The following is a 56,079-nucleotide window of genomic DNA, read 5'->3' as shown; positions in this document are numbered from 1 at the left end:
ACGAACAGGCCGTCCACGGCACCCAGCCGGTCGGCCAGGCCCCGCATGCCCGTGCCGCCGTCGAGGCTCGCGCCGCCCTGTCCGTCGTCCGTGACCTGTATCAGCAGCCGCTCCTCGGTGCGCCACACATCCACCGCGGCGGACCTGGCCGCGCTGTGCTTGCTGACGTTCTGAAGCAGCTCCGACACCGTGAAGTAGGCGATGCCCTCGATGGCCTCGGCCGGTCTGTCCACCAGATCGACCGTCACCTTCACCGGCACCGTGCACCGCGAGGCGACCGACGACAGCGCCGCGTCCAGACCCCGGTCGGTGAGCACGGCCGGATGGATGCCCCGCGCGAGATCCCGCAGCTCCTGAAGGGCCAACTTCACCTCGCCGTGCGCCTCGTCGACCATCATCGCGGCCGTGTCCGGGTCCTCCAGGAGCTTCTCCTTGGCCAGACCCAGCCCCATCGCCAGATTAACCAGGCGGGCCTGCGCCCCGTCGTGCAGATCCCGCTCGATGCGCCGCAGATCGGCCGCGGCCGTGTCGACCACGATGCCCCGGTCGGACTCCAGCTCGGCGATCCGCCGCTCCAACTCGTCCGACGGCGAAAGGAGTCCACGCACCAGCGCCCGGTCCACGTTGGTCAGACCCCGGGCGATGAACGGCAGCACCGGCCACAGCACGAACAGACCCGTCAGCGTGATGACGAAGGTCACGATGCCCCACGGCAGACGTATGACCTCGTACAGGAACGTCCGCCAGCCCACCGGGTCCTTGAGGCCCATCCACATCCGGGCGAAGAACCCGCCCTCCTGCCGGCCCCGCCACGGCAGCGGACTCGGCTCGTCCACCCGCACCCCGAGCAGGGCCCGCGCCCGCGCCCGCTCCATCCGGCCCAGCTGGCGCGCCCCCATCAGACCCACCGCGAGCAGCGGGAACCCGATCACGGTCACGGTCAGCATCGCGCTGGTGGCCAGCATCGTCGTCGCGTAGACGAAGCCGACCAGCGCCAGGGGCAGGTTGGTGAGGAGATGCGCGATCTCCTTCCAGGTGGCGGTCTCGTACCCCAGACGGGGCGGTGGGAGGCGGTCGTCGGCGTCGGCCAGGCCGCCGTCACCTGGCCGGACACCCTGGGCGGCCGGGCCGGCCGAGGTGCCCGGAGGCGGGATTCGTTCGGTCATACAAGCCAGCGTGCCCGGCCGCGGGCCCGCACGCCATGAGGTGGACCGCCCGGTTCGACTGAGGAAAACCCCACCCCCGCGTCACGAGCCCTGACAGGCTGCTTACGGTGCCTTTAGCAGGGCCTAGACTCCCGTGCGTACAGATCGTCGAACGGGCCGTTCACGGTGAGCCAGGGAGCGAGGGACGGACGTGAGGGAACCGACCGTCGAACCGACTGCGGTCGTCGCGGCGGACTACTTCCAGTCCTACTCGGTCGTCGGACTGCTCGCCGTCGTCGGCGTGCTGTTCGTCGCCGTGGCCTTCGGGGCCGGACGTCTGCTGCGCCCCGTCGTACCCACCCCCGAGAAGCTCCTGACGTACGAGTGCGGAGTCGACCCCGTCGGCGACGGCTGGGCCCACACCCAGGTCCGCTACTACGTGTACGCCTTCCTCTACGTCATCTTCGCCGTCGACTCGATCTTCCTCTTCCCCTGGGCGACGGTCTTCGCCGATCCCGACTACGGCTGGACGACGCTGGTCGAGATGTTCGTCTTCCTCGGCTTCCTCACCGTCGGCCTGCTCTACGCCTACAAGAAGGGGGTCCTGGAATGGACGTGACGCCAGAAGTGACCTCGCCTTCGCCCTCCGCCTCGCCGCAGCCGGCTCCGGAGGTGGGGCCGGTTCCGGAGGCGGGGCCGGTGTACCTGCCCGAGCCGAAACGCCTCGGCGTCCTCTCCCGGCTCGCCCCCGAGCCGATGAAGGTCGTCCTCAACTGGGGCCGCCGCTACTCGCTCTGGGTCTTCAACTTCGGCCTCGCCTGCTGCGCCATCGAGTTCATCGCCGCGTCCATGGCCCGCCACGACTTCATCCGCCTCGGCGTCATCCCCTTCGCGCCGGGCCCCCGCCAGGCCGACCTGATGGTCGTCTCCGGCACCGTCACCGACAAGATGGCCCCAGCCGTCAAACGCCTGTACGAGCAGATGCCCGAGCCGAAGTACGTCATCTCCTTCGGCGCCTGCTCCAACTGCGGCGGCCCCTACTGGGACTCGTACTCCGTGACCAAGGGCGTCGACCAGATCATCCCCGTCGACGTCTACGTCCCCGGCTGCCCGCCCCGCCCCGAGGCGCTGCTCCAGGGCATCCTCAAGCTCCAGGAGAAGATCGCCCGCGAGTCGCTCAGCGAGCGCTACGGCACCGTCCGGCCCTCCGCCGCGGCCCTCCAGAGCGGACTGGTCCGGCCGCCGGCCCCCGCGGGGGACGCCCGGTGACCGCCGTCGGCTGGCTGCCGTCCCCCGCCGAGGAGCTCTTCGGCGACGGGGCCACGGCGGAGGAGTCGTACGCGGTCCTCACCGTGGACGTACCGCCCGCCGCCTGGACCAACGCCCTGCGCACCGCCCGCGACGCGCTGGGCTGCGGCTACTTCGACTGGCTCAGCGCCGTCGACGAACCCGGCACCGGCTTCCGCGTCGCCGCCCACGTCGTCGCCCTCGCACCCGTACGCCGGCTGCTGCTGCGCACCACCGTCCCGCACGACGCGCCCGTACTCCCGTCCGCCGTCGACGTCTACGCGGGCGCCGCCTGGCACGAGCGCGAGACCCACGAGATGTTCGGCGTCCGCTTCGAGGGCCACCCGGCGCTCGACCACCTCCTGCTCCCCGACACCTTCGAGGGACACCCCCTGCGCAAGGACTTCGTCCTCGCCGCCCGCGTCGCCAAGGCCTGGCCCGGCGCCAAGGAACCCGGCGAGTCGGAGCACGGCGGCCCCAAACGCCGCCAGATGCTGCCGCCCGGCGTCCCCGACCCCAACGAGTGGGGCCCTCTCAAGGGCCAGCTCCCACCCGCCCCGGCCCGCCCGGCCCGCGGAGCCGGCCGCGCGGCGGGCGAACGTCCCGCGCGGCGGACCCGCACGGCCGCGGAGGGGTCCGCCGGGCAGAGCGCGGCGCCCGCCACCGAGGGGGCGGAGGCGACTCCGGCCGTGGAGCCGGCCCCGGCGGCCGGTCCGCGCAGGGCCCGCAGCGCCACCGAGGGCTCCGCGTCCCAGCGACCGACAGGCCCGCGCCGGGCCCGCAGCGCGTCCGAGGGGTCGACGTCACAGCGGGCGGGGGCGGACACGGGGGAGACCCCGGGGTCGGTAGAGACTCCGGGGTCGGTAGAGACGCCGGAGACGCCGGAGTCTGCGGAACAGGCGGCTGAGACGCCGGACGGCACTCCCGTGGCCATCCCCACCACCGGCAGCCCGGACGCCCCTTGGCATCACGCCCGCCCCGCCTTCGAGGAGCCGGGCCCGGACGAGACCTCCGACAAGGACGCCCCGGCTCAGGCGCCCACCGACACCTCCCACACCCCCGAAGACCCGGAAGGAGGCCGGCAGTGAACGACGCTCTCGACGTCGCCCTGCGACTCCTGATCGTCTTCGTCGTGTTCCTCACCTTCCCCCTGCTCGTCGGTCAGACCGAGCACAAGGTGATGGCCCACATGCAGGGCCGCCTCGGCCCGATGTACGCCGGCGGCTTCCACGGCTGGGCCCAACTCGTCGCCGACGGCGTGAAGTTCGCGCAGAAGGAGGATGTGGTCCCGGCCGACGCGGACCGCCGTGTCTTCCAGCTCGCCCCCGCCGTCGCCCTCCTGCCCTACCTCATGGTGCTGCTCGCCATCCCGATCGGCCCCGGCGAGGGCGCGGTCGGCGAGGTGATCGACGCGGGTGTGTTCTTCGTGCTCGCCGTCATGGGCGTCGGCGTACTCGGCTCGCTCATGGCCGGCTGGGCCTCCGCCAACAAGTTCTCCCTCCTGGGCGGCCTGCGTACCGCCGCCCAACTCCTCGCCTACGAACTCCCGATGCTGCTCACCGCCGCCTCCGTCGCCATGGCGGCCGGCACGGTCTCGCTGGTCGGCATCCTCGACGCGTTCGAGTGGTGGTGGCTGCCGTGGCAGATCGTCGGCGCGATCGTGTTCTTCGTGGCGGGACTCGCGGAGCTGCAACGCCCGCCCTTCGACATGCCCGTCGCCGACTCCGAGATCATCTTCGGCGCGTACACCGAGTACACGGGCCTGCGTTTCGCCCTGTTCCTCCTCGCCGAGTACGCCGGAATCGTTGTCCTGTGCGGGCTGACCACCGTCCTCTTCCTGGGTGGCTGGCACGGACCCTGGGGAGCCGACGGGCTCGGCTGGGTCTGGACCCTGCTGAAGACCGCCGTGCTGGCCTTCGTGGTGATCTGGCTGCGCGTCACATACCCCCGGCTGCGTGAGGACCAGCTCCAGAAGCTCGCCTGGACCGTCCTCGTCCCCCTCTCCCTCGCCCAGATCGCCCTCACCGGCGTCGTCAAGGTGGTGATCCAGTAGTCATGGCCCCCTTCCCGGGCTCCGGCCTCGCCAAGGGCCTGGCCGTCACCCTCCGCACGATGACGCGCAAGTCCGTCACCGAGCAGTACCCCGACGTCCAGCCCGACCTGCCGCCCCGCACCCGCGGCGTGATCGGCCTGTTCGAGGAGAACTGCACGGTCTGCATGCTGTGCGCCCGCGAGTGCCCCGACTGGTGCATCTACATCGACTCCCACAAGGAGACGGTCCCGGCGGCGGCCCCGGGCGGCCGTGAGCGCAGCCGCAACGTCCTCGACCGCTTCGCCATCGACTTCTCCCTGTGCATGTACTGCGGTATCTGCATCGAGGTCTGTCCTTTCGACGCCCTGTTCTGGTCCCCGGAGTTCGAGTACGCCGAGACCGACATCCACGAACTCACCCACGAGCGCGACAAGCTCCGCGAGTGGATGTGGACCGTCCCGGCCCCACCGGCGCTCGACCCCGGCGCGGAGGAACCGAAGGAGATCGCCGCCGCCCGCAAGACGGCCGAGAAACTCGCCGCCACCGCCGAGGCCGCCCCCCGGGAGGGAGACGAGTGAGCCCCGCCTCCTCCTCCGCCGTACTGACCACGGCCGCCGACTCCCCGGGCTTCCTCTCCCCGACGGGCGTCGAGATCGCCTTCCTCCTGGTCGGCCTGGTCACCTTCGGCGCCGCGCTGGTCACCGTCACCACCAGGCAGCTGGTGCACGCGGCCCTGTGGCTGGTGGTCGCCCTCGGCGGCCTCGCCGTCGAATACCTCCTCCTCACGGCCGAGTTCATCGCCTGGGTACAGGTCCTGATCTACGTCGGTTCCGTCGTGGTCCTCCTCCTGTTCGGTCTGATGCTGACCAGGGCTCCCATCGGCCGCAGCCCGGACGCCGACTCCGGCAACCGCTGGGCCGCCCTGGCCGTCGCCCTCGCCGCCGCGGCCGCCCTGGTCTGGGTCGTCGTCGACGCCTTCCGCACCACGTACATCGACCTGGACGGCGCCCCCTCCGGCTCCACGAAGGTCACCGGCGAGAGCCTCTTCCAGAACTGGGTCCTGCCCTTCGAGGCCCTCTCCGTCCTCCTCCTCGCCGCCCTGGTCGGCGCGATCGTGCTGTCCCGCAAGGCCAAGGCCAAGGCGACGACGGCCGCGGAGGAGGCGGGTGCCGGCGTGGACGTGGATGCCGGCGTGGACGCGGGTGCCGCAGACGCCGCAGACGCCGCCGACCAGGAAGGCGCCCGCTGATGCACCTCGCCTATCCCGCCGTCCTCGCGGCCCTCCTGTTCTGCACCGGCCTCTACGGCGTCCTCGCCCGCCGCAACGCGATCCTCGTCCTGATGTCGGTCGAGCTGATGCTCAACGCCGTCAACCTCAACCTCGTCGCCTTCGACGTCTGGCTCAGCCGGACCGCCGAGGAGACCCTGCACTCCGGTCAGGCCCTGACCCTGTTCACCATCGCCATCGCCGCCGCCGAGATCGGCATCGGCCTGGCGATCGTCCTCGCCGTCCACCGCAACCGCGGCACCGCGGACATCGACAAGCTCCGTGACACCGCCGAGGGCCACGAGAGCGACGGCACGGACAGCGGTCTCCCCGCGACCGACCCGGCCGCCGAGAAGGCTGAGGCCACCGCGTGACCACGATCACCCTCGCCGTCCTCGTCCCCCTCCTTCCCTTCCTGGGCGCCGCAGCCGGCCTCGCCGTCGGCCGCACGAGCCCCGGCTTCGTCCGCCCGCTCGCGGTCCTGCCGCCGCTCGTCTCGCTGGTCCTCACCGTGCTGGTCGCCGTCCACCAGAGCGGCGACGACCCCATCGACGCGGCCACCGAACTCACACCCACCGGCTCGGTCCCCGTCGAACTCGCCCTGCACATCGACGGCTTCGCCGCACTCGTCGCCGTCCTCGTCGCCTTCATCGCGTGCTGTGTGCAGATCTACTCGATGGGCTACCTGCGCGACGACCCGCGCTACCCCTCCTACACGGCCCTCGTCTCGCTGTTCACCGCGGCGATGCTGCTGGTCGTCTACTCCGGCGACCTGATGGTGCTGCTCGTCGGCTGGGAGGTCATGGGCATCTGCTCCTACTTCCTGGTCGGCCACTACTGGGAGACCCCGGAGGCCCGCGCCGCCTCCCTCAAGGCCTTCCTCGTCACCAAGCTCGGCGATGTCCCCTTCCTCATCGGTCTGTTCGCGCTCGCCACCGACGCCGGCTCCTTCCGGATCACCAAGATCCTCGAAACCGTCGCGGACGGCGGCCTCGACCACCCGACCCTGATCGCCCTCCTTCTCCTCGCGGGCGTCGCGGGCAAGTCGGCCCAGTTCCCGCTGCACACCTGGCTCCCCGACGCGATGGCCGGCCCCACCCCCGTCTCCGCGTTGATCCACGCCGCGACGATGGTCGCCGCCGGTGTCTACTTCGTCGCCCGGCTCCTCCCCGTCTTCCTCGCCTCCTCGGCCGCGATGGTCGTCCTCGCGATCATGGCCGGCATCACCATGGCCGGCTCGGGCCTCGCCGCCCTCGCCCAGGACGACATCAAACGCGTCCTCGCGTACTCGACGATCGGCCAGCTGGGCTACATGACCGGTGCCCTCGCCGTCGGCGACCGCGGCGCCGCCGTCTTCCACCTCCTGTCCCACGGCGCCTTCAAGGCGCTGCTGTTCCTCGCCGCCGGCGTGATCATCCACGCCGCCGGCACCAACTCGCTCGCCGCCATGTCCCGCATGCGCGACCTGCGCGAACGCGTCCCCGACGCCTACTGGACGATGACCGTGGCGCTGCTCGCGCTCGCCGCGATCCCGCCGTTCAGCGGCTTCTTCTCCAAGGAGTCCGTCCTCGGCGCCGCCGAGGAGGTCACCGCGGGCCACGGTGCGCACGTCCCCGGCGCCGCCGGCTGGATCGTCCTGGTCGCCGGACTCGCCGCCGCCCTGCTCACCGCCGCGTACGCGATGCGCCTGTGGCTGCTCGCCTTCCGCGGCCGCGGCGAGGAGGCCCCGGACCACGGCCGCCAGCCGCTCGCCATGACCCTGGTGCTCTGGGTCCTGACGGCCCCCTCGCTCGCCTTCGGCGGGTTCGCCTACAAGGGGCTCCAGGGCTGGTTCGACGGCGGCGACCTCGCTCCGACCCTCACCACCTCGGTGCTCGGCACCGGGGTCGCGCTGGTCGGCGGCATCGTCACCTACACCGCCTGGCGCCACACGGCCGCGCTCGTGACCCGTACCCCGATGGGCGCGGTCGCCGCCCACCCCGAGGGCGACCCGGGACTCGTCGAGGCCGAGGCGATCGCCAGCCACGAACCCGCCTACGGAGACATCGCGTCGGCGCCCGACCAGGCGGACCCGGGACGGCTCCTGCTCGGCCCACTGCACCGCCACGCGGCCGCCGGCTTCCACGTCGACGCCCTGTACTCGGTGCTGTTCGTCCGCCCGGTGCGGGCCGCGGCCGGTCTTGTCCGGTTCCTGGACCGTGAGGTCGTCGACACCTACGTACGCGGAGCCGGAGCGCTACCGCGCTGGCTGGGCGAGGCCGTACGGCGGGCCCAGACCGGCAATGTGCAGACCTATGTGAGCGCGCTGCTCGCCGGCACCGTGGTCCTCGCGGTCGCCGCCGTCCTCTTCGCCACGGGAGCGTGAGCAGGCGTGATCGATATCAGCGAGTCCGTGATGCAGTTCCTTCTCGCGTTCGTCGTCGTCGGCCCGCTTCTCGGGGCCGTCGCCGCCCTGCTGCCGGCACCGCCCGGACTGAAGGGGAAGTCGCCCGACCAGGCCGTACTGCGCCACGGCGTGACCGTGACCGGCGCGGTCCTCCTGGCGACGATCGTCCTCGTGCTCGGCTTCGACCACGACCAGCCGTCGAGGATGCAGGCCAGTACGGACATCAGCTGGATCCCCGCGCTCGACGTGCGGATCCACCTCGGCATCGACGGCATTTCCCTCCCCCTTCTGGTCATGACCGCGCTGCTGACGTTCCTCTGCGCGCTCTACTCGTACTTCAGGATGCCGTCGGGCCCGACCCCGAAGGCCTTCGTCGCACTCGTGCTCGTCCTGGAGTCCGGCACCCTCGCCAGCTTCGCCGTCCTCGACCTGCTGCTGTTCTTCCTCGCCTTCGAGATGGTGCTGATCCCGATGTACTTCCTCATCGCCCGGTGGGGCGGCGAGGGCCGGGCCGAGGCGGCCTGGAAGTTCATCCTGTACACGCTGCTCGGATCCGTGGTCATGCTGCTCGGCCTGCTGCTGATCGGAATCAACGCGGGCACATTCGACATGGTGGCACTCGCCACTGACAACGGCCGGTCGCTGACCACGTCCGTGCAGGTCATCGCCGTTCTGGCGATCGGGATCGGGCTCGCGGTCAAGACCCCGATGTGGCCGTTGCACAGCTGGCTGCCCGACGCGCACACCGCCGCGCCGACCGTCGGCTCGGTCCTGCTGGCCGGCGTGCTGCTGAAGATGGGCACGTACGGGTTCGTCCGCATCCTGCTGCCGGTGGCGCCCGAGGGGATGCGGACCTTCGCGCCCTACCTCGCCGCGTTCGCCGTCGTCGGGATCATCTACGGCTCGCTGGCCTGTCTCGCCCTCGCCAAGCGGGGCGCGAAGGGCGATCTGAAGCGGCTCATCGCCTTCTCCTCCGTCGGCCACATGGGCTTCGTGCTGCTCGGCATCGCCACGATGACCCCGACCGGCGTGAACGGCGCCCTGTTCGCCAACATCGCCCACGGACTCATCACCGGCCTGCTGTTCTTCCTGGTCGGTGCCTTGAAGGACCGTACGGGCACCACCGACCTGGACGCGCTCGCCGAGCAGACCGGAGCCGCGCTGTACGGCAGGGCCCCGCGCTTCGGCGGCCTGCTCGCGTTCGGCGCGGTCGCCTCGCTCGGCCTGCCCGGTCTCGCCGGGTTCTGGGGCGAGATGCTGGCCCTGTTCGGCGCGTTCGACCCGGCCGAAGGGCTCAACCGGCCCGCCTTCCTGACGTTCATGTCGGTCGCCGCGTTCGGCACGCTGCTGACCGCCGCGTACCTGCTCGTTGTGGTCCGCCGCGTCTGCATGGGCGGCGTCCCCCACGACGCCCCCGCCCTCACGGACGTGCAGTCCTACGAGTTCGCGGCCTGGACCCCGCTCGTCGCCCTCACCGTCGTCGCCGGACTGTGGCCCAAGACCCTCCTCGGCCTCACCGACCCGGCCGTGCAGCAGCTCCTCGCAGGAGGCACCCGATGAGCGCCCTCGCCCTGCCGCAGGCCGCGTCCGTGGTCCAGTCCGTCGACTGGCTCGCCATCGCACCGCCCACCATCGCGGCCGTGGTGGGACTCGCCGTCCTCGTCACCGACCTGTTCGTCGACGACAGGAAGAAGACGCTGCTGGGCTGGCTGTCCGTGGCCGGCCTCGCCGCCGCCACGCTGATGCTGCTGCCGCTCCTGGACGGCGACCGCTCCACCTTCTGCCTCACCGGCGACCCGCGCGTGTGCAGCTACACCGCGGACCGGTTCACCCTCGTCATCCAGCTGCTCGTCCTCGGCGGCGCCCTCCTGACCGCCCTGCTGTCGGTCACCGCCCTCAAGGACGCGCGCGGGGGACTGCCCGAGGGCGAGTACTGGTTCCTGCTGCTGTCCTCCGCCGCCGGTGCCGCCCTGCTGCCCGCCTCCCGCGACCTGGCCACCCTCATCGTCGCCCTGGAGGTCGCCTCCCTGCCGGCCTTCGCCCTCGTGGGCCTGCGCCACGGCGACCGGAAGTCCTCCGAGGCGGCCCTGAAGTTCTTCCTGTCCTCGGTCACCGCGACCGCGGTCAGCCTCATGGGCATCAGCTTCGTGTACGCCTCCACCGGCACCCTCTACCTCACGCAGATCGCCGAGCGGATCCAGAACGTGGACGGACAGCTCCACACCCTCACGCAGACCGGCGTGGCGCTGACCCTCATCGGCTTCGCCTTCAAGACCGCCGCCGTGCCGTTCCACTTCTGGGTGCCCGACACCTATGTGGGCGCCCCCCTGCCGATCGCCGCCTATCTGTCGGTCGTCGGCAAGGCGGTCGGCTTCTCCGGCCTGGTCCTCGTCACCGTGATCGCCCTGCCGTCGTACGCCGACGTCTGGGGCCCGGCACTGGCCGTCCTCGCCGCCCTCACCATGACCGTCGGCAACGCCGGTGCCCTGCGACAGCGGGCCACGCGCGCGTACAGCGCCGTCCGCCTGCTCGCCTGGTCCTCCGTCGGCCAGGCCGGCTACCTCCTGGTCCCGATCGCCGCCGCCGCGTACTCCGACGACGCCGAGCACTCCGTCGGCTCCACCGTCGCCTACGCCCTCATGTACGGCGCCGTGAACCTGGGCGCCTTCGCGGTGGCCGCACTGGTGGGCCGTACGCGGCTCCTCAACCGCGTGTCGGACTACCGCGGCCTGTACGCCACGAACCCGCTCACCGCGCTGCTCCTGGCCTTCTTCCTGCTCTGCCTGGCCGGACTGCCGCCGGGCATCATCGGCCTCTTCGCCAAGGTGACCGTCTTCTCCGCGGCCGTCGACGCGGGCCTCGGCTGGCTGGCCGTCGTCATGGCCGTCAACGTCGTGATCGCCCTGTACTACTACCTCCAGTGGACGGCCCTGCTGTTCCGCGCCCCCGAGGGCGCCCCCGCCGCACACCGCGCTCCCGCGCCCGTCACGGCGGCGATCGCGCTCACGGCGGCCGTCGGCATCGCCCTGTCGGGCGCACCGCAACTGGTCCTGCGCTTCGCGGACACCAGCCTGTTCTGACGCCCGGACCGACCCGCGCGTACCCGCGCGCGTACCGGCAGACCCAACGTGTCACCTGGACGGCTCACGCGCGCCCTCGCACGCAAAAGGGAACTAGTGGCCTTCGCCTGGCGTTGACGAAAGCGGGAGGGTCCACTGGACGTGACACCACGGCACCGGTGGCATCGCAGATCAGAACAGCAAGGGGTTCCCCTGCCGCACCGCTTGGAGGGCGTACCGTGCACCGCCGGCACAACGGGCTCAGGACCGCCGTACTCCTCGGGGGACTGTCCGCACTCATCATCGTCATCGGCAGCTTCTTCGGTCGTACGGGGCTTGTCGTCGCGGTTCTGATCGCCCTCGGGACAAACGCGTACGCGTACTGGAACAGCGACAAACTGGCGCTACGCGCGATGCGTGCCCGCCCGGTGAGCGAGTTCGAGGCCCCGGCGCTGTACCGCATGGTGCGTGAGCTCTCCACGCAGGCCCGTCAGCCGATGCCCCGGCTGTACATCTCGCCGACCGAGGCACCGAACGCCTTCGCGACCGGCCGCAACCCGCGCAACGCGGCGGTGTGCTGCACGGACGGCATCCTGCGCCTCCTGGACGAACGCGAACTGCGCGGGGTCATCGGCCACGAGCTGAGCCACGTCTACAACCGGGACATCCTGATCTCCTCGGTCGCCGGCGCCCTCGCCTCCGTGATCATGTTCCTGGTCAACTTCGCCTGGCTGATCCCGATCGGCCGCTCGGACGACGACGACGGTCCGGGCCTCCTCGGCATGCTGCTGATCATGATCCTGGGCCCGCTCGCGGCCACCGTCATCCAGCTCGCCATCAGCCGTTCCCGGGAGTACGAGGCGGACGCCTCCGGCGCCCAGCTCACCGGTGACCCGCTCGCCCTGGCGGCGGCCCTGCGCAAGCTGGACGCGGGCACCAAGCAGCTTCCGCTGCCGCCCGAGCCCCGGATCGAGACCGCGAGCCACATGATGATCGCGAACCCGTTCCGGCCGGGTCAGGGCCTCTCCAAGATCTTCTCGACGCATCCGCCGATGGCGGAGCGCATCGCCCGCCTGGAGCGCATGGCAGGCGGCGGGCAGTAGGCCCGGCGGGCCCGGCACCGCCTGCCCGGCCGTCGGATCAGCTCCCGTCGGATCAGCTCCCGTCGGATCAGCGCCGGCCGGATCAGCGCCCGCCGAATCCCCGGTCGGTCGGGACGACCTCGTGCCCGAGCGGCATCAGGGAGATCGGGATCAGCTTGAGGTTCGCCCAGCCGAACGGGATCCCGATGATCGAGATGAACAGCGGGATGCTCGTGACGATGTGACCGAGGGCGAGCCACCAGCCCGCGAAGACGACCCAGACGACGTTGCCGACGAGCGAGGGCGCCCCGGCACCCGGTTTGCGGACGGCGGTCCGACCGAACGGCCAGATCACAAAGCCGGCGATCCGCAGCGCGGCGACGCCGAACGGGATGGTCACGATCAGCACGAAGCAGATGATTGCCGCCACGGTGTAGGCGAGCGCCAGCCAGATCCCGCTGAAGACCAACCAGATGACGTTGAGGATCAGATTGATGATTTTCACTGTCACTGCCCCTTCGCGGTACCGCTCGGGCCTGCCTTACCAGCCAGTATCCCGCGTCTGCCCGGGCGCCGGGAAACGCAACGGGCCATGTGGGCGCGGTGTGAGCCACGTTTTCCACAGCCCTGCGAATCCACAGCCCCCTGGTTATCCACAGGCGCACCACGTTGTCGGCCCCGCCCGGCACCATGAATGCATGACGGAGCCCAAGCCGCCCTATCGCCCCGCGGTCCACCGCCGAATCCCGTACACGCCCACCCCCACCGCCAGTACACCCGCGCCCACCAGCACGGAGACCGCCGGCAGTGCGAACGCCAGGACCAGGCATCCGAGAAGTCCGAGCGCCGGCACCAGACGGGCCCGGAGCGACGAACCGAGCGTCCAGGCCGAGGCGTTGGCCACGGCGTAGTACGCCAGCACACCGAAGGAGGAGAAGCCGATGGCACCCCGTACATCCACCGTGGCGGCCAGGACCGCGACCACCGCGCCGACGGCCAGCTCCGCGCGGTGCGGCACCTGGAGGCGCGGGTGCACCACCGCCAGCGCGCCGGGCAGATACCGGTCGCGGGCCATGGCGAGCGTGGTCCGCGAGACACCGAGGATCAGGGCGAGCAGCGAGCCCAGCGCGGCCACGGCGGCGCCCACCCGCACCACCGGCACAAGCCCCGGCACACCGGCCGCCCGTACGGCGTCCGCGAGCGGCGCGCTCGCCCCACCCAGACCCGCCGAACCCAGCACCGGGAGAACGGCGACCGCCACGCACGCGTACACGACCAGGGTGATGCCGAGCGCCAGCGGAATCGCGCGGGGAATCGTGCGCGCGGGATCGCGCACCTCCTCACCGAGGGTCGCGATACGCGCGTATCCGGCGAACGCGAAGAACAGCAGACCGGCCGCCTGGAGCACCCCGCCGATCCCGCCGGACGCCCCGATGTCCAGCCGCCCGGCGTCCGACTCGCCGGACCCCAGAGACACGACCACCACGAGAGCGAGGACAGCCAGCACCACCGCCACGATCGCCCGGGTCAGCCAGGCCGACTTCTGGACGCCGCCGTAGTTCACCGCGGTCAGCGCCACCACGGCCGCCACCGCCACGGCGTGCGCCTGCCCGGGCCACACATACGCGCCCACGGTGAGCGCCATCGCGGCACAGGAGGCCGTTTTGCCGACCACGAACGACCAGCCGGCGAGGTACCCCCAGAAGGGGCCGAGCCGTTCGCGCCCGTACACATACGTTCCGCCCGACGCCGGGTACAGGGCGGCGAGCCGTGCCGAGGACGTCGCGTTGCAGTACGCGACGACGGCGGCGAGAGCGAGCCCGAGCAGCAGGCCCGAGCCGGCCGCACGGGCCGCGGGACCCAGCGCGGCGAAGATCCCGGCACCGATCATCGAGCCGAGCCCGATGACCACGGCGTCGCCGACACCCAGCGTGCGCCGCAGCTCGGAGCCGGAGGACTGTGTCATGCGCCGCACCCTACTGATCACTGCAACCACCGGGCACCGGGGCGACGTCCTCCTCACCAACGCGTTGCGAACACACAATCGGCGAACATCGCGGCGCGACCTCAACAGCACGACGCACGGCCCGAGCACAGCCCGACCGGACGAAGATCACAGGGTGGGGACAGCTGGGGCGCGGTGCGGAAGGGCAGGTTCACGGCATGGGCATCATCAGCTGGATCATCCTCGGACTGTTGGCCGGCGTCGTCGCCAAGGTCCTGCTGCCGGGCCGCGACCCCGGCGGTTTCATCGGCACGACCGTCATCGGCATCGCGGGTGCGTTCGTCGGCGGCTGGATCTCGGCCCGCTGGCTGGACCACCCGATCACCAAGGACTTCTACGACGGCGCGACCTGGGCGGCGGCGATAGGCGGCTCGCTCGTCCTGCTGATCGTCTACCGCCTGCTGTTCGGCAACTCACGCAGCTGAGCGGGGCGGAGGGGCCGGACGCCGGGCGCCGGACACGGGACGCGGAACGTGGGACGCCGGACGCGCGAAGTGCGGGCACCCGACAGGCACCCGCCCTCCCCGCCCGGGGACCGTGTCCTACTTCATGGCCTCCGCGAACAGCGGCACGACGTTCTCCAGCGCGTACCCCACCGACAGAACGGAGTTGGTGGCGAAGGACTGGCTCAGATCGGGGTCGTCGAAGACCACCGAGTGGCCGGCCCCGACCGCGGGCAGCGACTTGTACAGCGGATCCGAGCTGATCTTCGAGGCCTCGACCCCGATGGGCGCCATCACGATCAGGTCCGCGTCGAGCATTTCGAGGTTCTCCTCGGAGACCTTCACGGAGAACGCGGTCCCGGCCTTGGCCTCGACCTGAGGGTTGTTGCGGAAGCCCAGCGCCTCCATGAAGTCGAGCCGGCCGGTGCCGTGCACGTAGGCGCCCCAGCCGTCGGAGGTGCGGGAGCCGACCGTGATGGTCTTGTCCTTGAACTCGGGGTGCGCCTTCGCGGAGGCGGCGAACTTCGCCTCGGTGCCGGTGATCAGCTCTTTGCCCTCGGTGGTGAGCCCCAGCGCCTGCGAGATCATCGTGGTCTGCTGCTGCCACGAGATCTTGTACTGGTCGCCGTCCTTCGGCACCCCGACGGTCGGCGCGATCTTGCTGAGCGTGTCGTAACGCGTCTGGTCGCCACTGGACTTGACGTCGAGGATCAGGTCGGGCTTCAGGGCCGCGATCTTCTCGTACTCGAGCTCCAGCGTGCCGATCTTCTGGGGGCTCTTGTCGTACAGGTCCTTGGCCCAGGGGCCGACACCGTCGCCGCCGAACGCCAGCCAGTCGCTCTGGCCCACCGGCTGCACCCCGAGCGCGAGCGCGGTCTCCGCGTCGCCCCAGCCCAGGGCCACGACGCGTTGGGGCTGCGACTTGACGGTGACCGTACCGAACTTGGTGGCGATGTCCGCGGGGAACGCCCCGGACGAGGAAGGAGCGGAGGAGCCGGCGGAGTCGGAATCGTCCGAGGAGGAACCGCAGGCGGCGACGGTGCCGAGCAGCGCGGCGAGCAGCGCGCCCGTGACGACGCGCCACGTTCGGCGCGCGCGGAGGGCGGGAGGGTTCGAGGACATGGTGGCTGGCACTTTCTGTGTGGCCCGCCGTCAGGCGGACGGCGTGACGTGGTGGCGGCCGAGGGGCACGACCATCGGCGTCGCGGACGCCGGGTCCGGGATGACCGCCGAACGCAGCCCGAAGACCTCGTGGACGAGGGATTCGGTGACGATGTCGCCGGGGGATCCCTCGGCGACGATGCGGCCCGCCTTCATGGCGATCAGGTGATCGGCGTACCGGCAGGCGAGGTTGAGGTCGTGCAGGACCAGGGCGAGGGTGACGCCCCGGGCGCGGTTGAGGTCGGTCAGGAGGTCCAGGACCTCCAACTGGTGGCTGATGTCGAGGAAGGTGGTCGGTTCGTCGAGGAGCAGGACGTCGGTCTCCTGCGCGAGGGCCATGGCGATCCACACGCGCTGGCGCTGTCCGCCGGAGAGTTCGTCGACGGGCCGGTCGGCCAGGTCGAGTACGTCGGTGGCGAGCATGGCGGCGGCGACGGCCTCGTCGTCGGCCTTGGTCCAGCGGCGGAACCAGCCCTGGTGCGGGTAGCGGCCCCGGCCGACGAGGTCGGCCACGAGGATGGCGTCCGGCGCCACGGGCGACTGCGGCAGCACACCGAGGGTGGCGGCCACCTGTTTCGTCGGGGTCCGCTGGATGTCCCGTCCGTCGAGCAGCACGGCCCCGGAGAGGGGCGCCAGCAGCCGGGCCATGGCGCGCAGCAGCGTGGACTTGCCACAGGCGTTTGGCCCGACCACCACCGTGATCCGGCCGGGCGGCAGTTCCACGTCGAGCCCGGAGATGATCTCGCGCTCCCCGTAGCCAAGGCTGAGCCGCCTGGCCTGGAGCGTGTGGGAGGAGGTCATCGTCACTTCCTTGTCGGTGCCGGGGGAGCGGGACGGCTGCGGGGTGGGCGGGCAGTGCCGGTCGGCGAAGACGCCGGGCGTCGGAGTCCGGGTCCGGAGTGAGGGCGGAGGGAGAGGGGGGCGGTGGAGGGGGAGGGGGGGAGGGGGAGGGGGGATTCGACGGATCGGGTCAGCCGCCCTGCCCCACGCGGTTGGCACGGGCGAGCAGCCACAGCAGGTAGGGGGCGCCGACGACGCTGGTGACGATCCCGACCGGCAACTGGGTCTGAGGCAGGACGTGCTGGCCCACCAGGTCGGCGAGTGCGACCAGCGCGGCGCCGGTGAGGGCGGCGGGCAGCAGTGCCGCGCCGTGGCCGGGCAGCAGCCGGCGGGCGATGGGCGGGCAGACGAACGCCACGAACCCCACCGGCCCCGCGGCGGCCGTCGCCACACCGGCGAGTGCGGTGGCGCAGGCGAGGAGGGCGAGCCGGTCCCGTTCGACGCGGGCGCCCAGCCCGGCGGCCGTACCGTCGCCCAGTTGCAGGGCGGACAGGGCACGGGAGGCGAGGAGGACAAGCGGTACGAGAAGCGCGGTGGCGCCAAGGAGGGGCCAGAACTGCGGCCAGGAACGGCCGTTGAGACTGCCGGCGAGCCAGACGAACGCGGCCTGCGCCTCGGTGACCTCGGAGCGGGTCATCAGGTACGACACGACGCTCGACAGGCCCGTGCCCACCCCGATGCCGATCAGCACCAGACGCTGGCCGTTGACACCCCGGCGCCACGCCAGCAGGTAGATGCAGGCACCCGCGACCAGTGCGCCGGCCAGGGCGACACCGGAGAGAGGAAGCCCGCTCAGGCCGTAGACCATCGAGGCCAGTACGGCCGCGGCGGCGGCGCCCGAGGTGACGCCGATGACGTCGGGGCTGGCGAGCGGATTGCGCAGCAGGGCCTGGAAGACCGCCCCCGACAGTCCGAAGCAGAAGCCGACCAGCAGGGCCAGCAGCACGCGTGGCAACCGTAGTTCGACCACGACGAACCGGCTGCCCGGGTCGCCCCCGCCGAGCAGTGTGGCCCACACGTCACCGAGCGGCAGCGCGATGTCGCCGGTGCTCACGGCCAGCAGAAAGGCGGCCACGACGACGAGACCGAGGCTCAGGCAGACCGCGACGAACCGGCCGCGCCGCTGTCGCCGCAGCCGGCCCAGCCCCGCCGCCGCGTCCGAAGCCGCCGTGGTCCGAAGATCGCCGGCCCGGTCGGGAACGCCGGCCGGAAATGGATCGTTGCTCTTGGTAGGAGGGTGGACACGTTCGGTCATGGTGTCGTCGTCGCTCACAGTGCGGCCCGCGCGGAGCGGCGGACGAGGAGGATGAAGGGAACGCAGCCCAGGGCCGCGGTCACCACACCGACCTGGACCTCGCCGGGACGGGCGACGAGACGCCCGACGACGTCCGCGAGCAGCAGCAGTACGGGTGCCAACAGGGCGCTGTAGGGCAGGATCCACCGGTAGTCGGGCCCGGTGACCAGCCGTGCGGCGTGTGGCACGGCGAGTCCGACGAAGCCGAGCGGACCGGCGACGGCGGTCGCCGCCCCGCACAGCAGCACCACACACAGGGCGCTCAACGTCCGGGTGACGGAGAGGCGTTGGCCCAGGCCACGGGCCACGTCGTCGCCGAGGGCGAGACCGTTGAGCCGGGGCCCGAGACAGTTGGCGAGGACGGCTCCGGCGACGACGAACGGCAGCGCCTGCCGGAGTACGTCCATGTCACGGCCGGTGAGCGCCCCCACCTGCCAGAAGCGGAACTGGTCGAAGGTCTGGCTGTCCATCAGCAGCATCGCGCTGGTGACGGAACCGAGGACGGCCGTGGTGGCAGCGCCCGCGAGCGCCAGTTTCACCGGTGTGGCGCCCTCGCGGCCGAGACTGCCGACGCCGTAGACGAGCACGGCGGCGAGACAGGCGCCGAGGAAGCCGAACCAGATGTACTGGCCGGGCTCGGTCAGGGAGAGGTGGGTGATGGCGAAGACGACGAAGACGGCTGCTCCGGAGTTGACTCCGAGGAGACCGGGGTCGGCGAGCGGATTGCGGGTCAGTCCCTGGATCACGGTGCCGGCGAGGCCCAGGGCGACACCGGCCAGCAGACCGGCGAGGGTGCGCGGCAGCCGTACCTCGTGCACCACGAGCTGACCGCGTACGGACCGGTCGGGCGTGAACACCCCGTCGACGACATCGCTCAGCGGCACATGGCCGGATCCCACGGTCAGGCTCAGAGTCGTGGCGCCGAGCAGCAGCAGGGTGAGGAGGGCGAGCCCCGCTCCGAGCGTTGTCCTGCCGCGCCGCCGCCGTACGCGCGCCCCTGCCTTGCTGCCAGGTTCCGAGGTCTCCGCCGTCTCCGTCGTGACGCTCACCGGCGGCCGGGCCGGTGGACGTCGGCGGTGGTGGTCGGTAGACACATGGGCAGGTCCTCAGGAGGGCGGGGTGCACCGGCGCGAGCCCAAGAGGGCGCCAAATGCCGGAAATGCGCATGACGAAGATCGGAGGAATCATCTCCACTTATAGAAGTAAGGTAAGCCTAACATTACCTGTGGTTTAGTAGGCAACCACGCAGGTCGGCTCCCCGCGAGCCGCTGCGACAGACCGTGGCCGGCAGGGCCGGCACGGACGAGAGCCGACCCGGACGAGAGTCGGCACGGACTACGGGGGTCGGTTTTGCACCGGACGATCGACGCGGAGACGGGGCACGGAGTGACCGGGCCACCGGACGGCTGGACGGAGTTGGGCTCGCACGACGAGCTGCGGGCCCTGCTGGGGCAGCCGTTCCCGATCGTCATCGAGAAGGTGCACCAGGAACTCACGGACAGAGACCGGGAACTGCTCGACCGCTCGCCGTTCTGCCTCCTGGCCACCTCGGACGACCGGGGCAACTGCGATGTCTCACCGCGCGGCGACGGCCCAGGGTTCACCCACGTCCTCGGCCCGTCGACGATCGCCCTGCCGGACCGGCCCGGCAACCGGCGCGCCGACAGCTTCCACAACATCCTCGACAACCCGCACGCCGGCCTGCTCTACCTCATACCGGGCAGCAAGGACGTCCTCCGCGTCAACGGCCGCGCGCGCATCCTCACCGACGCCCCGTTCTTCGACGCGATGACCCGCGGCGGTGTCCGCCCCTCGCTCGCCCTGCTCCTGGAGATCGACGAGATCTTCCTGCACTGCCCGCAGTCGCTGCGCCGCTCGGGAGTCTGGGACCCCACGACCTGGGAACAGGCCTCGGGCGCCCCTCGGGAGTGACGAAAACAACAAGGGCACAACGCGGGCGCGGCGCCGAGACCGTTGCTCTCGGCGATACGCCCACGCTGTGCCCCGAAGATCACGCGGCCGGGTCCCGGCGCGGATCAGCTGATCACCGGTAGTTCACGAACTGCACCGCGAAGTCGAAGTCCTGGCCCTTCAGCAGGGAGATCACGGCCTGAAGGTCGTCACGGCTCTTCGAGCTGACCCGCAGCTCGTCGCCCTGCACCTGTGCCTTCACACCCTTCGGGCCCTCGTCACGGATGATCTTCGCGACCTTCTTCGCGTTCTCCTGGGAGATGCCCTCCTCGATCGACGCGAAGATCTTGTACTCCTTGCCCGACAGCTGGGGCTCACCCGCGTCGAGCGCCTTCAGGGAGATACCGCGCTTGATCAGCTTGGACTGGAAGACGTCGAGAACCGCCTTCACCCGCTCCTCGGAGTTGGCCTCCATGAGGATCTTCTCGCCGGACCAGGCGATCGAGGCGCCGACGCCCTTGAAGTCGTAGCGCTGCGAGATCTCCTTGGCGGCCTGGTTGAGGGCGTTGTCGACCTCCTGCCGCTCGACCTTCGAGACAATGTCGAAACTGGAGTCGGCCATGTCCTGTGGCTCCTTGTATCGGGGTAACGGATATCGGGTGGTCACGGTACGAATCGGAAGCCCGCCGACGGGCACCTGAGCACGCGCCGAGCCCCGCACGGACCGGGTCCGCATCCGCACAAGCCTAGCCACCCACCTGGCTCAGGGCGCCGATCAATCGGGTGGCGAAGCACCCCTCCCCATCGGGTATTGTTTACGTCGTTGCCAGCGAGCACCGCCACAAAGCGGCTCGACCGGCAGCATCCCTGGCGGTGTGCCCGAGCGGCCAAAGGGAGCAGACTGTAAATCTGCCGGCTTCGCCTTCCCAGGTTCGAATCCTGGCGCCGCCACACGGAACAAAGGGTCCGTGACCTGTGGAGATCACAGGTCACGGACCCTTTGTCGTGCCGTCTCCCGGTGGACACCGGCTGGCGTGGTGCGGGCCGGTGTCAGTGGTGCCGGGCACACTGGGCCTATGTCGTCCCGTCGCAGAATGTGCCCCGAGTGCCGCCGCGAGATCGCCGTCGTCGCGGGACGCTTCGCGCGGCACGACCCGCCCGGAGCACGGGAGAGCGGGCGGCTCGTCTCGTGTCCGGGGTCGCGCAGACAGGCGGAACTGGGCTCCGTGCAGCCCGGCTTGGACGGGTTCGCCGTGCCGGACTTCCCCGGCCAGATGCCGCTGTTCTAGGCGGCCGGGCGACGGCCCTTTCCGGCCACCGTCAGTTGCCCGCCACCGACTTGACCGCCACCGGCACCGGCGTCGAACCGGCGATCAGCTCCAGCGTCAGACCGGCCGTCGCCGGGGTCTCCAGAAGCTCCACGAGTACGGTCGCCACGTCGTCGCGGGTGATCGCCCCGCGGCCCGTGTGCGCCTCCAGCCGGACCAGGCCCTTGCCCGGGTCGTTCGTCAGCGAACCGGGGCGCAGGATCGTCCAGTCCAGGGCGTCAAGACCCCGCACATACGCGTCCGCCTCGCCCTTGGTACGCAGATAGACGTCGAAGATCTCGTCGCCCTCGTGCTCGGCGTCGGCGCCGTAGGACGACACGACCAGGAACCGCCGTACGCCCGCCCGGACCGCCGCGTCCGCGAAGAGGACCGCCGCTCCCTTGTCCACCGTGTCCTTGCGGGCCACCCCGCTCCCCGACCCCGCGCCCGCCGCGAACACCGCCGCGCCCGCGCCCTGCAAGTGCGCCGCGACCTCCTCGACCGAGGCCGACTCCAGATCCAGCAGGACCGGTTCGGCACCGGCCGCCCGCAGATCGTCGCCCTGCTCCGCGCGACGGACGAGTCCCGCGACGTCGTAGCCGCGCGCGGCGAGCAGACGCTCCAGCCGCAGCGCGATCTGACCATGACCTCCAGCAATGACAATGCGCATGTCTTCGACCGTACGCCCGGACGGCGGCCTTCGCCGCATGACTTCTACGCGGCCCACGGCGCACACGCGGAAGAGCGTGCGCCCCGGCGCGTTCACGCAGTTCATGCGCTGGTTGTGCGCGGCCGTTCCGCGTAGCCGGCAACCCCGCCCGTCCCTCACGGCGTGCGCCCTGCACCGCGCGCTTCCGCACTCCGCGCCCGACGCGCGCCCCCGCGCCCCGCGTACAGCGCCCGCCGTACGCCTGCCGTCCGCCCTCCGTCCGCCTCCCCGGCCGGGAGACCGCCCCCGGCTAGGAGACCGCCCCCCGCCCCTGCCGCGGCAGCCCCAACTCCGCCGCGGCGGCGGAGTTGCAGTACTCCCGCACCGCGCTGGTCCGTGCCACCACGCGCCCCCGGTGCACCACGATTCGGCTGTACGCGAGCGACAGGGCGCCGGAGAGCTGTTCGCCGCGTACGGCGAGGAGTTCGGCCGGGAAACCCGCCTCCACGCGGACCTCGGGCAGCCCGAGCGCCGCCCGCGCGGCGGAACTCACGCTGTCGTACGCGTCCTCGGGCCGCAGCCCGTAGCGCGAGGCCAGGAGGTACGCCGCCTCCAACGGGTCCCCGCGGCCGACGGGGTTGGAGACATCACGCAGGGCGCCGCTGCCGGCCGTGACCCGGACGCCGGCCGCGCGCAGCAGCCGTACCGGAGCCGTGCCCCGCCCGTCGACGCCGCCGCAGCCGCCCTGCGGGAGGCACACGACCGTCACACCGGCCGCGGCGAGTTGGTCCGCCGCACGGGAGGCGACGTCGGCCGGCAGGCCGTCGAGCCCGCCGCACGGGCCCAGCGTCACACCGGGACGCAGGCCGCCGGCCATCGCCGCGAGCCGGGCCAGCCGCGCGGGATCGGCGGCGTCCGTGTGCAGGTCGACCGGGCAGCCGTGCTCGGACGCGACGTCCAGCACCGCCTCCGCGTACCCCGTCGGATCCGGGTCCAGGTCGGGACAGCCACCCACCACCGAGGCGCCCATCTTCACCGCGTCCCGCAGCATGGCCAGCCCCTCCGCGCCGGCCAGACCGGTCAGCACCCGCGGCACCGCCACCGTCGTCAACTCGGCCAGCCCGCGCAGCGAACGCCTCGCCTGAAGCACCGCCTCCAGCGCGCTCAGCCCCTGTACGTCTCCCACGCGCACGTGCGCGCGCAGGGCGGTGGCGCCGTGCCCGAGTTGCAGCAGGGCCGCCTCCGTCGCCCGCCGCTGCACGTCCCGGGGGTCGTACGACACCGGCCCGCCGTCGTCCGCGGAGAGCGCGGTGTCGGCGTGGGCGTGTGATTCGGCGGGGGCGGGCAGCAGCAGATAGCCGGTGAGGTCCACGCGGGCGCCGGAGTTGCGCCCGCCGCCCAGGCTGCCCGCCGTACCGACCGCCTCGATACGTCCGCCACCCAGCCGCACGTCCACCGTCCGACCGTCCGTAAGACGTGCTCCACACAGGAGCAACGAAGTCGTGTCGCCGCCCGTCTCGCCGGACCCGGCCGGCCCGCCCGACGAGCCGGACGCTCCGGACGAGGCGCTGGACGAGGACCCGGAGGAGGACCCGGAAGAGGACCCGGATGAGGACGACGAGTGGGGCGGCTGCGGCTGGCTGTCGGGCATCGCGCTCCAGGGGCTCGTTGCTCGTTGCTCGGGCGTCGGGGCTCTTGGTCGGCTGCGTGGTGCGGCCTGCTCACGAAGGCGCAAGATCACGCAGAGTGAGTCGAGCCTAGGGCGGCGATCAACGCGTCACGGGGAGGAGCGCAATAGTCGTACCGGTGTGGTTGCGCAGGTGGGGGAGGTCCGCGGGACGCCCGGGAGACTGGTGGAACAGGGGTGAGTCGGCCCTGCGAAACGGATTTGGGTGAACGGCGGCCGAGCGTGTAATGTCTTCATCGCTCGCCCCAATAGCTCAGTCGGCAGAGCGTCTCCATGGTAAGGAGAAGGTCAACGGTTCGATTCCGTTTTGGGGCTCTGGTGTGAGAGGTTCCCGTCGCGAGGCGGGACCGCCCACATCACAGCGGTGTAGCTCAGTCGGTAGAGCAAGCGGCTCATAATCGCTGTGTCACCGGTTCAAGTCCGGTCACCGCTACTGACAGTAGCCGATTGCGGGGTCGGTCCTCCGATCGGCTACTCTTTCTTGCGTTAAACGTCCCATCCGTTCGTCAAGGAGCACTTCACGTGGCTGCCACAGACGTCCGCCCGAAGATCACGCTGGCCTGCGTGGAGTGCAAGGAGCGGAACTACATCACCAAGAAGAACCGGCGTAACAACCCGGACCGTCTTGAGATGAAGAAGCACTGCCCGCGTTGCAACGCGCACACCGCGCACCGCGAAACGCGATAGATCAGGCTCGTACACGAGGCCGCCCCCGCAGTCCTGGGGGGCGGCCTCGTGTCGTTTGAAAGTGATCCTTTCCCGGCACGTCCGCGCGGGGGAAAAGGAACGGACAGCCGAAGATCCGAGAAGTGCATTCGAACGGGCCGTTGCCCGGCGGCCCATGACAGCAGACAGCAGGAGGTCCGGAGCCATGGCGCTCGACCAGTCCTTCGTGGGGCGGAGCTACCCGCCCACCGACCCGTACGAGGTGGGCCGGGAGAAGATCCGTGAATTCGCGGAGGCGGTGGGGGACCCCAACCCGGCCTACACGGACCCCGAGGCCGCGAAGGCGCTGGGTCACCCGGATGTGATCGCGCCGCCGACCTTTGTGTTCGCCATCACCTTCAAGGCCGCGCGCCAGGTCGTCGCCGACCCTCAGCTGGGCCTGGACTACAGCCGCGTGGTGCACGGCGACCAGAAGTTCTCCTACGTCCGTCCCGTGCACGCGGGGGACCGGCTCACCGTGACGTCGACCATCGAGGCGATCAAGTCCATGGCCGGCAACGACATCCTGGACGTCCGCGGCGAGGTCCACGACGAGGCCGGCGAGCCCGTCGTCACCGCCTGGACCAAGCTCGTGGCCCGCGCGGCCGAGGAGGCGTGAGCCGGATGACCGCCAAGATCGCGTACGCCGATGTCGAGGTCGGCACCGAACTGCCCTCCCAGAGCTTCCCCGTGACCCGCGCCACCCTCGTCCAGTACGCGGGCGCCTCCGGGGACTTCAATCCGATCCACTGGAACGAGAAGTTCGCCAAGGAGGTCGGGCTGCCGGACGTCATCGCGCACGGCATGTTCACCATGGCCGAGGCGATCCGTGTGGTGACCGACTGGACCGGCGACCCCGGCGCGGTCGTCGACTACGGCGTCCGCTTCACCAAGCCGGTCGTCGTCCCCAACGACGACAAGGGCGCCGTGATCGAGGTCTCCGCCAAGGTCGCGGCCAAGCTCGACGACAACACCGTGCGCGTCGACCTCACGGCGACCAGCGACGGCCAGAAGGTGCTCGGGATGTCCCGGGCGGTCGTACGGCTGGCCTGACAGCCGACGTAAGGGGCGGTCGCCATGGCGGACGCCCCTTACCCGAAAGACCACCCTTGACGTAGTTAGTGATTGAGTACTAACTTAGCCGCATGGTCAGGATGAGCGCAGAAGAGAGGCGCGAGAGTGTCATCCGCGCGGCGACGACCGAGTTCGCCCGCGGTGGTTACTACGGCACCTCCACGGAGGCGATCGCCAAGCGTGTCGGCGTATCGCAGCCGTATCTCTTCCGGCTCTTCCCGGGCAAGAAGGCGCTCTTCATGGCGGTCGTTCAGCACTGCCTGGACGACTTCGCCAGCACGTTCGAAGAAGTGTCGGCCGGTCTGGAGGGCGACGAAGCCCTGCGGGCCATGGCGAACGCGTACACCACGATCGTCACCGAGCAGCCCGAACGGCTGCTGATGCAGATGCAGATGTACGTCACCGTCGGCGCCGCCGAGGAGGCGGGCGACCACGAACTGGGCGAGGCGGTGCGGGCCGGCTGGATGCGGCTGTGGGACATCGTCCACCTGTCGCTCGGCGCGGACCCCGGCGAGACCTCCGGCTTCATGGCGCACGGCATGCTCATCAACTGTCTGGTGGCGATGGGCTTCCCGCCCGGCCACCGGGTCTGGGACGGGCTGTATCCGTCGTCCCGGATCAGCGGACGGCTGGAGATCTAGACGGCCGGGAGCCGGGAATCACGGCCTCTTTGTGTCCGCGAAAGTTAGTTATCAATAACTAATCCGCAAGATCGAATCATCACCGGCAAATCATCACCAGCAACTGATCACCGGTTCGAAATCCCACTGGGGGAGCGATGTCACAGCACAACGCACCGGCGCAGAGCGCACCGGCCGCCCGCCGAGGCGGCATGGTCTGGGCCCTGGCCATCACCAGCGTCGCCGGCTTCATGGCGGCCCTCGACAATCTCGTCGTCACCACCGCACTGCCCTCCATCCGCGAGGACCTCGGCGGCGCGCTGCACGACCTGGAGTGGACCGTGAGCGCCTACACGCTCACCTTCGCCGTGCTGCTGATGTTCGGCGCGGCACTGGGCGACCGGTTCGGCCGGCGTCGGCTCTTCATCGGCGGGGTCGCCGTCTTCACCGTCGCCTCCGCCGCCGCGGCGCTGGCACCCAACATCGACGCCCTGATCGCCGCCCGCGCGGTGCAGGGTGTCGGCGCGGCCGTCATGATGCCGCTGACGCTGACCCTGCTGACGACCGCCGTACCCGCCGAACGGCGCGGCATGGCGTACGGCATATGGGGCGCGGTGAACGGACTCGCCGTCGCCTCCGGGCCGCTCATCGGCGGCACCCTCACCGAGCACGTCTCCTGGCAGTGGATCTTCTGGCTGAACGTGCCGCTCGGCATCGCCGTGCTGCCGCTCGCCCGGCTGCGCCTGTCCGAGTCGTACGGCACCGGCGCGCCGCTCGACATCCGCGGCACCGTGCTCGCCAGCGGCGGACTCTTCGGCATCGTCTTCGGCCTGGTGCGCGGGCCCTCCGACGGCTGGACCAGCCGGCCCGTGCTGCTCTCCCTGTTCGCCGGGGCCGCGCTGCTCGCCGCCTTCGTCCTGCACGGCAGCCGCGCGGCGAACCCGATGCTCCCGATGCGGCTGTTCCGCTCCCGTGCCTTCGCCGGGATCAACGCGGCGAGCCTGCTGATGTTCCTCGGTATGTTCGGCTCGATCTTCCTGCTCAGCCAGTACATGCAGGGCGTCCTCGGCTACTCGCCCACCGAGGCGGGCCTCAGGATGCTGCCCTGGACCGGTATGCCGATGCTCGTCGCGCCGATCGCCGGCATCCTCTCCGACCGGATCGGCGGCCGTCCGGTCGTCGCCGCGGGTCTGTTCCTCCAGGCGGCCGGTCTCGCCTACCTCGGCTCCGTGGTCGCCGCGGACACCTCCTACGCCAGCCAGCTGCCCGGCCTGATCCTCAGCGGAGTCGGCATGGCGCTGTTCTTCGCCCCGGCGTCCGCGCTGGTCATGTCGAGTGTGGTGGCCAAGGAACAGGGCGTGGCCTCCGGCGCCAACAGCGCCCTGCGCGAGGTCGGTGGCGCGCTCGGCATCGCGATCATGGGCTCGATCTTCGCGGCCCAGGGCGGCTACGAGACGGCCCAGACCTTCGTCGACGGTCTGCGGCCCGCCATCGTGACCGGCGCGGCGGTTGTGGCCCTCGGGGGTGTGGCGGCCCTGGTGATTCCCCGCCGGGGGCGTGGGGCGCAGGCACTGGACGACGCCGATGACGGCTCCGACGGGCAGCTTGAGGGCGCCGCAGACGCCGAGGGCGACACCGGTGCCGACACCGACGCCGGTTCCGCCGAAGCCGTGTCCGCGCGGGAGCCCGCCCACCGTCTCGCCAAGTCCGCCTCCGCCGCCCGCTGACCGCGGCCCCGACCACCAGGAGCCCCACATGCCCACGCTTCCCTGGACCGTGCCGAACACCCCGCCCCCGGCCACCGAAGTGCACGTGTTCGCCTCCCGCTTCGAGACCCGCACCCTCGGGGACGCCCTGCGGTTCCTCGTCCGTACGCCGCGTGTATGGCGCCAGGTGAGCCGCGCGCCCGGCGCCTATGGGGCCACCTTGAAGGCCGAGCCCTTCAAGCGGACGTTCTGGACGCTCTCCGCGTGGGAGTCGCCCGCGGCGCTCAAGGACTTCGCCCGTTCCGGCCCCCATGTGCCCACCTCCCGGGGCCTGGCACCGCGTATGCGGGACGCGAAGTTCGCCACATGGACGGTCTCCAGCGACGAACTGCCGTTGACGTGGGAGGAGGCGAGACGGCATCTGACGTGAGCCCACCGGAGTCCGTACGTGGGGAACGGCCCGGCAGACACGCCGGGCCGTTCCACGTCCCCGGCCCTTCGCGCAGGTGCCTCCGCTCGCCCCGCGCCGGGCTGTCAGTGCCGTCTCGTAGTCTTGGGCGCGTGCAGGAACTCCACGACGCCCCCCTCGCCCCGCTGACCACCTTCCGGCTGGGCGGCCCCGCGACCCGGCTGGTCACCGCGACGACGGACGCCGAGGTGGTCGACGCCGTCCGGGCCGCCGACGCCGCCGGCACACCGCTGCTGCTCGTCGGCGGCGGATCCAACCTGCTCGTCTCGGACAAGGGCTTCGACGGCACCGCCCTGCGCATCGCCACACGCGGGTTCGAGCTCAACGGCACACAGCTGGAGCTGGCCGCCGGCGAGGTCTGGACCGACGCCGTCGCGCGCACGGTGGACGCCGGGCTCGCCGGTGTCGAATGCCTGGCCGGCATCCCCGGCTCGGCGGGCGCCACCCCGATCCAGAACGTGGGGGCGTACGGCCAGGAGGTCTCCTCCACCATCACCGAGGTCGTCGCCTACGACCGCCGCGCGGGCGAGACGGTCACCCTCGACAACGCCGAGTGCGGCTTCTCGTACCGGCACAGCCGCTTCAAGGCCGACCCCGAGCGGTACGTCGTGCTGCGCGTCCGGTTCGCACTGGAGGACGCGGGTGGGCTGTCCGCCCCCCTGAAGTACGCCGAGACGGCACGCGCGCTGGGTGTGGGCACCGGCGACCGCGTCCCGCTCGCCGACGCGCGCGAGACCGTGCTGAAGCTGCGGGCGGGCAAGGGCATGGTCCTGGACCCCGAGGACCACGACACCTGGTCGGCCGGTTCCTTCTTCACCAACCCGATCCTCACCGACGCCGGGTTCGCGCTGTTCCACGCGCGCGTACGCGAGCGGCTCGGGGACGGTGCGGAGCCGCCCGCCTACCCGGCGGGGGAGGGGCACACCAAGACCTCGGCGGCCTGGCTCATCGACAAGGCGGGCTTCACCAAGGGCTACGGCACCGGCCCGGCCCGTATCTCCACCAAGCACACGCTCGCCCTCACCAACCGTGGCGCGGCGACGACCGAGGACCTCCTCGCGCTGGCCCGCGAGGTCGTCGCGGGCGTCCACGAGGCGTTCGGCATCACCCTGGTCAACGAGCCGGTGACGGTCGGCGTCAGCCTCTAGGGCAGGGTTCCCGGAAACCTTTTCCGAACAGGGCTCCGAGGCCCCCGCGCCCCGGGGCCCCGCTCAATACGCCACCCCCACCCCCTGCTTCACCGTCCCCTCGTCCTCCACCGCCGCCAGCATCGCGTGGGCCACGTCCGCGCGGCCGATGAAACGGCCCTTGGGCGGGAAGCCGCCGACGACCTTCCGGTACACACCGGTGAGCGGCTTGTCCTGGAGCCGGGGCGGACGTACGACCGTCCAGTCCGTGGCGCTGCGGGCCAACTCGGCCTCCATCTCCGCCAGATCGACGTAGATGTCCTTCAGGACGGCGGAGACGATGCCGAGCACCGCGCGGTCCAGGGGGCCCTCGCCCTCCGCCTTCGGGCCGACCGGCGCGGCGCTGACCACCACCAGCCGCCGGACCTGCTCGGCCTCCAGCGCGCTCAGCACACCGCGGGTCAGCCGGGCCGCGATGCCGGCGTCCTTGCGGCTGCGGGCGCCGAGCCCGGAGAGCACGGCGTCCCGCCCGGCGACCGCGGCCCGCAGCGACGGCACGTCCCCGAGGTCCGCGCGGTGCACTTCCAGGCCCGGGCCGGTGATGTCCAGCCGCGCGGGATCCCGTACGACCGCCGTGACCTGGTGTCCCGACGTGAGCGCCTGCCGGACCATCTCCCGGCCGACGCCGCCGGTCGCGCCGAAAACGGTGAGCTTCATGACGTACCCCCATGTACTTCCGTCGGTACTTCCGTCCGTACTTCCACCGGTGCTTCCCGCACTGCCCCGCAGCAGTGCCCCGCGGGTAGGTGAGCATTCACTCACCCCCGCTCTCCACTAGAGTGGGTAAGTACTCACCCACCCGTCAAGAGGCGGCGGAGGAAAGGTGCGATCCTTGGGCGTCATGCAGCAGAGACCGGCCCGCGTCCGCATCCTCGACGCCGCCCACGAGCTGATGCTCACCGTGGGGCTCGCCCGCGCCACGACCAAGGAGATCGCCAAGGCGGCCGAGTGCTCCGAGGCGGCGCTGTACAAGTACTTCTCCAGCAAGGAGGAGCTGTTCATCCGGGTGCTCCTGGAGCGGCTGCCCCAGCTGACCCCCCTGCTGAGCAGCCTCGCCGCCGAGCCGGGCCGGGGCTCCCTGGAGGAGAACCTCACCGAGATCGCCCGCCAGGCCGCGCTGTTCTACGAGCAGAGCTTCCCGATCGGCGCGTCGCTGTACGCCGAGACGCAGCTCAAGCGGCGGCACGACGCGGCGATGCGGGAGATGGGCATGGGCCCGCACAAGCCCATCGAGGGCCTGGAGGAGTATCTGCGGGCCGAGCGCGCCGCGGGCCGGGTGCGCGCCGACGCGGACACCTTCGCCGCGGCCTCGCTGCTCCTCGGGGCGTGCGCGCAGCGGGCGTTCGCGTACGAGGCGACGCGCGACGGCGCCGCGCCGCCGCTGGACGACTTCGCGGCGCGGCTGGCCCGGACGCTGGTGGCCGGCATCGCGGACTGAGCCCGGACCCCGGGCGTGGAGCCGGCCGTCGGCACCCCGTCCCGCGCGGGCGTCAGCCGGTCAGCCAGTCGTCGACCCCCGCCAGCAGCTTCTCCTTCACCTCGGCCGGAGCGGCGGAGCCGCGGACCGACTGGCGGGCCAGTTCGGCGAGTTCGGCGTCCGTGAAGGCGTGGTGGCGGCGGGCGAAGTCGTACTGGGCGGCGAGGCGCGCGCCGAAGAGCAGCGGGTCGTCGGCGCCGAGCGCCATGGGCACACCCGCCTCGAAGAGGGTGCGCAGCGGGACGTCCTGCTCCTTCTCGTAGACGCCGAGGGCGATGTTGGACGACGGGCACACCTCGCAGGTGATCTGCCGGTCGGCCAGGCGCTTGAGCAGCCGCGGATCCTCCGCCGCGCGGACGCCGTGTCCCACGCGGTTGGCGTTCAGGTCGTCCAGGCAGTCCCGCACCGAGGCGGGGCCGGTCAGCTCGCCGCCGTGCGGCGCCGACAGCAGGCCGCCCTCGCGCGCGATGTGGAAGGCCCGGTCGAAGTCCCTGGCCATGCCCCGGCGTTCGTCGTTGGACAGCCCGAAGCCGACGACACCCCGGTCCGCGTACCGCACGGCCAGCCGGGCCAGCGTGCGCGCGTCGAGCGGGTGCTTCATACGGTTCGCCGCCACCAGGACCCGCATCCCGAGCCCCGTGTCCCGGCTCGCGGTGTCCACCGCGTCGAGGATGACCTCCAGCGCCGGGATCAGCCCGCCGAGGCGCGGCGCGTACGACGTCGGGTCCACCTGGATCTCCAGCCAGCCCGAGCCGTCCCTGAGGTCCTCCTCCGCGGCCTCGCGCACCAGCCGCTGGATGTCCTCCGGCTCCCTGATGCACGACCGCGCGGCGTCGTAGAGGCGCTGGAAGCGGAACCAGCCCCGCTCGTCCGTGGCCCGCAGTTTCGGCGGTTCGCCGCTGAACAGGGCCTCCGTCAGCGCGTCGGGCAGGCGCACCCCGTACTTGTCCGCCAGCTCCACGAGTGTCGCGGGGCGCATCGACCCGGTGAAGTGCAGATGCAGATGTGCCTTCGGAAGATCGGAGACATCACGTACACGTGGGGGGTTCGGGGGGTGCCCCCCTGAAGTGCTCAGCATCTGAGGATCCTGCCGCACCGCCGGCTCGTCCCGGTACCGCTTTCCCCGTTAGTGGTCTTGCTCGCACGAAGAAACGGGCCGCCTCCCCGGGGGAAACGGCCCGTCCACGCGCGCGTGGAGCGCAAAAAACCGAAACAGCGCTCCCAAGGCGTACGGCTATGTCAGTCGCGGGCTTCCGCCAGCAGCTTCTGGATCCGGCTGACGCCCTCGACGAGGTCCTCGTCGCCCAGCGCGTACGACAGCCGCAGGTAGCCCGGTGTGCCGAAGGCCTCGCCCGGGACGACCGCGACCTCGGCCTCCTCCAGGATGAGCGCGGCCAGCTCGACCGTGTCCTGCGGCCGCTTGCCGCGGATCTCCTTGCCGAGCAGCGCCTTCACCGACGGGTACGCGTAGAACGCGCCCTCGGGCTCGGGGCAGAGCACGCCGTCGATCTCGTTGAGCATCCGGACGATGGTCTTGCGGCGGCGGTCGAAGGCCTCCCGCATCTTCGCGACGGCGTCCAGGTTGCCGGAGACGGCGGCCAGCGCGGCCGCCTGGGCGACGTTCGACACGTTCGAGGTCGCGTGCGACTGGAGGTTGGTCGCGGCCTTGACCACGTCCTTCGGGCCGATGATCCAGCCCACCCGCCAGCCCGTCATGGCGTACGTCTTCGCCACGCCGTTGACGACGATGCACTTGTCGCGCAGCTCGGGTACGAGCGCGGGCAGCGACGGGGCGGAGGCGCCGCCGTACACCAGGTGCTCGTAGATCTCGTCGGTCAGCACCCACAGGCCGTGCTCGACGGCCCAGCGGCCGATGGCCTCGGTCTCGGCCTCGGAGTACACCGCGCCGGTCGGGTTCGACGGGGACACGAAGAGGACGACCTTCGTGTTCTCCGTGCGCGCGGCCTCCAGCTGCTCCAGGGTGACGCGGTAGCCGGTCGTCTCGTCGGCGACGACGTCGACCGGGACACCGCCGGCAAGACGGATCGACTCCGGGTACGTCGTCCAGTACGGGGCCGGGACGATCACCTCGTCGCCCGGGTCGAGGATCGCGGCGAACGCCTCGTAGATGGCCTGCTTGCCGCCGTTGGTGACGAGGATCTGCGACACGTCGGGCTCGTAGCCGGAGTCGCGCAGGGTCTTGGCGGCGAGGGCGGCCTTCAGTTCGGGCAGGCCGCCGGCCGGTGTGTAGCGGTGGTACTTCGGGTTCTTGCAGGCCTCGACGGCGGCCTCGACGATGTAGTCGGGCGTCGGGAAGTCGGGCTCACCCGCGCCGAAGCCGATCACCGGGCGCCCGGCGGCCTTCAGGGCCTTGGCCTTGGCGTCCACGGCGAGGGTGGCGGACTCGGAGATCGCCCCGATGCGCGCGGAGACCCGGCGCTCGGTGGGAGGGGTTGCAGCGCTCATGGACCCCATCGTTTCAGACCGGAAACCTGCCCGGCACGCGGGTTTCACGGACTGAACATGAGCAGGCAAACCCCTGAACACCCGTCCGGATCGGCTCGATGGCCTGGGTGATCTTCCGGCGATCTTCGGCCGATCCCGTACGTACAGTGCTCCGACGGGCCGATTCTGTTCGACGACCGGCGCAGGACCACGTACACTCTCACCTCGTTGGCCTTCAGCGAGCCTGCATCTCCCGGTGCACACCGAGCACCCGGGCGGATGCGGTACGTTGGGGGACGCGCAAAGGGTCGTAGCTCAATTGGTAGAGCACTGGTCTCCAAAACCAGCGGTTGGGGGTTCGAGTCCCTCCGGCCCTGCTCCACACACCGACAGGATGTGTGTGCAGGTACGTACAGCATTGCATCGCCGTGCGGCTCAGACCGGGCGCGGCACGGCCACGACCCGGACCAGGTGAGGACGAATGACGGACGCCGTGGGCTCCATCGACACGCCTGATGCCCAGGATGAGACGCCGGAGTCGGGCAAGAAGACCCGCAAGGGCGGCAAGCGGGCCAAGAAGGGCCCGCTGAAGCGACTTGCGCTGTTCTACCGCCAGGTCGTCGCCGAGCTCCGCAAGGTCGTCTGGCCGACGCGCAATCAGCTGACCACGTATACCACCGTGGTGATCATCTTCGTCGTTATCATGATCGGTCTCGTGACCCTGATCGACTACGGCCTCGACCACGCCGCGAAGTACGTCTTCGGCTGAGCCTGAAGCGAAGGGCGCCCTGGACCGGCGCCCCTTTCGCGTGTTCCACCCCTATGTATCCAGGAAGAAGCAGCCACCGTGTCTGACGCCAACCTGAACGAGCCCCACGAGCCGGACGAGTCCGTTGAGGACGAGCTCGACATCGTTGAGGGCGCGGACGAGGACCTGGACGAGGCCGAGGCTGCCGACGTCGAGGCGGGCGAGCCGGCCGAGGAGGCCGCCGTCCACACCGAGGACGACCTCGAAGAGGACGCCGTCGGGACCGACGAGGACGTCACCGCCGAATCCGACGACGCCGACGTGGTCGACGGCGACGAGGAAGTCGCCGAGGAGCCCGAGCCGGTCGACCCTGTCACCGCGCTCCGCGAGGAACTCCGCGTCCTGCCCGGCGAGTGGTACGTGATCCACACCTACGCCGGCTACGAGAACCGCGTGAAGACCAACCTGGAGCAGCGCGCCGTCTCGCTGAACGTCGAGGACTACATCTTCGCGGCCGAGGTGCCGCAGGAAGAGGTCGTCCAGATCAAGAACGGCGACCGCAAGACCATCAAGCAGAACAAGCTCCCGGGCTACGTCCTGGTCCGCATGGACCTGACGAACGAGTCCTGGGGTGTGGTGCGCAACACCCCCGGTGTCACCGGCTTCGTGGGCAACGCCTACGACCCGTACCCGCTGACGCTGGACGAGATCGTGAAGATGCTCGCCCCGGAGGCCGAGGAGAAGGCCGCCCGTGAGGCCGCCGAGGCCGAGGGCAAGCCGGCGCCGCAGCGCAAGGTCGAGGTCCAGGTGCTGGACTTCGAGGTCGGGGACTCGGTCACCGTCACCGACGGTCCGTTCGCCACGTTGCAGGCCACGATCAACGAGATCAACGCCGACTCCAAGAAGGTCAAGGGCCTGGTGGAGATCTTCGGCCGCGAGACGCCGGTCGAGCTGAGCTTCGACCAGATCCAGAAGAACTGAGTTCTTCGAGGAAGAGCTTCCGACAGGTCAGGCGGGCTTTGTCGCCCGCCTGACCTGTCGGTTTTTGGCCGCGCATCTATACCCGTTATCGTTGTGCGGTATGCCTGCGCTTGGGTGGTTCCCGGGTACAGGCAGGACCCGAATCGAAAGGACCCGGAGAGCAATGCCTCCCAAGAAGAAGAAGGTCACGGGGCTGATCAAGCTCCAGATCCAGGCCGGTGCCGCCAACCCGGCGCCGCCGGTCGGCCCCGCGCTGGGTCAGCACGGCGTGAACATCATGGAGTTCTGCAAGGCCTACAACGCCGCGACCGAGTCGCAGCGTGGCTGGGTGATCCCGGTGGAGATCACGGTCTACGAGGACCGCTCCTTCACCTTCATCACCAAGACTCCGCCGGCCGCGAAGATGATCCTCAAGGCCGCGGGCGTGGAGAAGGGCTCCGGCGAGCCGCACAAGACCAAGGTCGCCAAGATCACCCAGGCGCAGGTCCGCGAGATCGCCACCACGAAGATGCCCGACCTCAACGCCAATGACCTGGACGCCGCGTCGAAGATCATCGCCGGCACCGCCCGTTCCATGGGCATCACGGTCGAGGGCTGATCCCCACCCCCAGCAGAAGTGGCGGGGCCTGCTCGGCCCGCACCACGACTCCTAAGAAACCCCAGGAGCAGAAGTGAGCAAGCGCAGCAAGTCTCTCCGCGCTGCGGACGCCAAGATCGACCGGGACAAGCTCTACGCCCCGCTCGAGGCCGTCCGTCTCGCCAAGGAGACCTCCACGTCCAAGTTCGACGGCACCGTCGAGGTCGCCTTCCGTCTGGGTGTCGACCCGCGCAAGGCCGACCAGATGGTCCGTGGCACCGTGAACCTCCCGCACGGCACCGGTAAGACCGCCCGGGTCCTGGTCTTCGCGACCGGTGACCGTGCCGAGGCCGCGACCGCCGCGGGCGCCGACATCGTCGGCTCCGACGAGCTCATCGACGAGGTGTCGAAGGGCCGTCTGGACTTCGACGCCGTCGTCGCCACCCCGGACCTCATGGGCAAGGTCGGCCGCCTCGGCCGAGTCCTCGGCCCGCGTGGTCTGATGCCGAACCCGAAGACCGGCACCGTGACCCCGGACGTGGCCAAGGCCGTGACCGAGATCAAGGGCGGCAAGATCGAGTTCCGCGTCGACAAGCACTCGAACCTGCACTTCATCATCGGCAAGGCGTCGTTCGACGACACCCAGCTGGTGGAGAACTACGGCGCCGCGCTGGAGGAGATCCTCCGTCTCAAGCCGTCCGCCGCCAAGGGTCGTTACATCAAGAAGGCCGCCCTCGCCACCACGATGGGCCCCGGCATTCCGCTCGACCCGAACCGCACCCGCAACCTCCTCGTCGAGGAGGACCCGGCCGCCGTCTGATCCTGACGACAGCCGCGCGTTCGCGTTGAACGACGGGCCCCGCAGCCTTCACCGGTGCGGGGCCCGTTGTGCGTTCCGGGCCCGGCTTTCCCACCCGGTCGTCGATGGCCTGCGCTAACGTGCGTTGACAGGACGGATCGGGGGGCGTGATGAAGCGGGTGATGGTCGCGGGCGCGGTCGTGGCCGTGGTGACCGGCCTGGCGGGCTGTACGTCCGGGGGCACCACCGACGGGCCGCCCACCGAGAAGCACAGTGCCTCCCACCGGAGCGCCGCCGACGGCGATCTGCGCGCCGCCGAGCGGGCCACCGGCCGGGCCGGGTCCGCGCGGGTCGAGGCCACCACGGGCGTCGGCACCTCCATCTCGCTGACCTCCGAGGGCACCCTCGCCTGGGGCGACGGGCTCACCGGGACGCTGACGATCACGTACACCGGCGGCACCCTGGCCGACACCATGCGCGCGCTGGGCACCACCTCCATGGAGGCCCGCTATCTGCCGGACGCCTACTACGCGCGTATGGGCGACAAGTTCGCCGCGCAGGCCGGCGGCAAGCACTGGGTGAAGTACCCCTGGGACGAGCTGGACGAGCTCGGCGGCGCCTCCGGGGCGTACGCGGGCGAGCAGATCCGCAGTGCCACCCCGAACCAGTCGGTGACGTTCCTGCTCGCCGCCGACGATGTGCGCGAGGTCGGCCGGGAGCGGGTGCGCGGCGCGCAGACCACCCACTACTCCGGCACCGCCCATGTCTCGGACCTCGACGACACCGAGCTGCGCGAGACCCTGGAGCGGGCCGGCGTCAGCACCCAGACCGTCGACATCTGGGTCGACGACCGGGACCTGGTGGTCAAGAAGGTCGAGAAGGGCGTCGCCGCGACCGGCGAGCTGACCCAGACCGCGTACTACGCCGACTACGGCACCGAGGTCTCCGTCGACAAGCCGCCCGCCGCCGACACCCAGAGCTTCAAGGAACTCCTGGCACAGCAGGGCTCCGGCGACTGAGCTGTGAGGGTTCCAACCCCTCTGGGACGGCTGGGAATTGAGAGGCCACTGTCAGAGCCCTGGGTTAGGCTCACACCCTGTGTACTGGCCAAGAAGTGGCCATGTTTTTTCCGTGGGGGGAACCATGGGTCTGTCCGTACGTACGCGCGGTGGGGTGGCCGGTGCCGGTCTCGCGGCACTGATGCTGGCCGGCGTGGTCGGTTGCGGCACCGAGAAGTCGCTCGACATGGAGCCCGCCGCGGCGGTCGCCAAGGCGGCGAAGAACACCGAGGACATCAACTCCTTCCGCTACCGGATGACCGGCGAGATCCCGGGCGAGGGCAAGGTCGAGGGCACCGCCTCGATGAGCGTGAAGCCGGCGGCGATGAGCATGAGGATGGCCGTCGCCCCGGGCGGCGAGTCCGCTCCCGAGGGCGGCGAGGTGGAGATCCGCCTGGTCGACAAGGCCATGTTCCTCAACGGCGGCGAAGAGGCCGCCAAGGAGATGGACGGCAAGACCTGGATCAAGTTCGACCTCGGCGCGATGGGCGGCGACGTCAGCGAGCTGGGCGCCGGCTCCCAGGCCGACAAGAACCCGGCGAGCGAGGCCGGCTTCCTCACCGGCGCCGAGGACGTCGAGGAGGTCGGCACCGAGACCGTCGACGGCGTCGAGACCACCCACTACAAGGGCACGGTCACCCTCGACAGCCTTCGCGACTCGCTCAAGGACGAGGACAAGAAGACCCGCGAGGCACGCGAGAAGAGCCTGGAGCAGTACGAGGACCTCGGCGTGGACACCCTGAAGATGGACATGTGGGTCGACGGCGAGGAGCACGCCAAGCAGTTCCGGATGCGCGGCGACGCCGAGAAGGGCCCCCTGGACATGACCATCACCTTCTTCGACGTGAACAAGAAGGTCACGGTCACCGCGCCGCCGGCGAAGGACACCATGGACCTCGCCGAGATGATGAAGGACGCGGGCTGATCCCGGCCCCGCCGCGGGTTCGCCGGCCGCCCGGCCGGGCCCGGCCCGATCCCCGTACGACCGGATTTGCTCGACGGGGATCCGTTCGCGTACTCTCCTGAAGAAGCCAAAGACCGCTGGTCGTTGCCGTGTCCTCGAAAGAGAGTGCGGTGGCCGAAGGATCCGCTGAACTGCGGACGACCCGCGCAGGTGACTGTGGAAAGTTCCCGGAGTTCGCCGCCGCAGGGCGTGCGAGTACCGGTCGAGCTACGCCCCGTGCGCCTGCGCCGGGGCGTTTTGTTTGTCCCAGCCCCTTCTGAGCGGTCTCATCACCCGGAAGGAGGCCGACGCTCTATGGCAAGGCCCGACAAGGCTGCCGCGGTGGCCGAGCTGACGGAGCAGTTCCGCAGCTCGAACGCCGCCGTGCTGACCGAGTACCGGGGTCTCACCGTGGCGCAGCTCAAGACGCTGCGTCGTTCGCTCGGTGAGAACGCCCAGTACGCCGTGGTGAAGAACACGCTGACCAAGATTGCGGCCAACGAGGCCGGGATCACGACGCTCGACGACCAGTTCAACGGTCCGACGGCGGTCGCCTTCATCACCGGTGACCCGGTGGAGTCGGCGAAGGGTCTTCGTGACTTCGCCAAGGACAACCCGAATCTCGTCATCAAGGGCGGTGTCCTTGACGGCAAGGCGCTGACCGCCGACGAGATCAAGAAGCTTGCGGACCTCGAGTCCCGCGAGGTTCTGCTCTCCAAGCTGGCAGGTGCCTTCAAGGCCAAGCAGACTCAGGCTGCCCAGGTCTTCCAGGCGCTTCCCTCGAAGCTCGTCCGCACCGTGGACGCGCTCCGTGCCAAGCAGGACGAGCAGGGCGGTGCCGAGTAACTCGGCTCGCGAAATGACCGCCGCCTGAGGCTCCGCGCCCCGAGGCAACGGTCGTAGCGGGCCGAACGTACGCCCGCCAGACATGTACACACCGGCACCAGCCGACATTAGTGAAGGGAAGCCATCGTGGCTCTCACCCAGGACGAACTGCTCGCCGAGTTCGAGGGCATGACCCTCATCCAGCTCTCCGAGTTCGTGAAGGCGTTCGAGGAGAAGTTCGACGTCACCGCCGCCGCCGCGGTCGCCGTTGCCGGTCCCGCCGCCCCCGGCGCCCCGGTCGAGGCCGAGGCCGAGCAGGACGAGTTCGACGTCATCCTCACCGGCGCCGGCGAGAAGAAGATCCAGGTCATCAAGGTCGTGCGTGAGCTGACCTCGCTGGGCCTGAAGGAGGCCAAGGACCTCGTGGACGGCGCCCCGAAGCCCGTCGTCGAGAAGGTCGCCAAGGAGGCCGCGGAGAAGGCCGCCGAGTCCCTCAAGGCCGCCGGCGCCTCCGTCGAGGTCAAGTAACACCTCCAGGAGTCCCCTCGGACTCCGTGCGGAGCGATTGCCGCCCGAAGGGCTGTAACGCGGACGCCCCGAAGAGCGATCATCCATCCGGGTGGTCGCTCTTCGGCGTTCCCCGGGGCCTGGTGGCGGCTCCCTTGCACGGGCGGGTGCGGGGGGTATGGTGATCTTCGTCGTGTCCCCGGAAGCCCCTGGTGACGGGCTGCACGTGACGAGCGCAGCACCTGGTTCGGGCAAGGGGGGCCTTGACGAACCGCACGCAGCGCGCAATTCTCAGGACGCGTCGTCACAACGATCCGAATCCGAGGCATGGATCGGCGACGAAGAGGGCAGTATCAGTGTGCGTTGAGGGTGTCGCCTTGTCGCAGGGGTTGATTACAACGAGGGCAACACGGGTCCTGAAAAACCCGGACTGGACATCAGTGTGCCAAGTGGCTACACTGACCCTTTGCGCTGCCTGTTAGCTGTCCCCTGCCCGTCACCAGGGGCATGCCCTCGCTTGAGCACCGACGATCAGACCGTCCCTGACCTGGCCTTCTGGCCAAATCAGAGGGGCCTGTCTCTGTGCACTTGGTGAGGGGCCGGTACGCGCGTAGTGAGTCCGAGCCCTCGGAAGGACCCCCTCTTGGCCGCCTCGCGCACTGCCTCGACCGCGAATACGAACAACGGCGCCAGCACCGCCCCGCTGCGCATCTCCTTTGCAAAGATCAAGGAGCCCCTTGAGGTTCCGAACCTTCTTGCGCTGCAAACCGAAAGCTTCGACTGGCTGCTCGGCAACGACGCGTGGAAGGCTCGTGTCGAGGCGGCTCTGGACAGCGGACAGGACGTCCCCACCAAGTCCGGTCTTGAGGAGATCTTCGAGGAGATCTCCCCGATCGAGGACTTCAGTGGGTCGATGTCCCTGACGTTCCGCGACCACCGCTTCGAGCCCCCGAAGAACTCCATCGACGAGTGCAAGGAGCGCGACTTCACGTACGCGGCCCCGCTCTTCGTCACCGCCGAGTTCACCAACAACGAGACCGGTGAGATCAAGTCCCAGACGGTCTTCATGGGCGACTTCCCGCTCATGACGAACAAGGGCACCTTCGTCATCAACGGCACCGAGCGTGTCGTGGTGTCGCAGCTGGTCCGGTCGCCCGGCGTCTACTTCGACTCCTCCATCGACAAGACCTCCGACAAGGACATCTTCTCCGCCAAGATCATCCCGTCCCGGGGTGCCTGGCTGGAGATGGAGATCGACAAGCGCGACATGGTCGGTGTCCGTATCGACCGCAAGCGCAAGCAGTCCGTCACCGTCCTGCTCAAGGCGCTCGGCTGGACCACCGAGCAGATCCTCGAGGAGTTCGGCGAGTACGAGTCGATGCGCGCCACCCTGGAGAAGGACCACACCCAGGGCCAGGACGACGCGCTGCTCGACATCTACCGCAAGCTGCGTCCGGGCGAGCCCCCCACGCGTGAGGCCGCGCAGACGCTGCTCGAGAACCTGTACTTCAACCCCAAGCGCTACGACCTGGCCAAGGTCGGCCGCTACAAGGTCAACAAGAAGCTGGGCACGGACACCGGCCTGGACGCCGGCGTCCTGACCGTCGAGGACATCCTCGCGTCGATCAAGTACCTGGTGAAGCTGCACGCCGGTGAGACGGAGACGGTCGGTGAGTCCGGTCGTTCCATCATGGTCGAGACGGACGACATCGACCACTTCGGCAACCGCCGTATCCGTAACGTCGGCGAGCTGATCCAGAACCAGGTCCGTACGGGTCTCGCCCGTATGGAGCGCGTGGTGCGTGAGCGCATGACCACGCAGGACGTCGAGGCGATCACGCCCCAGACACTGATCAACATCCGGCCGGTCGTCGCCTCCATCAAGGAGTTCTTCGGCACCAGCCAGCTGTCCCAGTTCATGGACCAGAACAACCCGCTGTCGGGGCTGACGCACAAGCGTCGTCTGAACGCCCTCGGCCCGGGTGGTCTCTCCCGTGAGCGGGCCGGCTTCGAGGTCCGTGACGTGCACCCGTCCCACTACGGACGGATGTGCCCGATCGAGACGCCGGAAGGCCCGAACATCGGCCTGATCGGCTCGCTCGCCTCGTACGGCCGGATCAACCCCTTCGGCTTCATCGAGACGCCGTACCGCAAGGTCGTCGAGGGCGTCGTCACCGATGACGTCGACTACCTGACGGCCGACGAAGAGGACCGCTTCGTCATCGCGCAGGCCAACGCGCCGCTCAACGACGACCTCCAGTTCGTCGAGAACCGCGTGCTGGTCCGCCGCCGTGGCGGAGAGGTCGACTACGTGCCCGGCACGGACGTCGACTACATGGACGTCTCGCCGCGCCAGATGGTGTCGGTCGCGACCGCCATGATCCCGTTCCTGGAGCACGACGACGCCAACCGTGCCCTCATGGGCGCGAACATGATGCGGCAGGCCGTGCCGCTCATCAAGTCCGAGTCCCCGCTCGTCGGCACCGGCATGGAGTACCGCTCCGCCGTCGACGCCGGCGACGTCGTCAAGGCCGAGAAGGCCGGTGTGGTCCAGGAGGTCTCCGCGGACTACATCACCACCGCCAACGACGACGGCACCTACATCACCTACCGGCTGGCCAAGTTCGCCCGCTCCAACCAGGGCACCTCGGTCAACCAGAAGGTCATCGTCAACGAGGGCGACCACGTCATCGAGGGCCAGGTCCTCGCCGACGGTCCGGCCACCCAGAACGGCGAGATGGCGCTCGGCAAGAACCTGCTGGTCGCGTTCATGCCGTGGGAGGGTCACAACTACGAGGACGCGATCATCCTGTCGCAGCGCCTCGTGCAGGACGACGTCCTCTCCTCGATCCACATCGAGGAGCACGAGGTCGACGCCCGTGACACCAAGCTCGGCCCCGAGGAGATCACCCGGGACATCCCGAACGTCTCCGAGGAGGTCCTCGCCGACCTCGACGAGCGCGGCATCATCCGGATCGGTGCCGAGGTCGTCGCCGGTGACATCCTCGTCGGCAAGGTCACGCCCAAGGGTGAGACCGAGCTGACGCCGGAAGAGCGCCTGCTCCGGGCGATCTTCGGTGAGAAGGCCCGTGAGGTCCGTGACACCTCGCTGAAGGTCCCGCACGGCGAGATCGGCAAGGTCATCGGCGTCCGCGTCTTCGACCGTGAAGAGGGCGACGAGCTGCCGCCGGGCGTGAACCAGCTGGTCCGCGTCTACGTGGCGCAGAAGCGCAAGATCACCGACGGTGACAAGCTCGCCGGCCGGCACGGCAACAAGGGCGTCATCTCCAAGATCCTGCCGATCGAGGACATGCCGTTCCTGGAGGACGGCACGCCGGTCGACATCATCCTCAACCCGCTGGGTGTCCCGTCCCGAATGAACCCGGGACAGGTCCTGGAGATCCACCTCGGCTGGCTCGCCAGCCGCGGCTGGGACGTCTCCGGCCTCGCGGACGACTGGGCGCAGCGCCTCCAGGCCATCGAGGCCGACAAGGTCGAGCCCGGCACCAACGTCGCGACCCCGGTCTTCGACGGTGCCCGTGAGGACGAGCTCGCCGGTCTGCTGAACCACACGATCCCGAACCGCGACGGCGAGCGCATGGTGCTCCCGACCGGTAAGGCGCCGCTGTTCGACGGCCGCTCGGGTGAGCCGTTCCCGGAGCCGATTTCGGTCGGCTACATGTACATCCTGAAGCTGCACCACCTGGTCGACGACAAGCTGCACGCGCGTTCGACCGGTCCGTACTCGATGATCACCCAGCAGCCGCTGGGTGGTAAGGCCCAGTTCGGTGGCCAGCGGTTCGGCGAGATGGAGGTGTGGGCGCTGGAGGCTTACGGCGCCGCCTACGCCCTCCAGGAGCTGCTGACCATCAAGTCCGACGACGTCACCGGCCGCGTGAAGGTCTACGAGGCCATCGTCAAGGGCGAGAACATCCCCGAGCCCGGCATCCCCGAGTCCTTCAAGGTGCTCATCAAGGAGATGCAGTCGCTCTGCCTGAACGTGGAGGTGCTGTCCAGCGACGGTATGTCCATCGAGATGCGTGACACCGACGAGGACGTCTTCCGCGCTGCGGAGGAGCTCGGCATCGACCTGTCCCGGCGTGAGCCGAGCAGCGTCGAAGAGGTCTGACGGGAGTCCGGTACGGGGACTCGGTGACGAGTCCCCGGCCGGCCCCAGGACCCCCGTATCAGACCCCAAGACTTACAACCCTGAGAGGGATTGACGCATAGTGCTCGACGTCAACTTCTTCGACGAGCTCCGGATCGGTCTGGCCACCGCTGACGACATCCGTCAGTGGAGCCACGGCGAGGTCAAGAAGCCGGAGACCATCAACTACCGCACGCTCAAGCCCGAGAAGGACGGACTCTTCTGCGAGAAGATCTTCGGTCCGACCCGGGACTGGGAGTGCTACTGCGGCAAGTACAAGCGTGTCCGCTTCAAGGGCATCATCTGTGAGCGCTGTGGCGTCGAGGTCACCCGCGCCAAGGTGCGCCGTGAGCGGATGGGCCACATCGAACTGGCCGCGCCCGTCACCCACATCTGGTACTTCAAGGGCGTTCCGTCGCGCCTCGGCTACCTGCTGGACCTCGCGCCGAAGGACCTCGAGAAGGTCATCTACTTCGCCGCGTACATGATCACGTTCGTGGACGAGGAGCGTCGTACCCGCGACCTGCCGTCCCTGGAGGCGCATGTCTCCGTCGAGCGCCAGCAGATCGAGAACCGCCGCGACGCCGACCTGGAGGCCCGCGCCAAGAAGCTCGAGACCGACCTGGCCGAGCTGGAGGCCGAGGGCGCCAAGGCGGACGTGCGCCGCAAGGTGCGCGAAGGTGCCGAGCGCGAGATGAAGCAGCTGCGCGACCGTGCGCAGCGCGAGATCGACCGTCTGGACGAGGTCTGGTCGCGCTTCAAGAACCTCAAGGTCCAGGACCTGGAGGGCGACGAGCTCCTCTACCGCGAGCTGCGTGACCGCTTCGGCACGTACTTCGACGGTTCGATGGGTGCCGCGGCGCTTCAGAAGCGCCTGGAGTCCTTCGACCTGGACGAGGAGGCCGAGCGCCTCCGCGAGATCATCCGCACCGGCAAGGGCCAGAAGAAGACCCGCGCCCTGAAGCGGCTGAAGGTCGTCTCCGCGTTCCTCCAGACGTCCAACAGCCCCAAGGGCATGGTCCTGGACTGCGTCCCGGTCATCCCGCCGGACCTGCGTCCGATGGTGCAGCTGGACGGTGGCCGCTTCGCGACCTCCGACCTGAACGACCTGTACCGCCGGGTGATCAACCGCAACAACCGCCTGAAGCGGCTTCTCGACCTCGGTGCGCCCGAGATCATCGTGAACAACGAGAAGCGCATGCTCCAGGAGGCCGTCGACGCGCTCTTCGACAACGGCCGTCGTGGCCGCCCGGTGACGGGCCCCGGCAACCGTCCGCTGAAGTCGCTGTCCGACATGCTCAAGGGCAAGCAGGGCCGCTTCCGGCAGAACCTGCTCGGCAAGCGAGTCGACTACTCGGCGCGTTCCGTCATCGTCGTCGGCCCGCAGCTGAAGCTGCACCAGTGCGGTCTGCCCAAGGCCATGGCGCTGGAGCTCTTCAAGCCGTTCGTGATGAAGCGCCTGGTCGACCTGAACCACGCGCAGAACATCAAGAGCGCCAAGCGCATGGTCGAGCGCGGCCGCACGGTCGTGTACGACGTCCTGGAAGAGGTCATCGCGGAGCACCCGGTTCTGCTGAACCGTGCGCCCACGCTGCACCGCCTCGGCATCCAGGCCTTCGAGCCGCAGCTGGTCGAGGGCAAGGCCATCCAGATCCACCCGCTCGTCTGCACCGCGTTCAACGCGGACTTCGACGGTGACCAGATGGCCGTACACCTGCCGCTCTCCGCGGAGGCGCAGGCCGAGGCGCGCATCCTGATGCTCTCCTCGAACAACATCCTCAAGCCCGCCGACGGCCGTCCGGTGACGATGCCGACCCAGGACATGGTGCTGGGTCTGTACTTCCTCACCACGGACGCCGAGGGCCGGGACATCAAGGGCGCCGACCGTCCGTTCTCCTCGGTCGCCGAGGCGATCATGGCGTTCGACTCCGGCGAGCTGTCGCTCCAGGCTCCGGTCGACATCCGCTTCCCGGTGGGCACCATCCCGCCGCGCGAGTGGGAGCCGCCGGTCCGCGAGGAGGGCGAGCCCGAGTGGCAGCAGGGTGACACCTTCACCCTGAAGACCACGCTGGGCCGCGCGCTCTTCAACGAACTGCTGCCCGAGGACTACCCGTTCGTCGACTACGAGGTCGGCAAGAAGCAGCTCTCCCAGATCGTCAACGACCTGGCCGAGCGCTACCCCAAGGTCATCGTGGCGGCGACGCTCGACAACCTGAAGGCGGCCGGCTTCTTCTGGGCGACCCGCTCCGGCGTGACCGTGGCCATCTCCGACGTCGTCGTTCCCGAGGCGAAGAAGGAGATCGTCAAGGGCTACGAGTCGCAGGACGAGAAGGTCCAGAAGCAGTACGAGCGCGGTCTGATCACCAAGGACGAGCGCACGCAGGAGCTCATCGCGATCTGGACCAAGGCGACCAACGAGGTCGCCGAGGCGATGAACGACAACTTCCCGAAGACCAACCCGATCTTCATGATGGTGAACTCGGGTGCACGAGGCAACATGATGCAGATGCGTCAGATCGCCGGTATGCGTGGTCTGGTGTCGAACGCCAAGAACGAGACGATCCCGCGTCCCATCAAGGCGTCCTTCCGTGAAGGCCTGTCCGTGCTGGAGTACTTCATCTCCACGCACGGTGCCCGTAAGGGTCTGGCGGACACCGCCCTGCGTACGGCCGACTCGGGTTACCTGACCCGTCGTCTGGTCGACGTCTCGCAGGACGTGATCATCCGTGAGGAGGACTGCGGCACCGACCGTGGTCTGCGACTGGAGATCGCCACCCGTGGCGCCGACGGTTCGCTGATCAAGGAAGAGAACGTCGAGACCTCCGTGTACGCGCGCTGCCTCGCCGAGGACATCGTCGTGGACGGCAAGGTGCTGGCCCCGGCCGGCACCGACCTGGGCGACGTGCTCATCGACGAGCTGATCCGGCACGGCGTCGGCGAGGTCAAGACCCGCTCGGTCCTGACCTGCGAGTCCGCCGTCGGCACCTGCGCCATGTGCTACGGCCGCTCGCTGGCCACCGGCAAGCTGGTCGACATCGGTGAGGCGGTCGGCATCATCGCCGCCCAGTCCATCGGTGAGCCCGGTACCCAGCTGACGATGCGTACCTTCCACACCGGTGGTGTGGCCGGTGACGACATCACCCAGGGTCTGCCCCGAGTCGTCGAGCTCTTCGAAGCCCGTACGCCGAAGGGTGTCGCCCCGATCTCCGAGGCCAACGGCCGCATCCGGATCGAGGAGACCGAGAAGACCAAGAAGATCGTCGTCACCCCGGACGACGGCAGCGACGAGACGGCGTTCCCGATCTCGAAGCGTGCCCGTCTTCTGGTCAGCGAGGGCGAGCACGTCGAGGTGGGCCAGAAGCTCACCGTGGGTGCCACCAACCCGCACGACGTGCTGCGGATCCTCGGTCAGCGCGCGGTCCAGGTCCACCTGGTCGGCGAGGTCCAGAAGGTCTACAACTCGCAGGGTGTGTCGATCCACGACAAGCACATCGAGATCATCATCCGGCAGATGCTGCGCCGCGTGACGATCATCGAGTCCGGTGACGCCGAGCTGCTGCCCGGCGAGCTGGTCGAGCGCTCGAAGTTCGAGACCGAGAACCGTCGTGTGGTCCAGGAGGGCGGTCACCCGGCCTCCGGTCGTCCGCAGCTGATGGGTATCACCAAGGCCTCGCTGGCGACGGAGTCCTGGCTGTCGGCCGCCTCCTTCCAGGAGACGACCAGGGTCCTGACGGACGCGGCGATCAACGCCAAGTCCGACAGCCTCATCGGCCTCAAGGAGAACGTCATCATCGGTAAGCTCATCCCGGCCGGTACGGGTCTGTCCCGCTACCGCAACATCCGGGTCGAGCCGACCGAGGAGGCCAAGGCCGCGATGTACTCGGCCGTCGGCTACGACGACATCGACTACTCGCCGTTCGGCACGGGCTCCGGCCAGGCCGTTCCGCTGGAGGACTACGACTACGGTCCGTACAACCAGTAAGCGGGTCGCTTGAGTTGAGGGGCGGTCACCTTTGGGTGGCCGCCCTTCGGCGTGTCCGGCCGAATGGCCACGGATGTCCGGTTGACGGGAACCAGTGCCGATTGGCGCGCGTTGGAGGATGATGAAGGCATTCCGACTCCGGCCGGGGGAGGTGTTCCGTGTCGTCTCCGACACCGTGGCAGGGACAGCAGCCGTGGCAGCCGCAGCAGCCATGGCAGGCACAGGTGGGGCCGTCGATGCTGGCCTCGCACGCCGACCGGGAGCGGGCCGTGGATGTGCTCAGAGCCGGGTTCGGTGAGGGGCGCCTTCAGCAGGACGAGCTGGAGAAGCGCATAGGAAGGGCCTACGCGGCCCGTACGGTGGGGGAGCTGGCCCTGCTGGTCGCCGACCTCCCGCAGGGCCCCGTACCCATGGCACCGGCCTTCCAGCAGCAGTACATGCCCATGCCGCAGGTGCCGCGGACGTTTCTGCCGGCCCAGGTGCCGCCGACGAACGGCAAGGCCGTCGGGTCCATGGTGCTCGGTGTGCTGACCACCATGACGTTCGGGATCACCGGCCTGCCCGCGGTGATTCTCGGCCACTCCGCCCGCGCGGAGATCAACCGCACGGGAGAGAGCGGCGACGGGTTCGCGCTGACCGGACTGATCCTCGGCTGGCTCTCGGTGGCCGGCTGGGCGGTCTTCCTGACCCTGCTGATGGCCGCGGCGGCGTCCGGCTCCTGACCGGTTCCGGCCGCGGGAGCGGGGTCACCGGGAGTTCACAGGGCGTTGATTCGAAGATCACCTGCGGTGAATGGGCTTGACATGCACCGCACGGTGATGCGGGCGATCCCCATTTGTTTTGACCGCAGCGAATGAGGTAGGTACGCTCAGACCTTGTGCCTGGGGTGTGCCCTGGCTCATGTGCGTGCCTTGAAACCGCGCAGCGAGCTGTGAGTGGCCACCGTAATCTGCGCCCTTTCCGCCTTGCGGCGGGAGTCTGCGGGATTCGACACACCCGACCGCGTGGGTCGGCGACGTTCCAGGTTAGCTTCACTATCGGCACACAGAAACCGGAGAAGTAGTGCCTACGATCCAGCAGCTGGTCCGGAAGGGCCGGCAGGACAAGGTCGAGAAGAACAAGACGCCCGCACTCGAGGGTTCCCCTCAGCGCCGTGGCGTCTGCACGCGTGTGTTCACGACCACCCCGAAGAAGCCGAACTCGGCCCTGCGTAAGGTCGCGCGTGTGCGTCTGACCAGCGGGATCGAGGTCACCGCTTACATTCCGGGTGAGGGACACAACTTGCAGGAGCACTCCATCGTGCTCGTGCGTGGTGGCCGTGTGAAGGACCTGCCGGGTGTTCGCTACAAGATCATCCGAGGTTCCCTGGACACCCAGGGTGTCAAGAACCGCAAGCAGGCCCGCAGCCGCTACGGCGCCAAGAAGGAGAAGTAGAAATGCCTCGTAAGGGCCCCGCCCCGAAGCGCCCGGTCATCATCGACCCGGTCTACGGTTCCCCTCTGGTGACCTCCCTGATCAACAAGGTGCTGCTGAACGGCAAGCGCTCCACCGCCGAGCGCATCGTCTACGGCGCCATGGAGGGCCTTCGCGAGAAGACGGGCAACGACCCGGTCATCACGCTGAAGCGCGCTCTCGAGAACATCAAGCCGACGCTTGAGGTCAAGTCCCGCCGTGTCGGTGGCGCGACCTACCAGGTTCCGGTCGAGGTCAAGCCCGGCCGCGCCAGCACGCTCGCGCTGCGCTGGCTCGTCGGCTACTCCCGCGCCCGTCGCGAGAAGACCATGACCGAGCGTCTGCTCAACGAGCTCCTCGACGCGTCCAACGGCCTCGGTGCCGCTGTGAAGAAGCGCGAGGACACGCACAAGATGGCCGAGTCCAACAAGGCCTTCGCGCACTACCGCTGGTAGTCGCAGTCCACATCGAGACCGAGAGAAGACTGAAGCCTCATGGCTACCACTTCGCTTGACCTGGCCAGGGTGCGCAACATCGGCATCATGGCCCACATCGACGCGGGCAAGACGACCACCACCGAGCGGATCCTGTTCTACACCGGCGTTTCCTACAAGATCGGTGAAGTCCACGACGGCGCTGCCACCATGGACTGGATGGAGCAGGAGCAGGAGCGTGGCATCACGATCACCTCTGCTGCCACCACCTGTCACTGGCCGCTGGAGGACGTCGACCACACCATCAACATCATTGACACGCCGGGTCACGTCGACTTCACCGTCGAGGTGGAGCGTTCCCTGCGCGTGCTCGACGGTGCTGTGACGGTGTTCGACGGCGTCGCCGGTGTCGAGCCCCAGTCCGAGACGGTGTGGCGTCAGGCGGACCGCTACGGCGTTCCGCGTATCTGCTTCGTGAACAAGCTCGACCGCACCGGTGCCGAGTTCCACCGCTGCGTCGACATGATCACTGACCGTCTGGGCGCGCAGCCGCTGGTCATGCAGCTGCCGATCGGCGCCGAAATGGACTTCAAGGGCGTCGTCGACCTCGTGACGATGAAGGCCTTCGTGTGGTCCGCCGAGGCGACCAAGGGCGAGATGTACGACATCGTCGACATCCCGGCCACGCACACCGAGGCCGCCGACGAGTGGCGCGGCAAGCTGGTCGAGGCCGTCGCCGAGAACGACGAAGAGATGATGGAGCTGTACCTGGAGGGCACCGAGCCCACCGTGGAGCAGCTGTACGCGGCGATCCGCCGTATCACCATCGCCTCCGGCAAGGGCACGGGCACCACCGTGACCCCCGTGTTCTGCGGTACGGCGTTCAAGAACAAGGGCGTTCAGCCCCTGCTCGACGCCGTCGTGCGCTACCTGCCCTCTCCCCTGGACGTCGAGGCCATCGAGGGCCACGACGTGAAGGACCCGGAGAAGGTCATCCAGCGCAAGCCGTCCGACGACGAGCCGCTGTCGGCGCTGGCGTTCAAGATCATGAGCGACCCGCACCTCGGCAAGCTCACCTTCGTCCGTGTGTACTCCGGCCGTCTGGAGTCCGGCACCGCCGTGCTGAACTCCGTCAAGGGCCGCAAGGAGCGCATCGGCAAGATCTACCGCATGCACGCGAACAAGCGTGAGGAGATCGAGTCGGTGGGCGCCGGCGACATCGTCGCCGTGATGGGCCTCAAGCAGACCACCACCGGTGAAACGCTGAGCGACGACAAGAACCCGGTGATCCTGGAGTCCATGGACTTCCCGGCGCCGGTCATCCAGGTCGCCATCGAGCCCAAGTCGAAGGGCGACCAGGAGAAGCTGGGCGTCGCGATCCAGCGCCTCGCCGAGGAGGACCCGTCCTTCCAGGTCCACTCCGACGAGGAGACCGGCCAGACCATCATCGGCGGTATGGGCGAGCTGCACCTCGAGGTGCTGGTCGACCGGATGCGCCGTGAGTTCCGGGTCGAGGCCAACGTCGGCAAGCCGCAGGTCGCGTACCGCGAGACGATCCGCAAGGCCGTCGAGAAGGTCGAGTACACCCACAAGAAGCAGACGGGTGGCACCGGCCAGTTCGCTCGCGTGATCATCGCGATCGAGCCGATCGAGGGTGGCGACACCTCGTACGAGTTCGTGAACAAGGTCACCGGTGGCCGTATCCCGAAGGAGTACATCCCTTCGGTCGACGCCGGTGCGCAGGAGGCCATGCAGTTCGGCATCCTCGCGGGCTACGAGATGACGGGTGTCCGTATCACCCTCATCGACGGCGCCTACCACGAGGTCGACTCCTCGGAACTCGCGTTCAAGATCGCCGGCTCGCAGGCCTTCAAGGAGGCCGCGCGCAGGGCTTCGCCCGTGCTCCTGGAGCCGATGATGGCCGTCGAGGTCACCACGCCCGAGGACTACATGGGCGATGTCATCGGTGACATCAACTCCCGCCGTGGCCAGATCCAGGCCATGGAGGAGCGGGCGGGTGCCCGCGTCGTGAAGGGCCTCGTGCCCCTGTCGGAGATGTTCGGCTACGTCGGCGACCTCCGTAGCAAGACGTCGGGTCGCGCAAGCTACTCGATGCAGTTCGACTCCTACGCCGAGGTTCCGCGGAACGTCGCCGAGGAGATCATCGCGAAGGCCAAGGGCGAGTAACGCACCGCGTTCACACACCGTAGGCTTGACTCCGGAACCTCACGGGGCATTCCTCCGCAACCACGGACGGAATGCCCCGGGATCCGGGCCTTTACAGCAAAGATCACCTGGCGCCGACGAGTAAGGCGTACAGAACCACTCCACAGGAGGACCCCAGTGGCGAAGGCGAAGTTCGAGCGGACTAAGCCGCACGTCAACATCGGCACCATCGGTCACATCGACCACGGTAAGACGACCCTCACGGCCGCCATTACCAAGGTGCTGCACGACGCGTACCCGGACCTGAACGAGGCCACCGCATTCGACAACATCGACAAGGCGCCCGAGGAGCGCCAGCGCGGTATCACCATCTCCATCGCGCACGTCGAGTACCAGACGGAGACGCGGCACTACGCCCACGTCGACTGCCCGGGTCACGCGGACTACATCAAGAACATGATCACCGGTGCCGCGCAGATGGACGGCGCGATCCTGGTGGTCGCCGCCACCGACGGCCCGATGCCGCAGACCAAGGAGCACGTGCTCCTGGCCCGCCAGGTCGGCGTTCCGTACATCGTGGTCGCGCTGAACAAGGCCGACATGGTGGACGACGAGGAGATCCTGGAGCTCGTCGAGCTCGAGGTCCGTGAGCTCCTCACGGAGTACGAGTTCCCGGGCGACGACCTGCCGGTCGTCAAGGTCTCCGCGCTGAAGGCCCTTGAGGGCGAGGCGCAGTGGGTGGAGTCCGTCCTCGAGCTGATGAAGGCCGTCGACGAGTCGATCCCGCAGCCGGAGCGCGACGTCGACAAGCCGTTCCTCATGCCCGTCGAGGACGTCTTCACGATCACCGGTCGCGGTACGGTCGTCACCGGCCGTATCGAGCGTGGTGTCCTGAAGGTCAACGAGACCGTCGACATCATCGGCATCCACACCGAGAAGACCACCACCACGGTCACCGGTATCGAGATGTTCCGCAAGCTGCTCGACGAGGGCCAGGCCGGTGAGAACGTCGGTCTGCTGCTTCGTGGTGTGAAGCGCGAGGACGTCGAGCGCGGCCAGGTCATCATCAAGCCCGGCTCGGTCACCCCGCACACGGACTTCGAGGCGACGGCGTACATCCTGTCGAAGGACGAGGGTGGTCGTCACACCCCCTTCTTCAACAACTACCGCCCGCAGTTCTACTTCCGTACCACGGACGTGACCGGCGTTGTGCACCTCCCCGAGGGCACCGAGATGGTCATGCCGGGCGACAACACCGACATGCGCGTTGAGCTGATCCAGCCCATCGCCATGGAGGAGGGCCTGAAGTTCGCCATCCGTGAGGGTGGCCGGACCGTCGGCGCCGGCCAGGTCACCAAGATCATCAAGTAAGTTCGCTTGAGAGTCGGTTGACCCGGTAGCTCCACCGCGAGCTCTGCGAGGGGCCCGTACGACTTCGGTCGTACGGGCCCCTTGCGTGTGCCCGCGCTCATGAGGTCGGCCGGGGGTGAAGTCCTGGCGAACGGTGTCCTTCGGGTCTCCTTCGGGTCCGTGAGGGAACCGGCAGAATCACTCCCCGCACGTGTGAATTGTTCGGTCTGTCCGGAAGACGATCCCGGTGCGGCCGTAGCGTGAGGCGTCGGAGGGCTGTTGTCCCCCCAAGGGGCCCGGTGGGCCCGCAGTGACCTCATGAGGATGGCTTGGCTCTGATGCAGGGTGCGTCGCACAGCGGATCGTCGATACGGACGCGGGTCGCGAGCAGGTTCCAGCAGCCGCTTCCGGCGGCCGTGGCACCGCGGGGCGGCGGCGGCCTCTCGGTCGCCGAGCGCCCGAAGGGCCTGATCCCGACCCCCAGACGCACCTCCGCGGCCGCGCGCCCCCGTCCCCGCCTGTACCTCGTCGACGGCATCCGGCTGGTCGCCGCGCTGATGGTGGTCCTGCACCACTACGCCGGCACCAGACGGGTCGACCAGCCGGGCAACGCGATCTGGGACCGGCCGGTGTCGGACCTCATGCCCACGGTGTTCCGGTTCGCCTCGTTCGGCTGGATCGGCGTCGAGATCTTCTTTGTGATCAGCGGCTTCGTGATCTGCATGTCGTGCTGGGGCCGTACGCCACGGCAGTTCTTCGTCTCCCGGGTGATCCGTCTCTACCCGGCGTACTGGTTCGCGGTGGTCTTCACCACGGCCGTCCTGGTGGCCGTGCCCGGCGTCTGGGAACGCCTTCCGGTACGGGACGTCCTGCTCAACCTGACGATGCTCCAGGCCGGTTCGGACGTACCGAACGTCGATCTCGTCTACTGGACGCTCTGGTCCGAGCTCCGCTTCTACCTGCTGTTCCTGGTCGTTGTCGCGATGGGGCTGACCTACCGCCGGGTCGTCGCCTTCTGCTGTGTCTGGGGCGCGGCCGCGATGCTGGCGCCGGTGGCGAAGTTCCCGCTGCTGGTGCTGGTGGCCGACCCGAGCGGGGCCTGGTACTTCATCGCCGGCCTCGCCCTCTACCTCATGCACCGCTTCGGCCAGGACCTGCTCCTGTGGGGCATCCTCGCGATGTCCTGGTTGATGGGCCAGCGGGAACTGGCGCTGCGCGTCGAGTACGAGGGTGTCTCCAGCTGGCGCGGCTCGGTCCTGATCCTCACCGCGTTCATGCTGCTCATGGTGGTGATCGCCCTCGGCCACACCGACCGCGTCCGCTGGAAGTGGCTGGTCACGGCGGGCTGCCTGACCTACCCCCTGTACCTCACCCACTACGTGGCCGGTACGACGGTCATCAGCCGCCTGCGCGACACCATGGACCCCCGACTGCTGGTGGCCCTGGTGACAGCCGGCTTCCTGCTGCTGAGCTGGGGGGTGCACCGGTGGGTGGAGAGGCCGGTGGCGGGGCGGCTGAAGCGGGGGTTGGACTCCTCGTTCGGGCGGGTACGGGGAGCGCGGAGCTAGCGTGCGGCGGGGGGCTGTGCCGGCCTGACTTCCGGGGAGGCGAGAAGGCTCCTCACGGGAGGGAGAGCCACAGCCCTCAGGGCGACCGGTCAGGGCCCGCCGGCAAGCTCACAGCTTCCCGAAGAGCACTGCACGCCAGGTCCAGCCCGACCCGAGGACGGCATTTCGCAGTGGGTTGCGGAGGTCTCCGCTGTCGAAACGGAAGGTCTCCGTCGTTTCGAGCCGGCCGCTCTCCCCGCGCTGAAGCGCGAAACTGCGGGTGACGGTCCTGTCCGGCCCCCGCGAGTACTGGGACGAGATCTCGAGCCGCGGAGGATTACCCACACGGGTGACCTCCCACTGCTCCTCGAGGGCGCGCACCTCGTGATTCTCCTGGACCAGGCGCATCCGGATCCGGACGGCGCGAGTCAGCTGGGACTCGACGAGGAAGGTCTGCCAGGCGGGCTCCGCCAGCCGCCATTCCGCCGAAAGATCTGCGTCCTCAGCGGCACCGTCGCGGATGACATACGGGACGTCGGACCGGTTGAGACCGAGCAGGGCCGCTCGCACCTCCTCGACGGAGGTGGGCGTCACGCCGTCGGCAGGCCGCTGAGTGCCGGTCAGCTTGTCGAAGAGTCGCATGAAGTCAGCCTTTTGGGGGTCGGGTGGGCACGTATCGCCCGGCTACGGGCCGCGCTATGGCTTCGTGCCTGTGTCTGGGCGGACGGTGCGCACGAAGTCCTGGAAGTCGTTCACGACGGCGCGGTGTTGCCGTGCGGTCGAGGTGAGGACCAGACGGATCACCGCCCTTTTGCGCGGATCGGCAACGTCGAGCAGGGACAGGTACACCTGCGACTGGAGGAGGTCGCGGCTCACCCCGTCGACCACGGCGGACACCGCCAGCGTCTGCGTGAGGCCCGGTGCGTCCGCCGAGCCGGCTGCGCGGCGGCCGGTGACCTCTACCGCGATGACGGCCTGGCCCAGGTCTTCGACCGACTCGTCGGCGATCTCGGTCAGTGTTGCCGCGTCCGGTCGGTACTCACCGTCGACAGTGATGTTCGCGGTGAAACCGGCGTCCGAAGGTGGACGCACCGCGACGAATGCCGCGCCGGGTGCGCCGACTTCGTCCGGCGGTGCGGCGTGCCAGCCTTGGGGCAGCTGGAAGGTGATGGGAACCGGCAGGGTCGTGGTCACGTCCAGCCCTCCTCGACGCAGAAGCGTATCCACCGCGGTTTTCCCGCAGGAGTCCGGTTCACAACAGCATGCCGATGCCGTCGCCGACCGCGTTGGCCACATCGCCGACGGTGTCGACGACCTTTCCCGGG

General features: G+C 69.4%; 55 protein-coding genes and 4 tRNA genes (2 of these 59 cut by a window edge). 43 read left to right on the top strand and 16 right to left on the bottom strand.

All coding sequences use genetic code 11. The features are described from left to right. Nucleotides 1-1,166: the 5' portion of a sensor histidine kinase gene (locus tag ACIQAC_RS13825; RefSeq protein WP_402190222.1), read on the bottom strand. It extends 70 nt beyond the left edge of the window; 1,166 of the gene's 1,236 nt are visible here — the first part of the coding sequence; its start codon is at nt 1,164-1,166; its stop codon lies off the left edge, out of view. Nucleotides 1,167-1,356: 190 nt separating this feature from the next. On the opposite strand from ACIQAC_RS13825, the gene ACIQAC_RS13820 reads away from it, so the two are divergent. From ACIQAC_RS13820 to htpX, 11 genes are all read left to right on the top strand, one after another. Then, complete coding sequence (locus ACIQAC_RS13820; RefSeq protein ID WP_402190220.1) at nt 1,357-1,764, top strand: NADH-quinone oxidoreductase subunit A; 408 nt, start codon at nt 1,357-1,359, stop codon at nt 1,762-1,764. Then, the gene (locus ACIQAC_RS13815; protein WP_402190219.1) at nt 1,755-2,414 is read left to right on the top strand and encodes an NADH-quinone oxidoreductase subunit B; all 660 of its coding nucleotides are present in this window, start codon (nt 1,755-1,757) and stop codon (nt 2,412-2,414) included. The genes ACIQAC_RS13820 and ACIQAC_RS13815 overlap by 10 nt, the downstream gene beginning before the upstream one ends. Then, nucleotides 2,411-3,520, top strand: a complete 1,110-nt coding sequence (locus tag ACIQAC_RS13810; RefSeq protein WP_402190216.1) for an NADH-quinone oxidoreductase subunit C — start codon at nt 2,411-2,413, stop codon at nt 3,518-3,520. Before ACIQAC_RS13815 ends, ACIQAC_RS13810 begins: the two co-directional genes overlap by 4 nt. Then, complete coding sequence (locus ACIQAC_RS13805) at nt 3,517-4,485, top strand: NADH-quinone oxidoreductase subunit H (protein ID WP_402190215.1); 969 nt, start codon at nt 3,517-3,519, stop codon at nt 4,483-4,485. The genes ACIQAC_RS13810 and ACIQAC_RS13805 overlap by 4 nt, the downstream gene beginning before the upstream one ends. Nucleotides 4,486-4,487: 2 nt before the next feature. After that, the gene (locus ACIQAC_RS13800; RefSeq protein WP_402190212.1) at nt 4,488-5,042 is read left to right on the top strand and encodes a NuoI/complex I 23 kDa subunit family protein; all 555 of its coding nucleotides are present in this window, start codon (nt 4,488-4,490) and stop codon (nt 5,040-5,042) included. Nucleotides 5,043-5,065: 23 nt separating this feature from the next. Beyond that, nucleotides 5,066-5,713, top strand: a complete 648-nt coding sequence (locus ACIQAC_RS13795; RefSeq protein ID WP_402190726.1) for an NADH-quinone oxidoreductase subunit J — start codon at nt 5,066-5,068, stop codon at nt 5,711-5,713. Further along, nucleotides 5,713-6,105, top strand: coding sequence for an NADH-quinone oxidoreductase subunit NuoK (gene nuoK / locus ACIQAC_RS13790; RefSeq protein WP_402190210.1), 393 nt, complete (start codon nt 5,713-5,715; stop codon nt 6,103-6,105). Before ACIQAC_RS13795 ends, nuoK begins: the two co-directional genes overlap by 1 nt. Beyond that, nucleotides 6,102-8,096, top strand: coding sequence for an NADH-quinone oxidoreductase subunit L (locus ACIQAC_RS13785; protein WP_402190209.1), 1,995 nt, complete (start codon nt 6,102-6,104; stop codon nt 8,094-8,096). The genes nuoK and ACIQAC_RS13785 overlap by 4 nt, the downstream gene beginning before the upstream one ends. Nucleotides 8,097-8,102: 6 nt before the next feature. Then, entirely contained in the window at nt 8,103-9,677 is a 1,575-nt protein-coding gene (locus ACIQAC_RS13780; RefSeq protein WP_402190207.1) for a NuoM family protein, read from the top strand. Further along, on the top strand, nt 9,674-11,197 hold the full coding sequence (locus ACIQAC_RS13775; protein WP_402190205.1) for an NADH-quinone oxidoreductase subunit N: 1,524 nt from the start codon (nt 9,674-9,676) through the stop codon (nt 11,195-11,197). The genes ACIQAC_RS13780 and ACIQAC_RS13775 overlap by 4 nt, the downstream gene beginning before the upstream one ends. A gap of 218 nt (nt 11,198-11,415) precedes the next feature. Further along, nucleotides 11,416-12,279 (top strand): zinc metalloprotease HtpX, encoded by an 864-nt coding sequence (gene htpX, locus ACIQAC_RS13770; RefSeq protein ID WP_402190203.1) that lies wholly within the window; start codon nt 11,416-11,418, stop codon nt 12,277-12,279. An 82-nt stretch (nt 12,280-12,361) separates the two neighbouring features. Here the strand turns inward: htpX and ACIQAC_RS13765 are convergent, their stop codons facing one another. After that, complete coding sequence (locus ACIQAC_RS13765) at nt 12,362-12,763, bottom strand: YccF domain-containing protein (protein WP_402190201.1); 402 nt, start codon at nt 12,761-12,763, stop codon at nt 12,362-12,364. A 213-nt stretch (nt 12,764-12,976) separates the two neighbouring features. Further along, complete coding sequence (locus ACIQAC_RS13760; RefSeq protein ID WP_402190199.1) at nt 12,977-14,224, bottom strand: APC family permease; 1,248 nt, start codon at nt 14,222-14,224, stop codon at nt 12,977-12,979. A 197-nt stretch (nt 14,225-14,421) separates the two neighbouring features. Between ACIQAC_RS13760 and ACIQAC_RS13755 the strand changes: the two genes are divergently transcribed. Then, entirely contained in the window at nt 14,422-14,688 is a 267-nt protein-coding gene (locus tag ACIQAC_RS13755; RefSeq protein ID WP_402190197.1) for a GlsB/YeaQ/YmgE family stress response membrane protein, read from the top strand. Nucleotides 14,689-14,805: 117 nt separating this feature from the next. Here ACIQAC_RS13755 and ACIQAC_RS13750 read toward each other — a convergent pair whose 3' ends face one another. The 4 genes from ACIQAC_RS13750 to ACIQAC_RS13735 form a co-directional block, all read right to left on the bottom strand. Further along, nucleotides 14,806-15,828 (bottom strand): iron-siderophore ABC transporter substrate-binding protein, encoded by a 1,023-nt coding sequence (locus ACIQAC_RS13750; protein WP_402190194.1) that lies wholly within the window; start codon nt 15,826-15,828, stop codon nt 14,806-14,808. 30 nt (nt 15,829-15,858) lie between these two features. Beyond that, entirely contained in the window at nt 15,859-16,668 is an 810-nt protein-coding gene (locus ACIQAC_RS13745) for an ABC transporter ATP-binding protein (RefSeq protein WP_402190192.1), read from the bottom strand. A gap of 169 nt (nt 16,669-16,837) precedes the next feature. After that, a complete protein-coding gene (locus ACIQAC_RS13740; RefSeq protein ID WP_402190189.1) occupies nt 16,838-17,962 on the bottom strand; it encodes a FecCD family ABC transporter permease in 1,125 nt (374 codons plus the stop codon). A 14-nt stretch (nt 17,963-17,976) separates the two neighbouring features. After that, nucleotides 17,977-19,050, bottom strand: a complete 1,074-nt coding sequence (locus ACIQAC_RS13735; RefSeq protein WP_402190723.1) for a FecCD family ABC transporter permease — start codon at nt 19,048-19,050, stop codon at nt 17,977-17,979. 301 nt (nt 19,051-19,351) lie between these two features. Between ACIQAC_RS13735 and ACIQAC_RS13730 the strand changes: the two genes are divergently transcribed. Beyond that, entirely contained in the window at nt 19,352-19,933 is a 582-nt protein-coding gene (locus tag ACIQAC_RS13730) for an MSMEG_1061 family FMN-dependent PPOX-type flavoprotein (protein WP_402190188.1), read from the top strand. A gap of 112 nt (nt 19,934-20,045) precedes the next feature. Here ACIQAC_RS13730 and ACIQAC_RS13725 read toward each other — a convergent pair whose 3' ends face one another. Continuing rightward, nucleotides 20,046-20,534: a YajQ family cyclic di-GMP-binding protein gene (locus ACIQAC_RS13725; RefSeq protein ID WP_402190185.1), complete on the bottom strand. Its 489-nt coding sequence runs from the start codon at nt 20,532-20,534 to the stop codon at nt 20,046-20,048. Between the two features lie 247 nt (nt 20,535-20,781). On the opposite strand from ACIQAC_RS13725, the gene ACIQAC_RS13720 reads away from it, so the two are divergent. Continuing rightward, a tRNA-Tyr gene (locus ACIQAC_RS13720) sits at nt 20,782-20,863 on the top strand. Nucleotides 20,864-20,988: 125 nt separating this feature from the next. Further along, nucleotides 20,989-21,201 carry a hypothetical protein gene (locus ACIQAC_RS13715; RefSeq protein ID WP_402190183.1) on the top strand — a complete coding sequence of 71 codons (213 nt, stop codon included), beginning with the start codon at nt 20,989-20,991 and terminating at the stop codon, nt 21,199-21,201. A 31-nt stretch (nt 21,202-21,232) separates the two neighbouring features. Here ACIQAC_RS13715 and ACIQAC_RS13710 read toward each other — a convergent pair whose 3' ends face one another. Both ACIQAC_RS13710 and ACIQAC_RS13705 read right to left on the bottom strand, forming a co-directional pair. Further along, nucleotides 21,233-21,889, bottom strand: a complete 657-nt coding sequence (locus tag ACIQAC_RS13710) for an SDR family oxidoreductase (protein WP_402190182.1) — start codon at nt 21,887-21,889, stop codon at nt 21,233-21,235. A 289-nt stretch (nt 21,890-22,178) separates the two neighbouring features. Next, nucleotides 22,179-23,324 (bottom strand): amidohydrolase family protein, encoded by a 1,146-nt coding sequence (locus ACIQAC_RS13705; protein ID WP_402190179.1) that lies wholly within the window; start codon nt 23,322-23,324, stop codon nt 22,179-22,181. 46 nt (nt 23,325-23,370) lie between these two features. On the opposite strand from ACIQAC_RS13705, the gene ACIQAC_RS13700 reads away from it, so the two are divergent. The 10 genes from ACIQAC_RS13700 to ACIQAC_RS13655 all read left to right on the top strand — a co-directional run bounded on the left by ACIQAC_RS13700 (nt 23,371) and on the right by ACIQAC_RS13655 (nt 29,277). Then, nucleotides 23,371-23,736 carry a hypothetical protein gene (locus ACIQAC_RS13700; protein WP_402190177.1) on the top strand — a complete coding sequence of 122 codons (366 nt, stop codon included), beginning with the start codon at nt 23,371-23,373 and terminating at the stop codon, nt 23,734-23,736. 61 nt (nt 23,737-23,797) lie between these two features. Then, nucleotides 23,798-23,870 (top strand) — tRNA-Thr (locus ACIQAC_RS13695). 45 nt (nt 23,871-23,915) lie between these two features. Next, nucleotides 23,916-23,988: transfer RNA gene (locus ACIQAC_RS13690), tRNA-Met, on the top strand. Between the two features lie 89 nt (nt 23,989-24,077). Continuing rightward, a complete protein-coding gene (rpmG, locus tag ACIQAC_RS13685; protein ID WP_003948671.1) occupies nt 24,078-24,242 on the top strand; it encodes a 50S ribosomal protein L33 in 165 nt (54 codons plus the stop codon). 184 nt (nt 24,243-24,426) lie between these two features. After that, nucleotides 24,427-24,879, top strand: coding sequence for a MaoC family dehydratase N-terminal domain-containing protein (locus tag ACIQAC_RS13680; protein WP_402190175.1), 453 nt, complete (start codon nt 24,427-24,429; stop codon nt 24,877-24,879). A 5-nt stretch (nt 24,880-24,884) separates the two neighbouring features. Continuing rightward, nucleotides 24,885-25,313, top strand: coding sequence for a MaoC family dehydratase (locus tag ACIQAC_RS13675; RefSeq protein WP_402190174.1), 429 nt, complete (start codon nt 24,885-24,887; stop codon nt 25,311-25,313). Between the two features lie 92 nt (nt 25,314-25,405). Next, nucleotides 25,406-25,975 carry a TetR/AcrR family transcriptional regulator gene (locus tag ACIQAC_RS13670; RefSeq protein WP_402190172.1) on the top strand — a complete coding sequence of 190 codons (570 nt, stop codon included), beginning with the start codon at nt 25,406-25,408 and terminating at the stop codon, nt 25,973-25,975. Nucleotides 25,976-26,112: 137 nt separating this feature from the next. Further along, nucleotides 26,113-27,681 carry an MFS transporter gene (locus ACIQAC_RS13665; protein WP_402190170.1) on the top strand — a complete coding sequence of 523 codons (1,569 nt, stop codon included), beginning with the start codon at nt 26,113-26,115 and terminating at the stop codon, nt 27,679-27,681. A gap of 28 nt (nt 27,682-27,709) precedes the next feature. Beyond that, entirely contained in the window at nt 27,710-28,090 is a 381-nt protein-coding gene (locus ACIQAC_RS13660) for a DUF3291 domain-containing protein (RefSeq protein WP_402190169.1), read from the top strand. 131 nt (nt 28,091-28,221) lie between these two features. Then, nucleotides 28,222-29,277 carry a UDP-N-acetylmuramate dehydrogenase gene (locus tag ACIQAC_RS13655; RefSeq protein WP_402190167.1) on the top strand — a complete coding sequence of 352 codons (1,056 nt, stop codon included), beginning with the start codon at nt 28,222-28,224 and terminating at the stop codon, nt 29,275-29,277. 63 nt (nt 29,278-29,340) lie between these two features. Here the strand turns inward: ACIQAC_RS13655 and ACIQAC_RS13650 are convergent, their stop codons facing one another. Further along, nucleotides 29,341-29,973: an NAD(P)-dependent oxidoreductase gene (locus ACIQAC_RS13650; protein WP_402190164.1), complete on the bottom strand. Its 633-nt coding sequence runs from the start codon at nt 29,971-29,973 to the stop codon at nt 29,341-29,343. A 184-nt stretch (nt 29,974-30,157) separates the two neighbouring features. Between ACIQAC_RS13650 and ACIQAC_RS13645 the strand changes: the two genes are divergently transcribed. After that, nucleotides 30,158-30,754: a TetR/AcrR family transcriptional regulator gene (locus tag ACIQAC_RS13645; RefSeq protein ID WP_402190161.1), complete on the top strand. Its 597-nt coding sequence runs from the start codon at nt 30,158-30,160 to the stop codon at nt 30,752-30,754. A gap of 52 nt (nt 30,755-30,806) precedes the next feature. Here ACIQAC_RS13645 and ACIQAC_RS13640 read toward each other — a convergent pair whose 3' ends face one another. Next, complete coding sequence (locus tag ACIQAC_RS13640; protein WP_402190159.1) at nt 30,807-31,871, bottom strand: adenosine deaminase; 1,065 nt, start codon at nt 31,869-31,871, stop codon at nt 30,807-30,809. A 161-nt stretch (nt 31,872-32,032) separates the two neighbouring features. Beyond that, nucleotides 32,033-33,259: a pyridoxal phosphate-dependent aminotransferase gene (locus tag ACIQAC_RS13635; RefSeq protein ID WP_402190157.1), complete on the bottom strand. Its 1,227-nt coding sequence runs from the start codon at nt 33,257-33,259 to the stop codon at nt 32,033-32,035. Between the two features lie 283 nt (nt 33,260-33,542). On the opposite strand from ACIQAC_RS13635, the gene ACIQAC_RS13630 reads away from it, so the two are divergent. The 17 genes from ACIQAC_RS13630 to ACIQAC_RS13550 all read left to right on the top strand — a co-directional run bounded on the left by ACIQAC_RS13630 (nt 33,543) and on the right by ACIQAC_RS13550 (nt 54,775). Further along, nucleotides 33,543-33,615, top strand: a tRNA-Trp gene (locus tag ACIQAC_RS13630). 104 nt (nt 33,616-33,719) lie between these two features. Next, a complete protein-coding gene (gene secE, locus ACIQAC_RS13625; protein ID WP_402190155.1) occupies nt 33,720-34,007 on the top strand; it encodes a preprotein translocase subunit SecE in 288 nt (95 codons plus the stop codon). A 78-nt stretch (nt 34,008-34,085) separates the two neighbouring features. Next, nucleotides 34,086-34,967: a transcription termination/antitermination protein NusG gene (gene nusG, locus ACIQAC_RS13620; protein ID WP_402190152.1), complete on the top strand. Its 882-nt coding sequence runs from the start codon at nt 34,086-34,088 to the stop codon at nt 34,965-34,967. Nucleotides 34,968-35,130: 163 nt separating this feature from the next. Next, entirely contained in the window at nt 35,131-35,565 is a 435-nt protein-coding gene (rplK, locus tag ACIQAC_RS13615) for a 50S ribosomal protein L11 (RefSeq protein ID WP_030359033.1), read from the top strand. 73 nt (nt 35,566-35,638) lie between these two features. After that, on the top strand, nt 35,639-36,364 hold the full coding sequence (gene rplA, locus ACIQAC_RS13610; protein ID WP_402190150.1) for a 50S ribosomal protein L1: 726 nt from the start codon (nt 35,639-35,641) through the stop codon (nt 36,362-36,364). Nucleotides 36,365-36,513: 149 nt separating this feature from the next. Beyond that, the gene (locus ACIQAC_RS13605) at nt 36,514-37,362 is read left to right on the top strand and encodes a hypothetical protein (protein WP_402190720.1); all 849 of its coding nucleotides are present in this window, start codon (nt 36,514-36,516) and stop codon (nt 37,360-37,362) included. Between the two features lie 124 nt (nt 37,363-37,486). Continuing rightward, nucleotides 37,487-38,326, top strand: coding sequence for a DUF1396 domain-containing protein (locus tag ACIQAC_RS13600; RefSeq protein WP_402190148.1), 840 nt, complete (start codon nt 37,487-37,489; stop codon nt 38,324-38,326). 333 nt (nt 38,327-38,659) lie between these two features. Continuing rightward, nucleotides 38,660-39,190, top strand: coding sequence for a 50S ribosomal protein L10 (gene rplJ, locus ACIQAC_RS13595; protein ID WP_402190146.1), 531 nt, complete (start codon nt 38,660-38,662; stop codon nt 39,188-39,190). 123 nt (nt 39,191-39,313) lie between these two features. Continuing rightward, the gene (gene rplL / locus ACIQAC_RS13590; RefSeq protein WP_402190717.1) at nt 39,314-39,697 is read left to right on the top strand and encodes a 50S ribosomal protein L7/L12; all 384 of its coding nucleotides are present in this window, start codon (nt 39,314-39,316) and stop codon (nt 39,695-39,697) included. Nucleotides 39,698-40,319: 622 nt separating this feature from the next. Continuing rightward, complete coding sequence (gene rpoB, locus ACIQAC_RS13585; RefSeq protein WP_402190144.1) at nt 40,320-43,805, top strand: DNA-directed RNA polymerase subunit beta; 3,486 nt, start codon at nt 40,320-40,322, stop codon at nt 43,803-43,805. A gap of 100 nt (nt 43,806-43,905) precedes the next feature. After that, nucleotides 43,906-47,805: a DNA-directed RNA polymerase subunit beta' gene (locus tag ACIQAC_RS13580; protein ID WP_402190142.1), complete on the top strand. Its 3,900-nt coding sequence runs from the start codon at nt 43,906-43,908 to the stop codon at nt 47,803-47,805. A gap of 236 nt (nt 47,806-48,041) precedes the next feature. Further along, nucleotides 48,042-48,527 carry a DUF1707 and DUF4190 domain-containing protein gene (locus ACIQAC_RS13575; RefSeq protein WP_402190715.1) on the top strand — a complete coding sequence of 162 codons (486 nt, stop codon included), beginning with the start codon at nt 48,042-48,044 and terminating at the stop codon, nt 48,525-48,527. A 340-nt stretch (nt 48,528-48,867) separates the two neighbouring features. Further along, on the top strand, nt 48,868-49,239 hold the full coding sequence (gene rpsL / locus ACIQAC_RS13570; protein WP_003948652.1) for a 30S ribosomal protein S12: 372 nt from the start codon (nt 48,868-48,870) through the stop codon (nt 49,237-49,239). A gap of 2 nt (nt 49,240-49,241) precedes the next feature. Then, entirely contained in the window at nt 49,242-49,712 is a 471-nt protein-coding gene (gene rpsG / locus ACIQAC_RS13565; protein WP_030345396.1) for a 30S ribosomal protein S7, read from the top strand. Between the two features lie 39 nt (nt 49,713-49,751). Continuing rightward, a complete protein-coding gene (gene fusA / locus ACIQAC_RS13560; RefSeq protein ID WP_402190139.1) occupies nt 49,752-51,878 on the top strand; it encodes an elongation factor G in 2,127 nt (708 codons plus the stop codon). 156 nt (nt 51,879-52,034) lie between these two features. Further along, entirely contained in the window at nt 52,035-53,228 is a 1,194-nt protein-coding gene (gene tuf, locus ACIQAC_RS13555) for an elongation factor Tu (RefSeq protein ID WP_402190137.1), read from the top strand. Between the two features lie 317 nt (nt 53,229-53,545). After that, the gene (locus ACIQAC_RS13550; RefSeq protein ID WP_402190712.1) at nt 53,546-54,775 is read left to right on the top strand and encodes an acyltransferase family protein; all 1,230 of its coding nucleotides are present in this window, start codon (nt 53,546-53,548) and stop codon (nt 54,773-54,775) included. A gap of 108 nt (nt 54,776-54,883) precedes the next feature. Here the strand turns inward: ACIQAC_RS13550 and ACIQAC_RS13545 are convergent, their stop codons facing one another. The 3 genes in view from ACIQAC_RS13545 to ACIQAC_RS13535 are tightly spaced (at most 58 nt apart) and all read right to left on the bottom strand, a layout consistent with a single transcriptional unit that may run on beyond the window. Then, nucleotides 54,884-55,396 carry a hypothetical protein gene (locus ACIQAC_RS13545; RefSeq protein WP_402190135.1) on the bottom strand — a complete coding sequence of 171 codons (513 nt, stop codon included), beginning with the start codon at nt 55,394-55,396 and terminating at the stop codon, nt 54,884-54,886. 54 nt (nt 55,397-55,450) lie between these two features. Beyond that, nucleotides 55,451-55,948, bottom strand: coding sequence for a hypothetical protein (locus ACIQAC_RS13540; protein WP_402190133.1), 498 nt, complete (start codon nt 55,946-55,948; stop codon nt 55,451-55,453). 58 nt (nt 55,949-56,006) lie between these two features. Continuing rightward, a protein-coding gene (locus ACIQAC_RS13535; protein WP_402190130.1) for a hypothetical protein crosses the window boundary here: on the bottom strand, nt 56,007-56,079 show its final stretch. The gene runs 1,241 nt beyond the window's last position; only the last 73 of its 1,314 coding nucleotides appear in the window; its start codon lies beyond the right edge, outside the window — the gene reads right to left on this strand; the stop codon is at nt 56,007-56,009.

The organism is Streptomyces sp. NPDC088387, assembly GCF_044753385.1.
Taxonomy (GTDB): domain Bacteria; phylum Actinomycetota; class Actinomycetes; order Streptomycetales; family Streptomycetaceae; genus Streptomyces.
The sequence above is the reverse complement of the archived record's forward strand: the minus strand, read 5'-3'. Positions and strand labels throughout refer to the sequence as shown.

Excerpts from the sequence above, each read along its gene's own strand:
- ACIQAC_RS13605 (WP_402190720.1), top strand. The coding sequence starts at position 36,514 with ATGAAGCGGGTGATGGTCGCGGGCGCGGTCGTGGCCGTGGTGACCGGC.
- ACIQAC_RS13645 (WP_402190161.1), top strand. The coding sequence starts at position 30,158 with ATGCAGCAGAGACCGGCCCGCGTCCGCATCCTCGACGCCGCCCACGAG.
- fusA (WP_402190139.1), top strand. The coding sequence starts at position 49,752 with ATGGCTACCACTTCGCTTGACCTGGCCAGGGTGCGCAACATCGGCATC.
- ACIQAC_RS13665 (WP_402190170.1), top strand. The coding sequence starts at position 26,113 with ATGTCACAGCACAACGCACCGGCGCAGAGCGCACCGGCCGCCCGCCGA.
- ACIQAC_RS13600 (WP_402190148.1), top strand. The coding sequence starts at position 37,487 with ATGGGTCTGTCCGTACGTACGCGCGGTGGGGTGGCCGGTGCCGGTCTC.
- ACIQAC_RS13800 (WP_402190212.1), top strand. The coding sequence starts at position 4,488 with ATGGCCCCCTTCCCGGGCTCCGGCCTCGCCAAGGGCCTGGCCGTCACC.
- secE (WP_402190155.1), top strand. The coding sequence starts at position 33,720 with ATGACGGACGCCGTGGGCTCCATCGACACGCCTGATGCCCAGGATGAG.
- ACIQAC_RS13755 (WP_402190197.1), top strand. The coding sequence starts at position 14,422 with ATGGGCATCATCAGCTGGATCATCCTCGGACTGTTGGCCGGCGTCGTC.
- ACIQAC_RS13660 (WP_402190169.1), top strand. The coding sequence starts at position 27,710 with ATGCCCACGCTTCCCTGGACCGTGCCGAACACCCCGCCCCCGGCCACC.
- ACIQAC_RS13740 (WP_402190189.1), bottom strand. The coding sequence starts at position 17,962 with ATGACCGAACGTGTCCACCCTCCTACCAAGAGCAACGATCCATTTCCG.
- ACIQAC_RS13675 (WP_402190174.1), top strand. The coding sequence starts at position 24,885 with ATGACCGCCAAGATCGCGTACGCCGATGTCGAGGTCGGCACCGAACTG.
- nuoK (WP_402190210.1), top strand. The coding sequence starts at position 5,713 with ATGCACCTCGCCTATCCCGCCGTCCTCGCGGCCCTCCTGTTCTGCACC.
- ACIQAC_RS13635 (WP_402190157.1), bottom strand. The coding sequence starts at position 33,259 with ATGAGCGCTGCAACCCCTCCCACCGAGCGCCGGGTCTCCGCGCGCATC.
- ACIQAC_RS13550 (WP_402190712.1), top strand. The coding sequence starts at position 53,546 with ATGCAGGGTGCGTCGCACAGCGGATCGTCGATACGGACGCGGGTCGCG.
- ACIQAC_RS13760 (WP_402190199.1), bottom strand. The coding sequence starts at position 14,224 with ATGACACAGTCCTCCGGCTCCGAGCTGCGGCGCACGCTGGGTGTCGGC.
- ACIQAC_RS13575 (WP_402190715.1), top strand. The coding sequence starts at position 48,042 with ATGCTGGCCTCGCACGCCGACCGGGAGCGGGCCGTGGATGTGCTCAGA.
- ACIQAC_RS13680 (WP_402190175.1), top strand. The coding sequence starts at position 24,427 with ATGGCGCTCGACCAGTCCTTCGTGGGGCGGAGCTACCCGCCCACCGAC.
- ACIQAC_RS13745 (WP_402190192.1), bottom strand. The coding sequence starts at position 16,668 with ATGACCTCCTCCCACACGCTCCAGGCCAGGCGGCTCAGCCTTGGCTAC.
- rplK (WP_030359033.1), top strand. The coding sequence starts at position 35,131 with ATGCCTCCCAAGAAGAAGAAGGTCACGGGGCTGATCAAGCTCCAGATC.
- ACIQAC_RS13750 (WP_402190194.1), bottom strand. The coding sequence starts at position 15,828 with ATGTCCTCGAACCCTCCCGCCCTCCGCGCGCGCCGAACGTGGCGCGTC.
- ACIQAC_RS13650 (WP_402190164.1), bottom strand. The coding sequence starts at position 29,973 with ATGAAGCTCACCGTTTTCGGCGCGACCGGCGGCGTCGGCCGGGAGATG.
- ACIQAC_RS13725 (WP_402190185.1), bottom strand. The coding sequence starts at position 20,534 with ATGGCCGACTCCAGTTTCGACATTGTCTCGAAGGTCGAGCGGCAGGAG.
- ACIQAC_RS13670 (WP_402190172.1), top strand. The coding sequence starts at position 25,406 with ATGGTCAGGATGAGCGCAGAAGAGAGGCGCGAGAGTGTCATCCGCGCG.
- ACIQAC_RS13545 (WP_402190135.1), bottom strand. The coding sequence starts at position 55,396 with ATGCGACTCTTCGACAAGCTGACCGGCACTCAGCGGCCTGCCGACGGC.
- ACIQAC_RS13710 (WP_402190182.1), bottom strand. The coding sequence starts at position 21,889 with ATGCGCATTGTCATTGCTGGAGGTCATGGTCAGATCGCGCTGCGGCTG.
- ACIQAC_RS13715 (WP_402190183.1), top strand. The coding sequence starts at position 20,989 with ATGTCGTCCCGTCGCAGAATGTGCCCCGAGTGCCGCCGCGAGATCGCC.
- rpsG (WP_030345396.1), top strand. The coding sequence starts at position 49,242 with ATGCCTCGTAAGGGCCCCGCCCCGAAGCGCCCGGTCATCATCGACCCG.
- rplJ (WP_402190146.1), top strand. The coding sequence starts at position 38,660 with ATGGCAAGGCCCGACAAGGCTGCCGCGGTGGCCGAGCTGACGGAGCAG.
- ACIQAC_RS13815 (WP_402190219.1), top strand. The coding sequence starts at position 1,755 with ATGGACGTGACGCCAGAAGTGACCTCGCCTTCGCCCTCCGCCTCGCCG.
- ACIQAC_RS13640 (WP_402190159.1), bottom strand. The coding sequence starts at position 31,871 with ATGCTGAGCACTTCAGGGGGGCACCCCCCGAACCCCCCACGTGTACGT.
- ACIQAC_RS13775 (WP_402190205.1), top strand. The coding sequence starts at position 9,674 with ATGAGCGCCCTCGCCCTGCCGCAGGCCGCGTCCGTGGTCCAGTCCGTC.